The organism is Xenorhabdus griffiniae (assembly GCF_037265215.1).
Taxonomy (GTDB): Bacteria; Pseudomonadota; Gammaproteobacteria; order Enterobacterales; family Enterobacteriaceae; genus Xenorhabdus; species Xenorhabdus griffiniae.
Window position 1 is genome coordinate 1 of the sequence record NZ_CP147737.1, and the last position, 57,671, is coordinate 57,671.

At 44.2% G+C, this 57,671-nt stretch carries 47 protein-coding genes, 1 tRNA gene, 3 rRNA genes and 2 pseudogenes; 24 read left to right on the forward strand and 29 right to left on the reverse strand.

Annotation, left to right across the window (positions count from 1 at the left end; all coding sequences use genetic code 11):
- The 5 genes from dnaA (at window position 1) to WDV75_RS00025 (ending at window position 7,281) form a co-directional block, all read left to right on the forward strand.
- Window positions 1-1,389 (forward strand): chromosomal replication initiator protein DnaA, encoded by a 1,389-nt coding sequence (gene dnaA, locus WDV75_RS00005; protein ID WP_189758999.1) that lies wholly within the window; start codon window positions 1-3, stop codon window positions 1,387-1,389.
- Between the two features lie 4 nt (window positions 1,390-1,393).
- A complete protein-coding gene (dnaN, locus tag WDV75_RS00010; RefSeq protein ID WP_273560274.1) occupies window positions 1,394-2,494 on the forward strand; it encodes a DNA polymerase III subunit beta in 1,101 nt (366 codons plus the stop codon).
- A gap of 17 nt (window positions 2,495-2,511) precedes the next feature.
- The gene (gene recF, locus WDV75_RS00015) at window positions 2,512-3,603 is read left to right on the forward strand and encodes a DNA replication/repair protein RecF (RefSeq protein WP_189758997.1); all 1,092 of its coding nucleotides are present in this window, start codon (window positions 2,512-2,514) and stop codon (window positions 3,601-3,603) included.
- Between the two features lie 18 nt (window positions 3,604-3,621).
- Window positions 3,622-6,036 carry a DNA topoisomerase (ATP-hydrolyzing) subunit B gene (gene gyrB, locus WDV75_RS00020; protein WP_273560271.1) on the forward strand — a complete coding sequence of 805 codons (2,415 nt, stop codon included), beginning with the start codon at window positions 3,622-3,624 and terminating at the stop codon, window positions 6,034-6,036.
- Window positions 6,037-6,639: 603 nt separating this feature from the next.
- Complete coding sequence (locus WDV75_RS00025) at window positions 6,640-7,281, forward strand: hypothetical protein (RefSeq protein ID WP_273560270.1); 642 nt, start codon at window positions 6,640-6,642, stop codon at window positions 7,279-7,281.
- Window positions 7,282-7,374: 93 nt separating this feature from the next.
- Here WDV75_RS00025 and asd read toward each other — a convergent pair whose 3' ends face one another.
- Window positions 7,375-8,496, reverse strand: a complete 1,122-nt coding sequence (asd, locus tag WDV75_RS00030) for an aspartate-semialdehyde dehydrogenase (protein ID WP_273560268.1) — start codon at window positions 8,494-8,496, stop codon at window positions 7,375-7,377.
- Between the two features lie 506 nt (window positions 8,497-9,002).
- Between asd and WDV75_RS00035 the strand changes: the two are divergent.
- The 6 genes and pseudogenes from WDV75_RS00035 to WDV75_RS00060 all read left to right on the forward strand — a co-directional run.
- Window positions 9,003-9,194, forward strand: a pseudogene (locus tag WDV75_RS00035) (hypothetical protein); the annotation flags it as partial.
- A 21-nt stretch (window positions 9,195-9,215) separates the two neighbouring features.
- Window positions 9,216-9,779, forward strand: a complete 564-nt coding sequence (locus WDV75_RS00040; protein WP_273560264.1) for a LemA family protein — start codon at window positions 9,216-9,218, stop codon at window positions 9,777-9,779.
- Window positions 9,780-9,811: 32 nt separating this feature from the next.
- The gene (locus tag WDV75_RS00045) at window positions 9,812-10,885 is read left to right on the forward strand and encodes a hypothetical protein (RefSeq protein WP_273560262.1); all 1,074 of its coding nucleotides are present in this window, start codon (window positions 9,812-9,814) and stop codon (window positions 10,883-10,885) included.
- 12 nt (window positions 10,886-10,897) lie between these two features.
- Window positions 10,898-11,440, forward strand: a complete 543-nt coding sequence (locus WDV75_RS00050; RefSeq protein ID WP_273560260.1) for a LemA family protein — start codon at window positions 10,898-10,900, stop codon at window positions 11,438-11,440.
- Between the two features lie 9 nt (window positions 11,441-11,449).
- Window positions 11,450-11,839, forward strand: a complete 390-nt coding sequence (locus tag WDV75_RS00055; RefSeq protein WP_273560258.1) for a hypothetical protein — start codon at window positions 11,450-11,452, stop codon at window positions 11,837-11,839.
- 99 nt (window positions 11,840-11,938) lie between these two features.
- Window positions 11,939-12,499, forward strand: a complete 561-nt coding sequence (locus WDV75_RS00060) for a rhomboid family intramembrane serine protease (RefSeq protein WP_420497530.1) — start codon at window positions 11,939-11,941, stop codon at window positions 12,497-12,499.
- Between the two features lie 7 nt (window positions 12,500-12,506).
- On the opposite strand, the gene WDV75_RS00065 is transcribed toward WDV75_RS00060, so the two are convergent.
- The 16 genes from WDV75_RS00065 to asnC form a co-directional block, all read right to left on the reverse strand.
- A complete protein-coding gene (locus WDV75_RS00065; protein ID WP_273560254.1) occupies window positions 12,507-13,955 on the reverse strand; it encodes a flavin-containing monooxygenase in 1,449 nt (482 codons plus the stop codon).
- 413 nt (window positions 13,956-14,368) lie between these two features.
- Complete coding sequence (gene glmS, locus WDV75_RS00070; protein WP_273560252.1) at window positions 14,369-16,198, reverse strand: glutamine--fructose-6-phosphate transaminase (isomerizing); 1,830 nt, start codon at window positions 16,196-16,198, stop codon at window positions 14,369-14,371.
- 121 nt (window positions 16,199-16,319) lie between these two features.
- The gene (glmU, locus tag WDV75_RS00075; RefSeq protein ID WP_273560250.1) at window positions 16,320-17,720 is read right to left on the reverse strand and encodes a bifunctional UDP-N-acetylglucosamine diphosphorylase/glucosamine-1-phosphate N-acetyltransferase GlmU; all 1,401 of its coding nucleotides are present in this window, start codon (window positions 17,718-17,720) and stop codon (window positions 16,320-16,322) included.
- Window positions 17,721-17,863: 143 nt separating this feature from the next.
- Window positions 17,864-18,286: a F0F1 ATP synthase subunit epsilon gene (locus WDV75_RS00080; RefSeq protein ID WP_045967700.1), complete on the reverse strand. Its 423-nt coding sequence runs from the start codon at window positions 18,284-18,286 to the stop codon at window positions 17,864-17,866.
- Window positions 18,287-18,307: 21 nt separating this feature from the next.
- Window positions 18,308-19,690, reverse strand: a complete 1,383-nt coding sequence (gene atpD / locus WDV75_RS00085; protein WP_189758982.1) for a F0F1 ATP synthase subunit beta — start codon at window positions 19,688-19,690, stop codon at window positions 18,308-18,310.
- 34 nt (window positions 19,691-19,724) lie between these two features.
- Window positions 19,725-20,588, reverse strand: a complete 864-nt coding sequence (gene atpG, locus WDV75_RS00090) for a F0F1 ATP synthase subunit gamma (protein ID WP_193851894.1) — start codon at window positions 20,586-20,588, stop codon at window positions 19,725-19,727.
- A 72-nt stretch (window positions 20,589-20,660) separates the two neighbouring features.
- Window positions 20,661-22,202, reverse strand: coding sequence for a F0F1 ATP synthase subunit alpha (atpA, locus tag WDV75_RS00095; protein WP_273560246.1), 1,542 nt, complete (start codon window positions 22,200-22,202; stop codon window positions 20,661-20,663).
- 14 nt (window positions 22,203-22,216) lie between these two features.
- Window positions 22,217-22,750, reverse strand: a complete 534-nt coding sequence (atpH, locus tag WDV75_RS00100) for a F0F1 ATP synthase subunit delta (protein ID WP_189758980.1) — start codon at window positions 22,748-22,750, stop codon at window positions 22,217-22,219.
- 12 nt (window positions 22,751-22,762) lie between these two features.
- On the reverse strand, window positions 22,763-23,233 hold the full coding sequence (gene atpF / locus WDV75_RS00105; protein WP_047770880.1) for a F0F1 ATP synthase subunit B: 471 nt from the start codon (window positions 23,231-23,233) through the stop codon (window positions 22,763-22,765).
- 58 nt (window positions 23,234-23,291) lie between these two features.
- Complete coding sequence (atpE, locus tag WDV75_RS00110; RefSeq protein ID WP_045967711.1) at window positions 23,292-23,531, reverse strand: F0F1 ATP synthase subunit C; 240 nt, start codon at window positions 23,529-23,531, stop codon at window positions 23,292-23,294.
- Between the two features lie 52 nt (window positions 23,532-23,583).
- Complete coding sequence (gene atpB, locus WDV75_RS00115) at window positions 23,584-24,408, reverse strand: F0F1 ATP synthase subunit A (protein WP_273560242.1); 825 nt, start codon at window positions 24,406-24,408, stop codon at window positions 23,584-23,586.
- A gap of 31 nt (window positions 24,409-24,439) precedes the next feature.
- A complete protein-coding gene (gene atpI, locus WDV75_RS00120) occupies window positions 24,440-24,817 on the reverse strand; it encodes a F0F1 ATP synthase subunit I (protein WP_273560240.1) in 378 nt (125 codons plus the stop codon).
- Between the two features lie 610 nt (window positions 24,818-25,427).
- Window positions 25,428-26,048, reverse strand: a complete 621-nt coding sequence (gene rsmG / locus WDV75_RS00125) for a 16S rRNA (guanine(527)-N(7))-methyltransferase RsmG (protein ID WP_189758977.1) — start codon at window positions 26,046-26,048, stop codon at window positions 25,428-25,430.
- 11 nt (window positions 26,049-26,059) lie between these two features.
- The gene (gene mnmG, locus WDV75_RS00130; RefSeq protein ID WP_273560238.1) at window positions 26,060-27,949 is read right to left on the reverse strand and encodes a tRNA uridine-5-carboxymethylaminomethyl(34) synthesis enzyme MnmG; all 1,890 of its coding nucleotides are present in this window, start codon (window positions 27,947-27,949) and stop codon (window positions 26,060-26,062) included.
- Between the two features lie 375 nt (window positions 27,950-28,324).
- The gene (gene mioC / locus WDV75_RS00135) at window positions 28,325-28,765 is read right to left on the reverse strand and encodes an FMN-binding protein MioC (protein WP_273560236.1); all 441 of its coding nucleotides are present in this window, start codon (window positions 28,763-28,765) and stop codon (window positions 28,325-28,327) included.
- Window positions 28,766-28,856: 91 nt separating this feature from the next.
- The gene (gene asnC, locus WDV75_RS00140) at window positions 28,857-29,318 is read right to left on the reverse strand and encodes a transcriptional regulator AsnC (protein ID WP_074018962.1); all 462 of its coding nucleotides are present in this window, start codon (window positions 29,316-29,318) and stop codon (window positions 28,857-28,859) included.
- 165 nt (window positions 29,319-29,483) lie between these two features.
- Here asnC and asnA point away from each other — a divergent pair, with 165 nt between their 5' ends.
- Entirely contained in the window at window positions 29,484-30,476 is a 993-nt protein-coding gene (gene asnA / locus WDV75_RS00145) for an aspartate--ammonia ligase (protein WP_189758975.1), read from the forward strand.
- A gap of 3 nt (window positions 30,477-30,479) precedes the next feature.
- Here asnA and viaA read toward each other — a convergent pair whose 3' ends face one another.
- Together viaA and ravA are read right to left on the reverse strand one after the other, a co-directional pair.
- Complete coding sequence (viaA, locus tag WDV75_RS00150; RefSeq protein ID WP_273560233.1) at window positions 30,480-31,937, reverse strand: ATPase RavA stimulator ViaA; 1,458 nt, start codon at window positions 31,935-31,937, stop codon at window positions 30,480-30,482.
- A 4-nt stretch (window positions 31,938-31,941) separates the two neighbouring features.
- The gene (gene ravA, locus WDV75_RS00155; protein ID WP_273560231.1) at window positions 31,942-33,429 is read right to left on the reverse strand and encodes an ATPase RavA; all 1,488 of its coding nucleotides are present in this window, start codon (window positions 33,427-33,429) and stop codon (window positions 31,942-31,944) included.
- Window positions 33,430-33,703: 274 nt separating this feature from the next.
- On the opposite strand from ravA, the gene WDV75_RS00160 reads away from it, so the two are divergent.
- The 6 genes and pseudogenes from WDV75_RS00160 (at window position 33,704) to rbsR (ending at window position 39,374) form a co-directional block, all read left to right on the forward strand.
- Entirely contained in the window at window positions 33,704-33,967 is a 264-nt protein-coding gene (locus tag WDV75_RS00160; RefSeq protein ID WP_273560229.1) for an RbsD/FucU domain-containing protein, read from the forward strand.
- Between the two features lie 7 nt (window positions 33,968-33,974).
- Window positions 33,975-35,462 carry a ribose ABC transporter ATP-binding protein RbsA gene (gene rbsA / locus WDV75_RS00165; protein ID WP_273560227.1) on the forward strand — a complete coding sequence of 496 codons (1,488 nt, stop codon included), beginning with the start codon at window positions 33,975-33,977 and terminating at the stop codon, window positions 35,460-35,462.
- A gap of 34 nt (window positions 35,463-35,496) precedes the next feature.
- A pseudogene (gene rbsC / locus WDV75_RS00170) lies at window positions 35,497-36,454 on the forward strand (ribose ABC transporter permease).
- A gap of 28 nt (window positions 36,455-36,482) precedes the next feature.
- Complete coding sequence (gene rbsB, locus WDV75_RS00175; RefSeq protein WP_273560225.1) at window positions 36,483-37,373, forward strand: ribose ABC transporter substrate-binding protein RbsB; 891 nt, start codon at window positions 36,483-36,485, stop codon at window positions 37,371-37,373.
- Between the two features lie 64 nt (window positions 37,374-37,437).
- Window positions 37,438-38,367, forward strand: coding sequence for a ribokinase (gene rbsK, locus WDV75_RS00180; RefSeq protein WP_273560223.1), 930 nt, complete (start codon window positions 37,438-37,440; stop codon window positions 38,365-38,367).
- A gap of 2 nt (window positions 38,368-38,369) precedes the next feature.
- Window positions 38,370-39,374, forward strand: a complete 1,005-nt coding sequence (gene rbsR / locus WDV75_RS00185; RefSeq protein WP_338860494.1) for a ribose operon transcriptional repressor RbsR — start codon at window positions 38,370-38,372, stop codon at window positions 39,372-39,374.
- A 17-nt stretch (window positions 39,375-39,391) separates the two neighbouring features.
- Here the strand turns inward: rbsR and WDV75_RS00190 are convergent, their stop codons facing one another.
- Both WDV75_RS00190 and mdtD read right to left on the reverse strand, forming a co-directional pair.
- Window positions 39,392-40,153, reverse strand: coding sequence for an IS5 family transposase (locus tag WDV75_RS00190; RefSeq protein ID WP_338802971.1), 762 nt, complete (start codon window positions 40,151-40,153; stop codon window positions 39,392-39,394).
- Between the two features lie 105 nt (window positions 40,154-40,258).
- Window positions 40,259-41,644 (reverse strand): multidrug transporter subunit MdtD, encoded by a 1,386-nt coding sequence (gene mdtD, locus WDV75_RS00195; RefSeq protein WP_273572365.1) that lies wholly within the window; start codon window positions 41,642-41,644, stop codon window positions 40,259-40,261.
- Between the two features lie 580 nt (window positions 41,645-42,224).
- On the opposite strand from mdtD, the gene WDV75_RS00200 reads away from it, so the two are divergent.
- From WDV75_RS00200 to rrf, 4 genes are all read left to right on the forward strand, one after another.
- Window positions 42,225-43,766 (forward strand): 16S ribosomal RNA (locus tag WDV75_RS00200).
- Between the two features lie 82 nt (window positions 43,767-43,848).
- Window positions 43,849-43,924, forward strand: a tRNA-Glu gene (locus WDV75_RS00205).
- A gap of 188 nt (window positions 43,925-44,112) precedes the next feature.
- Window positions 44,113-47,023, forward strand: a 23S ribosomal RNA gene (locus tag WDV75_RS00210).
- Window positions 47,024-47,112: 89 nt separating this feature from the next.
- A 5S ribosomal RNA gene (gene rrf, locus WDV75_RS00215) occupies window positions 47,113-47,228 on the forward strand.
- The 16S, 23S and 5S rRNA genes sit together here with 1 tRNA gene alongside, the layout of an rRNA operon.
- 77 nt (window positions 47,229-47,305) lie before the next feature.
- Here rrf and actP read toward each other — a convergent pair.
- The 3 genes from actP to acs all read right to left on the reverse strand — a co-directional run bounded on the left by actP (window position 47,306) and on the right by acs (window position 51,323).
- Complete coding sequence (gene actP / locus WDV75_RS00220) at window positions 47,306-48,955, reverse strand: cation/acetate symporter ActP (RefSeq protein WP_273571365.1); 1,650 nt, start codon at window positions 48,953-48,955, stop codon at window positions 47,306-47,308.
- On the reverse strand, window positions 48,952-49,263 hold the full coding sequence (locus tag WDV75_RS00225) for a DUF485 domain-containing protein (protein ID WP_189760227.1): 312 nt from the start codon (window positions 49,261-49,263) through the stop codon (window positions 48,952-48,954). The genes actP and WDV75_RS00225 overlap by 4 nt, the downstream gene beginning before the upstream one ends.
- A 104-nt stretch (window positions 49,264-49,367) precedes the next feature.
- On the reverse strand, window positions 49,368-51,323 hold the full coding sequence (acs, locus tag WDV75_RS00230; RefSeq protein ID WP_273571362.1) for an acetate--CoA ligase: 1,956 nt from the start codon (window positions 51,321-51,323) through the stop codon (window positions 49,368-49,370).
- Window positions 51,324-51,700: 377 nt separating this feature from the next.
- Between acs and sodA the strand changes: the two genes are divergently transcribed.
- Together sodA and yiiM are read left to right on the forward strand one after the other, a co-directional pair.
- Complete coding sequence (gene sodA / locus WDV75_RS00235) at window positions 51,701-52,327, forward strand: superoxide dismutase [Mn] (RefSeq protein ID WP_273571360.1); 627 nt, start codon at window positions 51,701-51,703, stop codon at window positions 52,325-52,327.
- A gap of 130 nt (window positions 52,328-52,457) precedes the next feature.
- Window positions 52,458-53,129 (forward strand): 6-hydroxyaminopurine reductase, encoded by a 672-nt coding sequence (gene yiiM / locus WDV75_RS00240; RefSeq protein WP_189760224.1) that lies wholly within the window; start codon window positions 52,458-52,460, stop codon window positions 53,127-53,129.
- A 61-nt stretch (window positions 53,130-53,190) separates the two neighbouring features.
- On the opposite strand, the gene trpS is transcribed toward yiiM, so the two are convergent.
- The 5 genes from trpS to WDV75_RS00265 all read right to left on the reverse strand — a co-directional run bounded on the left by trpS (window position 53,191) and on the right by WDV75_RS00265 (window position 57,513).
- Complete coding sequence (trpS, locus tag WDV75_RS00245; protein WP_273571358.1) at window positions 53,191-54,225, reverse strand: tryptophan--tRNA ligase; 1,035 nt, start codon at window positions 54,223-54,225, stop codon at window positions 53,191-53,193.
- Between the two features lie 4 nt (window positions 54,226-54,229).
- On the reverse strand, window positions 54,230-54,952 hold the full coding sequence (locus tag WDV75_RS00250; RefSeq protein ID WP_273571356.1) for a phosphoglycolate phosphatase: 723 nt from the start codon (window positions 54,950-54,952) through the stop codon (window positions 54,230-54,232).
- Window positions 54,952-55,626, reverse strand: a complete 675-nt coding sequence (gene rpe, locus WDV75_RS00255; RefSeq protein ID WP_273571354.1) for a ribulose-phosphate 3-epimerase — start codon at window positions 55,624-55,626, stop codon at window positions 54,952-54,954. The genes WDV75_RS00250 and rpe overlap by 1 nt, the downstream gene beginning before the upstream one ends.
- Window positions 55,627-55,685: 59 nt before the next feature.
- Window positions 55,686-56,504, reverse strand: coding sequence for an adenine-specific DNA-methyltransferase (gene dam / locus WDV75_RS00260; RefSeq protein ID WP_273571353.1), 819 nt, complete (start codon window positions 56,502-56,504; stop codon window positions 55,686-55,688).
- An 85-nt stretch (window positions 56,505-56,589) separates the two neighbouring features.
- Window positions 56,590-57,513 (reverse strand): SPOR domain-containing protein, encoded by a 924-nt coding sequence (locus tag WDV75_RS00265; RefSeq protein ID WP_273571351.1) that lies wholly within the window; start codon window positions 57,511-57,513, stop codon window positions 56,590-56,592.
- Window positions 57,514-57,671 lie beyond the last annotated feature (158 nt).

Here is a 57,671-nt window from a genome sequence, read left to right on the forward strand (position 1 = left end):
GTGTCACTTTCGCTTTGGCAGCAATGTCTTGCCCGATTGCAGGATGAGTTACCTGCCACAGAATTCAGTATGTGGATACGACCCCTTCAGGCAGAACTGAGTGATAACACTTTGGCTCTCTATGCCCCCAACCGTTTTGTGTTGGATTGGGTGAGAGAGAAATATATTAATAATATCAATTTGTTATTAAATGATTTCTGTGGTCCTGAAGTACCGTTACTGCGTTTTGAAGTAGGAAATAAGCCTGTTTCACCAAACCAGTCTGCATCTCAGAAAATCATTGCCGATATGCCGGTGGCTGCTGCGCCGTCCAGTTCATCAGTACGCCCAAGCTGGGATAACGCAAAAGCTCAGCCAGAGTTATCTTATCGTTCCAATGTTAATCCCAAGCATACATTCGATAACTTTGTTGAAGGTAAATCTAACCAACTCGCCAGAGCTGCCGCCAGACAAGTGGCAGATAATCCTGGTGGCGCATACAATCCTCTGTTCCTTTATGGCGGAACCGGACTGGGTAAAACCCACCTTTTGCACGCTGTCGGCAACAGCATTATGGCACGTAAAGCTAATGCAAAAGTGGTTTACATGCACTCTGAACGCTTCGTTCAGGATATGGTAAAAGCATTACAAAACAATGCTATAGAAGAATTCAAACGTTACTATCGCTCAGTTGATGCCCTGCTGATCGATGATATTCAGTTTTTTGCCAATAAAGAGCGATCTCAGGAAGAATTCTTTCACACGTTCAATGCTCTGTTAGAAGGTAATCAACAGATTATTCTGACATCAGATCGCTATCCGAAAGAGATAAATGGCGTCGAAGATCGGTTAAAATCCCGTTTTGGCTGGGGATTGACCGTTGCTATTGAACCGCCGGAGCTGGAGACTCGCGTTGCTATTTTGATGAAGAAAGCCGATGAGAATCAAATCCAGTTGCCGGGAGAAGTGGCTTTCTTTATTGCTAAACGCCTGCGCTCTAACGTTCGTGAACTCGAAGGCGCTTTGAACAGAGTCATCGCCAATGCCAATTTTACTGGCCGTGCGATTACTATTGATTTTGTACGCGAAGCATTACGTGACTTATTGGCTCTACAGGAAAAGCTGGTAACCATCGATAATATTCAGAAAACGGTGGCTGAATATTACAAAATCAAGGTTGCAGATCTGCTTTCCAAGCGCCGTTCACGCTCCGTTGCCCGTCCGAGACAAATGGCAATGGCGCTGGCAAAAGAGCTGACCAATCACAGCTTGCCTGAAATCGGGGATGCCTTTGGTGGACGTGACCATACAACCGTACTTCATGCTTGTCGGAAAATCGAACAACTGCGTGAAGAGAGTCACGACATCAAAGAAGATTTTTCTAACTTAATCAGAACATTGTCTTCCTAGCGCTATGAAATTTATCATTGAACGTGAGCAATTATTAAAACCTTTGCAACAGGTTAGCAGCCCCTTGGGAGGCCGCCCTACCCTGCCTATTTTAGGCAACTTATTATTGCAGGTAACAGAAGGTTCCCTGCTGCTGACGGGCACCGATTTAGAAATGGAAATGAAAGCTCGGGTTACACTTACCCAGCCACATGAACAAGGTGCAACGACTGTTCCCGCACGTAAATTTTTCGATATCTGGCGTGGGTTGCCTGACGGAGCAGAAATCAGTGTAGAACTGGATAGTGATCGCATTCTCGTCCGTTCGGGCCGCAGCCGTTTTTCACTCTCTACGCTACCCGCATCAGATTTTCCCAATCTTGATGACTGGCAGAGCGAAGTCGAATTTTCTCTGCCTCAGTCCACACTGAAACGCCTGATTGAATCCACCCAATTTTCCATGGCGCATCAGGATGTTCGCTATTACTTGAATGGTATGTTGTTTGAAACGGAAGGCGAAGAACTACGTACCATTGCCACAGACGGCCACCGTTTGGCCGTTTGTTCCATGAGCATCGGGCAAGATCTGCCTTCCCATTCCGTGATCGTACCTCGCAAGGGCGTCATTGAATTAATGCGTCTGTTGGATGGCGGTGACAATCCGCTGCAATTGCAGATTGGCAGCAATAACATTCGTGCTCATGTTGGTGATTTTATCTTCACATCGAAGTTAGTTGATGGCCGTTTTCCTGATTATCGTCGCGTGTTACCCAAAAATCCCGATAAAACGTTAGAAGCCAATTGTGACATGCTTAAGCAAGCATTTTCACGGGCCGCCATTTTGTCCAATGAAAAATTCCGGGGCGTTCGCATCTACTTGAGCGAAAATCAACTTAGAATTACCGCCAATAACCCAGAGCAGGAAGAAGCAGAAGAGATTGTTGATGTCAGTTACCAGGGGGCTGAAATGGAAATTGGCTTCAATGTCAGCTACATATTGGATGTCCTCAACGCATTGAAATGCGAGCAAGTGAGCCTTCTGCTAACAGATGCCACATCCAGCGTAAAAATTGAGAATTCAGCGAGTCAGGCTGCGACTTATGTCGTGATGCCAATGCGCCTGTAACAAAATTAACTCATTATATGATTCTCTCGCGTTTGCTGATCCGCGATTTCCGTAATATCGCGGATGCTGACTTGCCACTGGCAACCGGTTTTAATTTTCTGGTTGGGCCGAACGGTAGCGGCAAAACAAGTATATTGGAAGCCATTTATACCTTAGGCCACGGCCGTGCTTTTCGCAGTATTCAGGCAGGAAGAGTCATTCGTCATGATTGCGAAGAGTTCATTCTTCATGGGCGGCTTGATCAGCAACCCCATGAACGAACTTTATCGGTGGGCTTAAGTAAAAACCGTCAAGGTGACAGCAAAGTCAGGATAGATGGCAGTGATGGACATAAAATTGCTGAATTAGCGAAAATACTGCCAATGCAACTTATCACACCAGAAGGTTTTACGTTGCTAAATGGTGGCCCGAAATATCGTCGAGCCTTTATTGATTGGGGGTGCTTTCACAATGAACCACGCTTTTTTGCTGCCTGGGCCAACCTGAAAAGGCTGCTTAAGCAGCGCAATGCCGCATTGCGACAAGTCACTCGCTACAGCCAAATCCAGCATTGGGATCGAGAGCTTGCCCCATTGGCAAGTGAAATTAGTCAATGGCGGGCTGAATATATTGCGGAAATTTCCGAAGATATAGAAAAAACCTGCAAACAATTTTTACCTGAATTCACACTTAGTATCAGCTTCCAGCAAGGTTGGGACAAAGAAAGTGAATATGCAGAACTGCTCGCGCGGCAGTTTGAGCGCGACAGATCGCTAACCTACACCGCTTCCGGCCCGCATAAAGCCGATCTGCGGATCAGGGCGGACGGTACACCAGTAGAAGATATGCTGTCCCGTGGTCAGTTGAAGTTACTGATGTGCGCATTGAGGTTAGCACAGGGTGAATATTTCACCCGACAGAGCGGGCAAAAATGCCTGTATCTGCTTGATGATTTTGCCTCAGAACTGGATGCCGGCCGTCGTCAGCTATTAGCCGAGCGTCTAAAATCTACGCAAGCCCAGGTGTTTGTCAGTGCAATCACACCTGGACAAGTTACAGACATGATTGATGTAAATAGCAGGATGTTTCGCGTAGAACATGGCAAAATAGAGGTTCAACCACAGGATTAAGATGAGCGAGAAACGTTGATGTCGAATACATATAACTCCTCAAGTATCAAGGTATTAAAAGGGCTGGATGCCGTCCGTAAACGTCCAGGCATGTATATCGGTGATACCGATGATGGTACTGGCCTGCACCACATGGTCTTCGAGGTTGTTGATAACGCTATCGACGAAGCCCTCGCAGGTCATTGTGACAAAATAACTGTCACTATCCACGCAGATAATTCAGTTTCTGTGCAGGATGATGGCCGCGGTATTCCGACCGACATACACGAAGAAGAAGGTGTTTCAGCAGCAGAAGTCATCATGACTGTGCTGCATGCGGGGGGTAAATTCGATGATAACTCCTATAAAGTTTCCGGTGGTCTGCATGGCGTAGGGGTTTCTGTTGTTAACGCCTTATCGGAAAAACTGGAACTGACTATCCGCCGTGACGGTAAGGTTCACGAACAAACCTATTGTCTGGGCGTGCCACAGTCACCATTGAAAGTCGTCGGTGATACTGAGCTGACAGGAACGACTGTCCGTTTCTGGCCAAGTATGGATACGTTTAAGATTAACACTGAGTTCGAATTCGAGATTCTGGCCAAGCGCCTGCGTGAATTATCATTCCTCAACTCCGGTGTTGCTATTCGTTTAGTCGACAAACGTACAAATACCGAAGATCTCTTTCACTATGAAGGGGGAATAAAAGCGTTTGTTGAATTCCTGAGCCGTAATAAAAACCCAATTCACCCAAATGTCTTCTATTTCTGTACCGAAAAAGATGGCATTGGTGTTGAAATTTCCATGCAATGGAATGACGGTTTCCAGGAAAATATTTACTGCTTCACCAACAACATTCCTCAGCGCGACGGGGGAACCCATTTAGTTGGTTTCCGTACTGCGATGACCCGTACCCTCAATAGCTACATGGACAAAGAGGGCTATAACAAAAAATCCAAAGTCAGCGCGACAGGTGATGATGCTCGTGAAGGCCTGATTGCGGTGATTTCCGTTAAAGTGCCTGATCCTAAATTCTCTTCACAGACCAAAGACAAGTTGGTTTCTTCCGAAGTGAAAACCGTGGTTGAAACCCTGATGAATGAGAAGCTGGTGGAATACCTGCTGGAAAACCCGAACGATGCCAAAACTGTCGTCGGCAAAATCATTGATGCAGCCCGCGCCCGTGAAGCAGCACGTAAAGCTCGTGAGATGACCCGTCGTAAAGGTGCACTGGATCTGGCCGGATTGCCGGGAAAACTAGCTGACTGCCAGGAGCGCGATCCAGCCCTGTCCGAACTCTACCTGGTGGAGGGTGATTCTGCGGGCGGTTCGGCAAAACAAGGACGCAACCGTAAGAATCAAGCTATCCTGCCATTGAAAGGTAAGATCCTGAACGTTGAGAAAGCACGCTTTGACAAAATGCTCTCTTCACAGGAAGTCGCCACTTTGATCACGGCCCTGGGCTGTGGCATTGGCCGCGATGAATACAACCCAGACAAGCTGCGTTATCACAGCATTATCATCATGACCGATGCTGACGTTGACGGATCGCACATACGTACTCTGTTGCTGACATTCTTCTATCGCCAGATGCCGGAAATCATTGAACGCGGTTATGTCTACATCGCCCAACCACCACTGTATAAAGTGAAAAAAGGTAAGCAAGAGCAATACATCAAAGATGATGATGCAATGGAAGCTTACCTGATGTCTATCGCATTGGATGGCGCTGCGTTGTATACCAATCCACATGCACCTGCCCTGAAAGGGGAAGCGTTGGAAAAATTGGTAGCTGAATTCAATGCCGCTCAGAAAATCATCCGTCGCATGGAGCGTCTGTATCCGCAGGCCCTGCTAAACAACCTGGTTTACCATCCAAAACTGACCGAAGATGCTTTGAACGATCAGGCAAAAGTGGAAGAGTGGGTAAGCTCACTGGCTATTCGTCTGAATGACAAAGAGCAAAATGGCAGCACTTACAGCTATCAAATCCATGAAAACCGTGAACGCCAAATTTTCGAACCCATTCTGTGCATTCGTACACATGGTGTTGATACCAACTACAATCTGGATTTCGATTTTATCCACGGGGGCGAATATCGCCGCATTACCAAACTGGGTGAATTGGTTGGGAATTTGATTGAGGAAGGTGCATACATCGAACGTGGTGAACGTCGTCAGGCAGTCAGCAGCTTTGAACAGGCTCTGGAATGGCTGACTAAAGAGTCACGTCGTGGTCTTGCCGTCCAACGCTATAAAGGTCTGGGAGAGATGAACCCTGAGCAGTTATGGGAAACGACCATGAACCCAGAAACCCGTCGCATGATGCGTGTAACCGTGAAAGATGCCATTGCAACTGACCAACTGTTCACGACTCTGATGGGGGATGCGGTTGAACCTCGCCGGGCATTTATTGAAGAGAATGCCTTGAAAGCGGCGAATATTGATATCTGATATTCCCGAAACTATTTACAGAACTATACCAACCTAACTTCAAGAAGCGTTTTATATCTCCTCGCGTAGCGGGGAGATATACCAATGTAACTTTAAGATGCATATTGAAATGAGATGGGTATAAATATAAACCTGATGGATAATATAAAATAAACATTACCCCATGACACAGGTAAATTAAAAATTAACCATTCATGAATAGCCCTTATTTCTTAATATATAACCATCCCTATTATTAGATTATTATTTTCATATCCCTTTACATTCTGTTAATCCAATAAAAATAGAAAATATAATCTTTATACTCGATAAACTTCAAGTTGCAATCCGCAAGACGAGGCGAGGCCTTATATTTACTCTCTGCGCGGGGAAATATAAAACGCATCTTAAAGTTGGATTGGTATATAATATATAAATTTATTGTTTCAGCCTATTCAATATAACAAAACCTGAACAATAACCTCTTTAAAAAATTATTGACAATGGATGACGGATAAAGTTAATTAATATCCCGACCCATTCATCTCGTCCGATTTATCAGAAGCTGTATCATTATCCGTAGAAGATATTTACCTATATAGTAATGTCATTTAGAAGAAGATCATGCAAAAATTCACAGACCAAACATCTACCAAACCACATATTATTGATGCCATGATGGTGAGTCAAAATGAGCTAAGTCGTATATCCGACAATGCCAATGCTCTCCGTGCTAAGGCAATGGAGCTGACCGATTCGTGGGAAGGTGTTATGTTCGCATTAACTCATGATGAAATTGAAAATATCGCTCTGGCTGTTGGTTTCATTCCAGAAGTAGCCAGTAAAATTCATCATGAAATTAAGTCACTCGACTATGCAAAAATTCAATCCCAAACAGGCACTGAATCACTTGCTACCAAACATAACATGGATATTAGTCTTCTCGCGCTTCGCGGTGTGACAGACTTTGATCATGCTTTGTCCCATATTAATGACAGTAATCTGGAAACAATTCTGGATGAAAACCAAGAGATGTTCCAGAAAATCCGTAATGCACTTCCCGCCTATGAAGCTCGAATGAATTTTAGGCCCGAAACAGCTTCTGCGGTGCTTAAATCTCTGGGGGCAGATATATCACCTGAATTGCTTTATGAAATCTGTCCCAAATATAATACAACATCAGTTATAGACCTTGAAAACCGCAAAGGAGTCAGTACCGAGTTTATTCGTTGTGTCACGTTAACATTAGGTACAACCGTTTGCTAAAAGCCAAAAAATAATTAATGCCGCCAATATCTCTATCGAATGGCGGCATTATTCTCAACCAATATAATACTTCAATAAAAACTTAACTCTTTTCTACAGCAAAATACGCAACATACGGCGCAAAGGCTCTGCGGCTCCCCATAGCAACTGATCGCCCACCGTAAAGGCAGATAAATATTCCGGTCCCATATTCAACTTACGTAGACGTCCTACTGGTGTATTCAACGTGCCAGTCACCGCCGCCGGTGTTAACTCCCGCATCGTTAATTCGCGATCATTTGGAATAACGCGTACCCAATCATTATGGGAAGCCAGCAATGTTTCAATTTCATGGATCGGGATATCTTTTTTCAATTTCAGGGTAAATGCCTGACTATGACAGCGTAATGCCCCAATGCGGACACACAAGCCATCAATCGTGATCACGTTATTACCCGTATTCAAGATCTTGTTGGTTTCGGCCTGGCCTTTCCATTCTTCGCGACTCTGTCCATTTTCCAGTTGCTTATCAATCCACGGAATTAAGCTTCCCGCTAAAGGAACACCAAACTGGTCAGTTGGCAATGCACCGCTACGGGTAAAATCCGTTACACGTTTTTCAATATCCAAAATCGCGCAAGCAGGGTTTTGTAGCTCCTCAGCCACCTGATTATGCAGCATCCCCATTTGCACCAGCAGTTCACGCATATGGCGAGCGCCACCGCCAGAAGCCGCCTGATAGCTTGATACCGATGCCCACTCAATTAAATCATTGGTAAACAGTCCTCCCAATGACATCAGCATCAAGCTAACCGTACAATTACCGCCAACAAAGGTTTTGATGCCTTTATTTAAGCTATTTTGAATATGTTGATGGTTGACAGGATCAAGAATAATGACAGCATCATCATTCATACGCAGTGCAGAAGCAGCATCGATCCAATATCCCTGCCAGCCAGTTGCTCTCAGTTTAGGATAGATTTCATTGGTATAATCCCCCCCCTGGCAACTAATGATAATATCCAGCGCACTCAGCGCCTCAATATCAAAAGCATCCTGTAAGATGCCTGATGTTCCTGTACGATTTATTGTAAACTGCGGGGCTGGAAGCCCGTGTTGGGAGGTTGTGAAGAAAACCGGATTTATTTCGTCAAAATCCCGCTCTTCTATCATCCGCTGCATCAATACTGAGCCGACCATACCGCGCCAACCGATAAAACCTACACTCTTACTCATATTTACCCTGCCTTAAAAGATGTTTATCAGATACCACTGATAGCATTAAAACTGACAAAATATGGCAAAAGGTGCAAGTATATTTATGAGCTATAGTGCTAGCATGGACGATCTTTCCCATCAGTTGTGAAATGACATACAATCAGATGTGATTCCAAATAGTATCCATAATGAATCTTATTAATTATATGATTGGATATATATCAATCACCTTTCAATATGCGTCTTATATCTCCCCGCTACGCGGGGAGTAACTTTAGATTTTCCCACTGTTAATTTTTCCTTTATGAGAAAATTAATTTATTTTTTCTGGCCATCTTAGCATTCATCATGTTATTTCAACATAAACATCAAAAACGTATATCGGCCACCCAATACTTATGAATAGCCCCCATAAATCAGGGATATCTAATTATTGCGATAAGATTCAAAAAAGCCATTTTTTCTCCTATTAAATTATTTTGAAAACTGTTTTAATTAACTACTATTTGACAATCACTATCGCCTTTAAGGTAAATCAACAGTACATTGCCAGCGCTATACAATCCGACCAATACCGAGCAGAACCACCGTTTAAATTGCAGGGTAGCTATCGCAACATGAATAAGCTCAGTGAAAAAGTTTCTGTGGTAATGAATGCCGAAGAGATACGTCGCATTATTGATGATCACTATTTGGGAAAAGCCCAATTACTGACAAAAAGTTAAGGAATAAGATATATGGAAATTATGATCACGATTATAATATTTTTCTTCTTTCTTATCAGTGGGATAATCGGGGGAATCCGTCTCTATAACAGATTAGTTTTACTACGTAATAACGTTGATAATGCTTTCGCCAATATCGACGTTATATTGAAGCAACAGGCAGAGCAGATACCCGCTTTAATCGCTATCGTTTCCAAAGCGATGTCCCATGAGCGAGGGATCTTTACAACGCTCAGTGCTGCCCGCCAGAATTACCTAAATTCTGGTTCTCTGCCTGAAAAAATTCATGCCTCCAATCAGATGGAACAGGCATTGAAAACCGTCATAGCCATCTCAGAAAATTATCCTATGCTGATTTCCGGTGAGAATTTTATTGAGCTCCAGAAAGCAGTCAGCAACGTAGAAGATAAACTCGCACGCCGACGTGAAAGTTTTAACGATGCTGTGACAACTTACAACATTGGTATTCAAGTTTTTCCGGCACTCATTGTCGCAAGGGCGCTGAAATACCAACCTCTTCCTCTGTTAGAAATTTCGGCAGAAGAGAAGAAATATAACGGCATTCGGTTTGAATAATTTTTTATCAAGACAGGTAACTAAATTAACTAATGACTTCAATTATCGCTTCAATCATTTTTAGCGCGGTTTTGAGTGGCACTACCGTATTTTTATTCTTAGAAATTTATCACCTTCGCATTGAACGAAAAAAATGGGTATTAATAACAGCAGCAATCAGCAGTTTGTCAGCAAGCATCATGACTTATCTTAATGAAAATAATATCCTGTATATCATCGGCTTCTTCTTTATCCTGCTTATTTTGGTCATCTTTAGTGCCAAGGTATGGGATATTATCAAATCCTGCTTTAACCTGCTAAATAGTATCACAAAGGGGAAAATAACTCTCTTCCAGGCAACTACTCATGTGCTTATAACGCTCTTGGGAATAGCCATAACCTACAGTACGAATTATTTAGATAATTCCATCACTTTCGGACTGTGTGCCGGATTTTTCATCATAATCGGTTTTTTGATATGGCGACAAAAAACCCCAAAAAAACAATTCTTCAAACTTCAGCAAATGCTTCCTACTTCTAAAATCGGCTCAATGGCGATGGGTTTAGTGGAAGTGCAAGGTACAGCAGTTGCTGAAAAACAAAAATTGCGCACCGCGCCACTGAGTAAAAGAAGATGCATTGCTTACCACTATACCGTACATCAAGAAACTAAAAGTTCAGAAGGAAAGAAATACTACAAAATAATCACTGATCAAACCCAATGCGCACCTTTCAAAATTCAGGATGAGACAGGTTCAGCGTCTGTAATTACTGACGATCTATCACTGATTTCCCTGCCCCCTACCTGCAAATATGAAAAGGGAAATATGCGCTATGTTGAACGGGCAATCTTCAACCATGACACCATTATGTTAATTGGCGCAGCCGCTGAAAAAGCTAACCAGATCGTGATCCAGAAAGACATCGAAAACGATATTTTGGCCGCCACCCCAATCAAGTCCGTTAAACATTGGAATAAACACTATCCACTGAAGAAATCTGCTTTAACATTTATCATAATAGCCGTATTTCTAAGTGCAATTGTGCTAACCATTCCATACGAATATAACGGGCAAGCACTAACACTGATGTTTAATAAATCACCATTATTCAGTTGGCTGTTTTAATAGGGAAAGTCCATGAACCCCCTTCTGATCGCAACTTTTATCATTATTATTTTGTCGGTTTTGTTGTTCTATTATTTGAATGATATTTACAATAAGGTTGTTACGCTGAAAAATTACACCGAAAAAGCCTTTGCCAATATTGATGTATTGCTAAAACAGCGGGCAGATGAAATCCCTGGATTATTAAGGACTACCGAACAGGCTATGTCGCACCAAAAAGCATTGCTGTTGGAACTCGCAGAGCTAAGAGAGCATTACTTTGCCAGCCCAGATATTAATCAAAAGATAGAGATTAACAATAAAATCACCCACGTTTTACAAAGTATAAATTTATTAATAGAAAACTACCCTCACTTACAGGCACTAAAAAACCTGCATAAATTGCAAAATCGGATAGCTTCACTGGAAAACAAAATCGCTGATCGCCGTGAATTTTTTAATGAAAGTGTCGCTCTCTATAATACTGGCATCCAAACCTTCCCTAATTTGATATTTGCTAAAATATTAGGTTATCAGCCACGAACTATGCTTGATATCAGTACCACTGATGAATAAGGAAATCTCATGCTAACTATCCCTTTTGATCTATTTGGTTTTGCCAACATGGTGGAAAAAGAACCTGGATATGTCATTGCCATATCAACCTTTGGCTTGTTTATTCCTTTCTTCATATTCGCTATATTGCAGAAAATTCCTCCATTAAAGACCTTTTCTAATATTATCTTAGGAACTCTTGCATTATCACTTTTTCCAAATTTAATCGTATCGATATCTCTACTCGTTTTAAATATCAAAGGAATACACTCGTTCTTTATTTGCGTAATTGTTATTCTGAATTGTTTTTTATTTGTCCTTTTTAATTATAATCAGTTAGCAGATTATATTAATTCATTTTTACCTGATCATGATCAGAAAATAGTTGGTCAGAAACGCGGTAAAAAGCAAGGTAGATAGCCCATCAGTAAGGGAGAAGCGATAATTATCATGTTCCCTGTTATGATAGGCAAAAAGTATCTTGGTAAGCCATTTCCAATTCTCAACAGGGAGACAATGATGGCAGTATGGTTTAAGCAACGCCTTTATATGCTAATAGGGTTAGCATCAATTCTTGTCATCATCCAGCTGCTTAATGCCCTAACCGATGGATCATTAACCTATCTCGGTATTATTCCCCGTGATGTTCGGGGATTGATAGGTATTCCCCTATCTCCTTTCCTGCATGGCAGTTGGGGACATTTATTCAGCAACCTTCCTGTATTATTGGTATTAAGTGCATTATTGATGATCCATTCCATCCGTTATTATGTTATTGCCAGTCTGTTTATTATCTTTACAGAAGGAATTATGGTCTGGTTATTTGGCCGCACCGCTATTCATATCGGTGCCAGCGGCTGGGTTTTTGGCCTGTGGGGATTATTGCTGGCTAATGCTTATTTCCTGAAGCGAATAAAAGATCTCTTCTTTGCACTTCTGGTGCTTATCTACTACAAAGGAATTGCCTTCGGTTTGTTACCATGGCAAGAATACATTTCAACCGAAGGACATATTTTTGGCGCTATCTCAGGGATAGTTTTCTCTTGGATGACCAAAAAGTGGCTCATCACAAATCGTTAGTTAAAATTTACTTCCACCGTAATGCCGTATCATTAATAGATTGCCCAAATACCTCTTTATCCTTTTTGTAATCATGTGAAACATGCCAATTTTGGCTACGTCCCTGACGAGGAAGACCAGATTCACCACGTCTCACATAACCTGAACGCAAGGCACCAAAAATATGCTCATTAACCACAACTTCATCGGGTTGCGCATGTGGTGTGACAATCTTGGCGTGGCGGCGATCCATCTCATTTAATAAACGACAAATATATTCAGCTGAGAGATCAATTTTTAATGTCCAGGCATTATTGATATAGCCAACCAGATAAGCAAAATTAGGAATATCCTGTACCAATGTTCCCTTATATAACAATTGGCTATGACTTTGTGGCTTTTGTCCATCAATAAAAAGTTCTATTCCCCCCATAAGATGTAATTTCAGCCCCGTCGCTGTCACTATGATATCTGCGGGTAATTCCTTACCAGATTGCAACAAAATACCATTTGCAGTAATACGTTCAATCTGATCGGTAACGATAGAGGCTTTGCCTTCTTTCAGTACATTAAACAGATTACTGTCGGGAACAAAACACAATCGTTCATCCCATGGCATGTACTTTGGCGTCAAGTGTTTCATGTCAAAATCAGAACCAACCTTTCTGCGAGCCAATCCCAATAAAAACGATCTGAGCAGGTTGGGAAAATATCGACTTATCTTATACAACGAACTGAAGAATAAGATATTGCGATTTTTACTTAACGTGTAAATCCAACGTTGGGGAATAACGCCCTTTAGCAATTCTGCCATCTTATCCCTTCCAGGTATCGATAAAATGTAGCCAGGAGAACGCTGTAGCATGGTGATATGTTCAGTATCGTTAGCCATTGCCGGCAGTAAAGTGACCGCGGTTGCGCCACTTCCAATCACAACGACTCGCTTTCCTTTATAGTCCAATTCTTCGGGCCAATATTGAGGATGAATGATTGGGCCGTTGAAATCTTCAAGACCAGGAAATTTGGGTAAATGAGGTTCATCATAGTTGTAGTAACCTGTCGCCATGATAAGAAAATGGCAGGTAAATTGCCGTATTTCTTCAGTGGCTTCATCAATTGCAGTAACAGTCCATTGGCAAGTTTCATTTGACCAGTCAGTTTGAGTGACTCTCAACCCGAACTGTATTTTCTTATCAACTTCATATTCTGTTGCTACTGAATGGAGATAGCGCCTAATTGAAGGTCCATCAGCAAAAATACTGGTATCTGTCCAAGGACGGAATTTATAGCCGTAGCTCATCATATCCGAATCTGTACGAATACCTGGATAGCGAAATAAATCCCAAGTTCCCCCTATATTATGGCGACGTTCTAAGATCCCCACTTTTTTATTGGGACATTCCCTTGCCAAATGACACGCCATACCAATACCAGAAACTCCAACGCCTATGATTAAAACATCATAATGATTACTCATGTTGTTTCTCCTGCAAAAAGATCCTCTTAACCAGATAAGCGGTTTGTTCAAGATGTCATGTTATTTTCTATTTGCAGGAGCAACCATTTGCATTTATGTGGGGGGAGTATCAGGATGTTAATGATTGGAATTGAGAGGTATTGATTAATATTTGTCATGCTATATATACCAATCTAACTTCAAGATGCGTGTGATTTCTACCCGCAGATCTTCGTTTCCCTGACAATGTCGTTGATGGGTTAAGAGTTGAGGACTGGACGTTCAAGTAAGAGATTTATCAGATTTGTTTTATACATTTTATTATCGTTAACATTCTATGTACTGCGATTATTCTCTTACGAAAAAATCCGGTTAGCTTACGCATAACCGGATTTAGAAAGTTTAAAGCTTTTTTACACCAAAATTGGTGGCTCTTACTCCACCGTCACCGATTTAGCCAGATTCCTCGGCTGATCCACATCCGTACCTTTGATCAAGGCAACATGGTAAGACAGCAATTGCAGTGGCACGGTATAGAAGATCGGTGCGATCAACTCTTCTACATGTGGCAGAGAGATGATCTTCATGTTTTCGCTGTTAGTGAAACCTGCATCCTGATCGGCGAAGACATACAACAAACCGCCACGGGCACGAACTTCTTCAATGTTAGATTTCAGTTTTTCCAGTAGTTCGTTGTTCGGTGCAACGATAATAACCGGCATATCCGCATCAATCAGTGCCAACGGGCCATGTTTCAATTCACCGGCTGCGTAGGCTTCTGCATGAATGTAGGAGATCTCTTTCAGTTTCAGCGCACCTTCAACCGCGATCGGGTATTGATCGCCACGGCCAAGGAACAGGGCATGATGTTTTTCAGAGAAATCTTCTGCCAATGCTTCAATCAACTTGTCTTTAGACAACATGCTTTCAATACGGCTTGGCAGAGCATGTAAGGCATGAACAATATCTTGTTCCAGTGCTGTATCCGCACCTTTCAGACGTCCCATATAAGCCACTAGCATCAGCAATACAGTTAGCTGGGTGGTAAAAGCTTTGGTGGATGCCACGCCGATTTCTGCCCCTGCTTTGGTCATCAGGGCAAATTCAGATTCACGTACCAAAGAGGAACCGGCAACGTTACAGATGGTCAACGAAGTCAGATAACCGAGTTCTTTGGACAAGCGCAAGGCAGCCAAGGTATCAGCCGTTTCACCAGATTGGGACAGGGTGATCAGCAGGCTTCCTTTACGACACGCTGGCTTGCGGTAACGGAATTCAGAAGCAATTTCAACATCACATGGGATACCTGCCAGTGATTCGAACCAGTAACGCGAAACCATACCTGCATTGTAGGAAGTACCGCAGGCAACGATTTGGATATGCTCAACTTGGGACAATAATTCCGCAGCATTAGCGCCTAGTTCTGACAGATTTACTTGACCATTGCTCAAACGGCTTTCCAATGTGCTTTTGATCGCCATTGGTTGCTCGTAAATCTCTTTCTGCATGTAATGGCGGTATACACCTTTATCGCCAGCATCGTACTGAACGTTAGATTCAATTTGTTCGCGCTCAACCGCTTCGCCCTGTACATCAAAGATACGAACGGTACGGCGAGTGATTTCTGCAATATCACCCTCTTCCAGATAAATAAAGCGGCGAGTCACTGGCAGTAATGCCAATTGGTCAGATGCCAGGAAGTTTTCACCCACGCCTAAGCCAATGACCAATGGGCTGCCAGAGCGCGCAGCAACCAGCACATCAGGGTGACGGCTGTCCATAATTACGGTGCCATAAGCGCCACGTAATTGTGGGATCACACGCTGCACCACTTCCAGCAGTGAACCGCCTTGTTGCTGCTCCCAGTGAACAAGATGGGCAATGGTTTCTGTATCTGTATCAGAAGAGAAGGTGTAACCACGCACTTTTAATTCTTCGCGCAGTTCTTCGTGGTTTTCAATAATGCCATTATGCACAACAGCAATATGTTCAGAAGCATGAGGATGAGCATTGCGCTCGCTGGGTTCACCGTGAGTCGCCCAACGAGTATGGGCAATCCCTGTTCCACCAATGACAGGCTGTTTATCTGCTTCATCAGCCAGCATCTGTACTTTACCCACTTCGCGCAGGCGGGTCATGCGGTTTTCACTGTCAACAACAGCTATACCCGCAGAGTCATAACCACGATACTCCAGGCGACGAAGACCTTCGATCAGTATTTCTGCAATATCCCGTTGTGCTACTGCACCAACAATTCCACACATTTTGTTTTATTCCCAAAAACAGGGCGATGAAGCCCTTTTATGTCGCCAACCTGATTGCGTTTCGGCTTTGCCGTCCCCGAGCTTTGTAGAGATGGGGATTTTTATTATGGATATATCTTAATTATTTTTTCTTCACTGGACGCTGCCAGTTTTTAATATGAGTTTGCTTTACGCGACTGATAACTAAATCATTCTCAGCAACGTTTTTTGTTACTGTGGTTCCGGCACCAATCGTCGCACCTTTCGCGACCGTAACTGGCGCAACAAGCTGAGTGTCAGAACCAACAAAAACATCATCACCAATGATGGTTTTAAATTTATTGGCGCCATCATAATTACAAGTAATGGTGCCCGCACCAATATTTACATTATTGCCAATTTCAGAATCACCAAGATAAGTCAGGTGGCCTGCCTTGGAACCTTTGCCAAGTGAGGATTTTTTCATTTCAACGAAATTGCCAACATGAGCTTTTTCCGCCAATTTGGAGCCAAGGCGTAAACGGGCAAAAGGCCCAATAGTGCACTCAGCCGCAATTTCAGAATCTTCGATGATAGTATAAGGATCAATCACTGCCCCATCACCAATAACACAATTTTTTAGGATACAACCAGAACCGATCTGAACATTATTTCCCAGTGTGACATGGCCTTTAATAATCACATTAGTATCAATGACCACATCACGGCCATGTTCTAATGTTCCACGCAAATCAAAACGGGCAGGATCTAACAACATAACGCCCGCCAGCAGTAATTTTTCCGCTTGCTCAGACTGGTAAATCCGTTCCAGGGCAGAAAGTTGCAAGCGATTGTTTACCCCTTCCATTTCACTTAAACGGCTTGGGTGTACCGCTTTGATTTGACGGCCTTCTTTGTGTGCAAGCGCAATAACATCAGTCAGGTAATATTCGCCCTGTGCGTTATTATTTTCCAGCCTGGATAACCAACGTTTCAAATCACCGCCATTCGCCACCAAAATACCCGTGTTAATCTCGTTGATTTTACGCTGTTCTTCCGTTGCATCTTTCTGTTCGATAATACCCGTCACTTCACCATTTTCACGAATGATACGACCATAGCCCGTTGGATTATCCAAAATGGCAGTTAATAAACCGATTCCACCTTCTGGCTTAGCTTCAATCAGACGCGCCAAGGTATCTTTACCAATCAAGGGCACATCACCGTAAAGAATCAGAATATCTTCATCATCCGAAAAATGCGGAGCCGCTTGCTGCATAGCATGGCCTGTCCCCAGCTGTTCAGCTTGTAGTACCCAGTTCAAATCCTGGCTGGAAAGTGCTTGTTTCATCAAATCACCACCATGCCCATAAACCAGGTGAACATTTTGGGCGCCCAACTCCATTGCGGTATCGATAACATGCTGAACCATCGGTTTACCGGCCAGCAAGTGCAGAACTTTAGGAAGTGCGGAATACATGCGAGTTCCCTTGCCTGCGGCAAGGATCACGACACTTTTTGTACCGATATTATTTGCGTTGTCATTATTTGCAATTACAGACATAAGAAACCTGACAATCCCAATTTTTAAGTATGAAAGTAAACCTGTTTGCGAAATAAATTGCCACATATTTCGCAATGCAAAAAAGCCAGTTAGTTTTCACCAACTGGCTTTTTATCTAACTGCCTATACCCTTTGGGTATTTATTACATCATTTTTTTTGTCAATTCGATAACACGAAGTTTCGCGATCGCTTTCGACAATTCAGCAGATGCCTGAGCATAATCAACATCGCCGTGAGAATTACGGATGTGTTCTTCCGCCTTGCGCTTGGCTTCAAGCACTTTAGCTTCGTCCAAATCCTTACCACGGATCGCTGTATCGGCCAGTACGATAACGCCATTTGGCTGAACTTCAAGAATACCACCTGACAGGTAGATAAATTCTTCTTCACCAAACTGCTTAACAATACGTATCATGCCCGGTTTTATGGCAGTCAGTAGTGGTGTGTGTTGAGGATAGATCCCCAACTCACCTTCACTACCTGTCACCTGAATTTTCTGTACCAGTCCTTCAAACATCTGTTTTTCAGCACTGACTACGTTCAGGGAGAACGTCATTGCAGCCATATCAACCTCCCGTCAGCCGTATTAAAGCTTTTTCGCTTTTTCCACAGCTTCTTCGATGGTACCAACCATGTAGAACGCCTGCTCTGGCAGATGGTCATAATCACCTTCCAGGATACCTTTGAAGCCACGGATAGTGTCTTTCAGAGGGACAAATTTACCTGGTGAACCGGTGAAGACTTCTGCAACGAAGAATGGCTGAGACAGGAAGCGCTGGATCTTACGAGCACGCGCCACAACCAGTTTGTCGTCTTCAGACAGTTCGTCCATACCCAGAATGGCGATGATGTCTTTCAGCTCCTGATAACGTTGCAGAATGGACTGAACACCACGCGCCACGTCATAGTGCTCTTGACCAACAACCAGTGGGTCAAGCTGACGGCTGGTTGAATCCAGTGGATCAACCGCAGGGTAAATACCCAGAGAGGCGATCTGACGGCTCAGTACGACGGTTGCATCCAAGTGAGCAAAGGTTGTCGCAGGTGATGGGTCAGTCAAGTCATCCGCAGGAACGTAAACAGCCTGTACGGAGGTGATAGAGCCTGTTTTCGTTGAGGTGATACGCTCTTGCAGAGCACCCATCTCTTCTGCCAACGTTGGCTGATAACCTACCGCAGATGGCATACGACCTAACAGTGCAGATACTTCTGTCCCTGCCAGGGTATAACGGTAAATGTTATCAACGAACAGCAGAACGTCACGGCCTTCATCACGGAATTTTTCCGCCATCGTCAAACCGGTCAATGCAACACGCAGACGGTTTCCTGGTGGCTCATTCATCTGACCGTATACCAGAGATACTTTATCCAGTACGTTTGAATCGGTCATTTCATGATAGAAGTCGTTACCTTCACGGGTACGCTCACCAACACCGGCAAATACAGAGTAACCTGAGTGCTCGATCGCGATGTTACGGATCAGCTCCATCATGTTAACGGTTTTACCTACACCAGCACCACCGAACAGACCAACTTTACCCCCCTTCGCGAATGGGCAAATCAGGTCCATAACTTTGATACCGGTTTCCAGCAGTTCCTGAGAGTTAGATAACTCTTCATAGGATGGTGCTGTACGGTGAATTGACCAACGCTCTTCTTCGCCAATCTCACCTTTCATGTCAATTGGATCGCCCAATACGTTCATGATACGGCCCAGTGTTGCTTTACCCACTGGTACTTCGATTGGGTGTCCTAAATCAGTCACGTCCAAATTACGGCGCAGGCCATCGGAGGTCCCCATTGCGATACAACGGACGATACCACCACCTAACTGCTGCTGAACTTCCAGCACCAGTTTCTCTTCACCGTTTTTAACCTCAAGGGCATCGTATACTTTTGGTACGCTGTCCTGAGGGAATTCGACGTCCACTACGGCGCCGATTACCTGGATAATCTTTCCAGTAGCCATCTTGAATCCTCTACGTAATTCGTAAACCTAGCTGTTAAACCGCAGAAGCACCCGAAACGATTTCGGTGAGTTCCTGAGTGATGCTGGCCTGACGAGCCTTGTTGTAAACCAACTGCAACTCTTTGATCAGGTTGCCACCGTTATCGGTTGCGGCTTTCATCGCTACCATTCGTGCGGCCTGTTCACTAGCCAGGTTTTCAACGACGCCCTGATAAACTTGCGATTCTATATAGCGACGCAGCAGGGTATCCAACAACGCCTTAGGATCAGGTTCATACAGATAGTCCCAAGACTTCTTCTTCAGTGTTTCATCGTCTCCGGCTGGCAGAGGCAATAACTGAGTGATCGTCGGAACCTGAGACATTGTATTCATGAACTTGTTTGTCACTATATACAGTTTATCCAGACGCCCTTCGTCATATGCTTGCATCATGACGTGGACTGGCCCGATCAGTTCGGATAATGACGGGTTATCTCCCATCCCTGTTACTTGAGCAACAATGTTGCCACCAACAGAAGAAAAGAAGGAAACCGCTTTTGATCCAATAAGCGCCAAATCAACTTGAACGTTTTTATCAGACCAGTCTTTCATTTCTATCAGCAATTTTTTGAACACGTTAATGTTCAAACCGCCACATAAACCACGGTCAGTCGAAACAACCACGTACCCAACACGCTTCACTTCGCGCTCTTCAAGGTATGGATGTTTGTATTCCAGATTACCTAACGCAAGGTGTCCAATCACATTGCGAATGGTTTCTGCATAAGGACGGCTGGCCGCCATGCGATCCTGCGTTTTACGCATTTTGGACGCGGCGACCATCTCCATCGCTTTAGTGATTTTTTGCGTGTTCTGCACACTGGCGATTTTGGTACGTATCTCTTTTGCGCCGGCCATTTCTGCTTCTCCGAATTCAACCAGACGGCCCAAGTTTTTTCGTTAAATAGAATCAAACTGGGCCGAATAGTGTTACCAGGACTGAGTCGCCTTGAAGGATTCCAACAGAGCTTTCAGCTTCGCTTCGATCTCTCCATTGTAATCACCAGACTGGTCAATCTCTTTCAGAAGATCAGCATGTTCACGGTTAGCATATGCCAACAGCGCAGCTTCGAAACTGACCACTTTTGCGATTTCGATATCTTCCAGATAACCACGTTCAGCAGCAAACAGAGACAGAGCCTGCTGTGCAATGGACATCGGCTGATACTGTTTCTGTTTCAACAACTCAGTCACTTTCTGACCATGATCCAACTGCTTACGCGTTGCATCATCCAGATCAGAAGCAAACTGGGAGAATGCCGCCAGTTCACGGTACTGAGCCAGAGCAGTACGAATACCACCAGACAGTTTCTTGATGATCTTAGTCTGAGCAGCACCACCTACACGGGATACGGAAATCCCTGGGTTAACCGCTGGACGGATACCTGAGTTAAACAGAGAAGATTCAAGGAAGATCTGTCCATCAGTGATAGAGATAACGTTTGTTGGTACGAACGCAGAAACGTCACCCGCCTGAGTTTCAATGATTGGCAGCGCAGTCAGTGAACCGGTTTTACCCTTCACTTCACCATGAGTGAATTTCTCAACGTATTCAGCGTTAACACGCGCTGCACGCTCCAGCAAACGGGAGTGCAAATAGAATACGTCACCAGGGTATGCTTCACGTCCAGGTGGACGACGCAACAACAGGGAAATCTGACGGTATGCTACAGCCTGTTTAGACAGATCATCGTAAACAATCAAGGCATCTTCACCGCGATCACGGAAATATTCACCCATCGCGCAACCAGAGTAAGGTGCCAGATATTGCAGGGCCGCAGATTCAGAAGCGGATGCAACAACAACAATGGTGTTTTCCAGTGCGCCGTGTTCTTCCAGTTTACGAACGACGTTAGCAATGGTAGAGGCTTTCTGACCAATCGCAACGTAGACACATTTGATACCAGAATTACGCTGGTTGATAATCGCATCAATAGCCAGAGCAGTTTTACCGGTCTGACGGTCACCGATGATCAGCTCACGCTGGCCACGGCCGATTGGGATCATGGCATCAACAGATTTGTAACCTGTCTGGACAGGCTGGTCAACGGATTGGCGATCGATAACCCCTGGTGCGATAACTTCTACCGGTGAGAAACCGTCGTTCTCAATAGCGCCCTTGCCGTCAATGGGTTCGCCCAGTGTGTTAACAACACGTCCCAGCAAACCACGACCAACAGGCACTTCCAAAATACGGCCAGTACATTTGACTTTCATGCCTTCGGCCAAGTCAGAATACGGACCCATCACAACTGCACCTACAGAGTCGCGCTCCAGGTTCAGTGCAATTGCGTAACGGTTGCCAGGCAGGGAAAGCATTTCACCCTGCATGACATCAGCTAAACCATGGATACGAATGATACCGTCGTTAACGGAAACAATCGTACCTTCATTGTGAGCTTCGCTCACGACATTGAACTGAGCAATACGCTGTTTGATCAGTTCGCTGATTTCGGTGGAATTCAGTTGCATATGCTCCAGTCCCCTTAAGACTGCAAGACGTCTGTTAAACGATCCAGACGGCCACGAATACTGCCATCTATTACCATATCACCCGCACGGAGAATCACACCGGCAATAACAGACTTGTCAATTTTGCAATTCAGCTTCACTTTGCGTGACAGACGTTTTTCCATCGCCGCAGAAATTTTAGCCTGCTGCTGCTCATTCAGTTCGGTCGCAGAAATCACTTCAACATTGATAGTCGATTCAAGTGACGCACGCAATTGGATAAATTGCCGGAAGACTTCTGGCAGTACCAGCAAGCGACCATTTTCTGCCATTACACGAATAAAGTTCTGAGCATGCTCATCAACCTGCTCACCACAAAGGGTGATGAAGGTTTTGGCTAACGTTTCCGGTGCTAATGAACCGGAAAGCAGCTCACCAACCTGCTCGTTGCGAGTAACCTCAGCAATGAACGCCAGCATGTTCTGCCAGTGTTCGAGCGATTGGTGTTCTACAGCAAAGTCAAAAGCTGCTTTGGCGTAGGGGCGAGCTACCGTAGCAAATTCAGACATGCCCCTCCCTCCTTACAGTTCAGCGACCAGTTTATCAACGATGTCGCTGTTAGCAGCTTCATCCACGGAACGTTCGATGATTTTCTCGGCACCTGCGATAGCCAACATCGCAACCTGTTTACGTAACTCTTCACGTGCGCGCTTGCGTTCAGCTTCAATTTCAGCATGAGCTTGCGCCACAATTCTGTTACGTTCCAGCTCTGCTTCTGCTTTCGCATCATCAATAATTTGGGCTTTTTGTTTATTAGCCTGCTCAATGATAACTTGTGCATCAGCTTTCGCTTTTTTCAGTTGGTCGGTCGCATTGGCTTGCGCTAAGTCCAGGTTCTTTTTGGCACGCTCTGCTGAAGCCAAACCGTCAGCAATCTCTTTCTGACGTTTTTCAATGGCCGCCATGATTGGTGGCCATACATACTTCATGCAGAACAAAACAAACAGGACAAACGCTAAGGCCTGGCCGAGGATTGTTGCGTTAATATTCACGACACAATACCTCTATTTCAATTAATGAATTGGCGTAATTTTAAGTTCTGCTATCTTATTAACCGCCAACAGCGAACATCATAAACAAGCCCAGGCCCACAGCAATCATCGGGATGGCGTCAACCAGGCCCATGACGATAAAGAACTGCGTACGCAGCAGAGGAATTAGATCAGGTTGGCGAGCAGCGCCTTCCAGGAATTTACCCCCGAGGATGCCGATACCGATCGCAGCACCGATAGCCGCCAAACCCATCAGAATAGCGGCAGCTATGTACAGCAGATCCATGTTTATATCCATGACAGTCTCCAGTTTGTTTCAAGTTAAAACACAATTATTGATTGATAAAAAATTAATGCTCTTCAGATGCCATCGACAGATAAACAATCGTCAGAACCATGAAAATAAAGGCTTGTAACGTAATAATCAGTATGTGGAAAATCGCCCAAGGCAGGCTGAGTAACCACTGTGCTCCCCACGGTAGAAGGGCCGCAATAAGAATAAAGATCAATTCGCCAGCATACATATTACCAAACAGTCGCAGACCGAGTGATATAGGTTTAGACAGCAAGCTGACCCCTTCCAAGATTAAGTTAATTGGAATAAAGAGTGGATGATTGAAAGGCTGTAATGTCAGCTCTTTCGCAAAACCACGAATTCCTTTCATCTTAATGCTGTAGAACAGAATGAGGACAAAAACACCGAGGGCCATCGACAAAGTGACACTGACGTCTGCAGTTGGAACAATACGCAGCGCAGGCAAGCCGAAGTAGTGTTCACCGATTAGAGGAATTAAATCGATTGGCAGCAAATCCAATGCGTTCATGAGTAACACCCAGACGAACACAGTCAAAGCCAGAGGAGCTATCACTTTGCTCTTGCCGTGATACATATCACGCACGGTGTTATCAACGAAGCCGATTACCATTTCTATTGCAGTCTGAAATTTGCCCGGAACGCCGTCAGTGGCGCGAACCGCGACTCTTCTGAATACAAATAGAAACAACATCCCTAATACGATGGAGAAAAAAAGCGAGTCGATATTTAACGTCCAGAACGTCGGCTCATAACCACTAGCGTGGGGATTGACCAACTCAAAGGTACGCAAGTCCAACTGAAGGTGCTTCAGGTGATGACTTATGTACTCCGAAGTTGAAACTTCTCCTGATGCAGACATGATGCTTTTTACCCTTTTGTTGTTAAAAACGCTAACCGTTCATTACGGCAGGTGCGATGATCTGCACAATCAGCACCGCTAAATAGGCCACACCAAGTGGTGCAAATGCCGCCTTGAACACCCCTAAAGCGACTATCAGCACGGTTATCGTAATGATAACCTTCACCCCTTCGCTAATCGCGAAAAACCATGCAATACGTACTGGAACGCCTTCTTCTTTTACCTTTTGGAAGCGGCTAAGCAGCATAAAAATGGCATTTGGTAGCCAACATGCTAGCCCACCAGCAAAAGCAGAAGCGCCCCACTCTATACTTTTGGTACAAAAAGCTACACTGAGAATAACAAAAGTCATTAACTGCAAAAATAACAGTTTCAGTGCCATTCTACCGCTGTAAAGGGATACAGACATGACTTTTGTTTTCTCCCTGTGGTACACCATCACATATCAGGCTTTGCTGAATGTTGTATAAAACTGGCTTTGCTTAAGAGTGTCAAGTGACAAAAACGTGCAAATTATACGGGCCGCTAAAATGAATTCAATCCATAAGTAGCGAAAAAGTGAATAATTATTTAAATTTCTAACTTTGGTGCTAGATCGCTCACAAATACCATTTAATATTCTGCAATGACTAATGCTATGACCCCAAAATTAAACGTGATATACATCACATTAAACAAAAATCATTAGTTATATTTATCATTAAATATGTGATAAAAATCTTTTCTTTTTTTTATCGAAAATCAAACTATTAATATTATACCTATGAAGTTTTATCTGATATATCGATAAAAAAGGTTAAATGATTATTTTCTCACTTTCTCTAAAATTTATTTATAAAGAAAATCGATAGCAATCTTTGAAAAGAGAAATTCTGCCAATATAAAAATAACGTTGGTTTTCTGTGAATCATCAGTAAATAAAGTTGAATCCATGGAAGAGAAGAATTAGTAACGCCCGTTACATTTTAAATGTCGTTGACGTCACTAATTATTTAGATTTTTATTGACAAATCGCAAAGTTAGTTTGACTTAAGTATTACCAGATGACGCTGTTCATCTAACTCTGTGACTTGGAGAGGAACAACCGTGTCGAGCACAATCCCTGTTGGCAATTGAGTCAATTCATCTTCTGGCAGTACACCTTTCAAAGCATAAAAACGCCCTTCACGTGGTTTAGGAAGATGGTTGCACCATGACAGCATATCTTGCAGTGAAGCAAATGCACGGCTAATCACCCCATCAAAAAGAGGTTCAGGAATAAATTCTTCAACCCGACTCTGTACCGGCTCAATATTGGTCAAGCCTAATTCATGTTGAACCTGGCGCAAAAAACGAACGCGTTTTCCCAAACTATCCAATAAAGTGAAATGGGAATCTGGACGTACAATTGCCAGTGGAATGCCTGGCAAGCCAGGGCCAGTTCCAACGTCAATAAAACGCGTTCCATGCAGGAATGGATTAACAACAATGCTATCCATAATATGCCGAACCAACATCTGTTTTGGATCACGGACAGATGTCAGGTTATAAGCCTTGTTCCATTTATTCAGCATGTCAACATAGGCAATGAGCTGCTGTTTTTGTAGCAGTGATAACTTAATGTCAGTTTTCGCCAGCAGCGATTCCAATTTGTTAAGCAAAATCTGTCCCCTTAAGCGCTACGACGCAATAGACCTTGTTTTTTCAGCCATACCAGCAAAATAGAAATTGCGGCTGGAGTGATGCCTGAAATCCGCGAAGCCTGGCCAATTGAACTTGGTTTATGGTCATTCAGTTTTGCAATAACTTCATTGGAAAGCCCGCTCACTTGTTGATAATCCAAATCAACAGGTAATGCGGTATTTTCATTACGTAACTGTTTTTCGATCTCTTCTTGCTGACGGGCAATATAGCCTTCATATTTCACTTGAATTTCAACCTGATCCGCAGCCTGAGGCTCAGTCAGCCCAGGTGAAAAACGAGGTAACGACGTTAACAATTCATAATTCATCTCAGGGCGGCGCAGCAAATCTTCACCGTTGGCTTCTTTTGACAGCGGTGTTTTTAGTATCTGGTTGATATCCTCTAAGTTATCAGAGTGAGGATGTACCCAGATATTACGCAGGCGCTGGCGTTCCTGTTCGATCATTTCAAATTTGCGGCAGTAATGTTCCCAACGGAGATCATCTACCAAACCAAGTTGGCGGCCTTGTTCAGTCAGTCGAAGATCCGCATTGTCTTCACGCAGCATCAGACGATATTCAGCACGGGAGGTGAACATTCGGTAAGGCTCTTTAGTGCCAAGTGTGCATAGATCATCGACCAAGACGCCAATATAAGCCTGATCACGGCGTGGGAACCAACCTTCTTCACCATAAGCATAGCGTGCTGCGTTAAGACCAGCCAGTAATCCTTGCGCTGCTGCTTCTTCATACCCAGTAGTACCATTGATCTGACCAGCAAAGAACAGACCGTGAATAAATTTACTTTCCAGTGTTTGTTTTAAATCACGTGGATCGAAAAAGTCGTATTCGATCGCATAGCCAGGGCGAATAATACGGGCATTTTCCATGCCTTTCATGGAGTGAACAATTTGCATCTGAACATCAAATGGCAAACTGGTAGAAATACCATTTGGATAGATTTCGTTACTGGTCAATCCTTCGGGTTCCAGGAAGATCTGGTGAGCGTTACGATCCGCAAAACGCATAACTTTGTCTTCGATGGAAGGACAATAACGAGGGCCGATCCCTTCGATGATCCCCGCATACATTGGACTGCGATCCAAGTTATTGCGGATCACTTCATGGGTTTTTTCATTGGTATGTGTGATGTAGCACGGGATCTGCCGTGGGTGTTGATCGACATTACCCATGAATGAAAATACCGGTGTCGGGTTATCACCCAGTTGTTGTTCAAGCTGGCTAAAATCAATGGTGCGTGCATCAATGCGAGGTGGTGTGCCTGTTTTCAAGCGAGCTACGCGCAGGGGCAGTTCACGTAAACGATGAGACAATGAGATCGCAGGAGGATCACCTGCTCGTCCTCCACTGTAGTTTTCTAATCCGATGTGAATTTTTCCATCAAGGAAAGTTCCCACTGTCAGGACTACAGATTTAGCTTTAAATTTCAATCCCATACGAGTAACAACACCGGTAACAGTGTCGTTTTCAACAATGAGATCTTCAACGGGTTGCTGGAAGATCATTAAGTTAGGTTGATTTTCCAGTGCTGTTCTTACAGCTTGTCGGTAAAGTACTCGATCCGCTTGTGCTCGTGTTGCTCGAACAGCTGGGCCTTTGCTGGCATTGAGTGTTCTAAACTGAATACCGGCTTGATCCGTGGCTTTTGCCATTAGGCCACCAAGTGCATCGATCTCTTTTACCAGATGCCCTTTACCGATCCCACCAATGGCTGGATTACATGACATCTGGCCCAAAGTATCAATATTGTGAGTCAGTAGTAAGGTTTGACGCCCCATACGTGCGGAGGCCATCGCCGCTTCAGTACCGGCATGACCCCCGCCGATAATGATGACGTCAAAGTGCTCTGGATAAAACATGTGCGAACCTTCAATAGTGAGAATGCTTCATATGCATCAGGGAGAGAATTCTACTCAAGTTTGGACCTCAGACCAAGAGGTGAGAGATCATCATTATTTAAAAGAAGATCTTTTTATTTAAAGATCTCTTTATTGGATCTTTTATTAGGATCACGATCATCTGTGGATAAGTGGATTTTCCATATAAAGATCATAATGCTGTAAAGGATCATTTGTTGTGAATGATCCGTGATCCAACTCAGTATAAGCTGGGATCTAAAAGCCTAGTTATTCACAGCCACTCGATTTAAACTCAGTTGTTAAATGGATAACTACGGGTTAACCCCTGCTTTTCAGATAAGTTATCCACAGCTGATCGTTATATTTTTAATCGGATCAGAGTAACTTTGCCCACTCTTTGACCCATTCTTCAGCCGGATCTTCGGGAATTTCATGTTGCAGAATGTCGATTTCCAATCGATCGCCGATCCGTTTTGCTCCGTGATCTTCCAATAAACGTTCCAGTGATCTTATCGCGCCACAGAAGGTGTCATATTCGGAACTGCCGATACCGACGGCACCAAATGCGATATTACTGAGATCCGGTTGCTGTTGCGTGATCTCATCTGCCAGAGGCTGGAGATTATCAGGTAAGTCCCCAGCCCCGTGCGTGGAAGTGACTACAAGCCATAATCCTTCAAGTGGAAGATCTTCCAATGAAGGACCATGAAGTATCTCTGTTGCAAAGCCATCATTTTCTAAGATCTCAGCGATATGTTCAGTAACGTATTCGGCGCTACCCATTGTGCTGCCGCTGATTAAGGTTATTGTGCTCATCATGATCCTTGCTAAATTAAAGAATAACTATTGTACGCAGTGAATCTACTGGGATCTACCTGTGGATAATGTGGTTAACTGGTTTTTCGTTTTAAGGTTTTATTGTCCTCATTATCGGGTTTTGCAGGGAGATCAACGTTTCTGTTGACTGGATTTCGTCAATCGTCTGGATCTTGTTGATAAGTACATCTTGAAGAGCTTCAATGGATCGGCACATGACTTTAATGAAAATGCTGTAGTGCCCTGTGGTGTAATAAACTTCAACGACTTCATCAAGCATATCGAGTTTCTTCAATGCTGCCGGATAGTCTTTGGCGCTTTTCAATATGATGCCGATAAAGCAGCACACATCAAACCCCAGTTGTTTGGCGCTGATATCGACTCGAGTCCCCGTAATGATCCCTGATTGTTTCATTTTTTCTACGCGGACATGAATGGTTCCCGGGCTTACTGCGAATTTTTTGGCTAATTCTGCGTAAGGTGTACGTGCGTTCTCCATTAAAGCGTGAAGTATGTCACGGTCTAAATTATCGATCTGATAAATTTCCGCCATTTTTAACCCCTGTTTTTGAATAATATTCATTTTTATAGTGTAAAAATTATCATTTATATATCTTATACAATATTTTTATTATCAGATATTGAATTTGTACCTCATTTTGTTGCTTAATCTATATCAACAGGTCACAGGGCCACTAAAAATTTTGAGAGTTGCATCATGAAAACATCCTTTATTGAAAAACAACAGCAGATTAGTTTTGTTAAATCATACTTTTCCCGTCTGTTAGAGAAAAAACTTGGCTTAATCGAAGTTCAAGGTCCTATTTTGAGCCGTCTTGGTGATGGTACTCAGGACAACTTATCTGGCCATGAAAAAGCAGTTCAGGTGAAAGTGAAAACGTTGCCGGACGACACCTTTGAAGTGGTTCATTCTCTGGCGAAATGGAAACGTAAGACATTAGGTCGCTTTGGTTTTCAATCTGAACAAGGATTGTATACTCACATGAAAGCTCTGCGTCCTGATGAAGATCGCTTGACACCTATCCACTCTGTCTTTGTTGATCAGTGGGATTGGGAGAAAGTGATGGGTGAAGGTCAGCGTTCACTCGACTATTTAAAACAGACAGTAGGTAAAATCTACGAAGCAATAAAAGAAACACAACAAGCGGTAAGTAAGGAATTTGGTCTGGCACCGTTCCTGCCAGATCAAATTCACTTTATCCACAGTGAAGAGCTTCTGAAACGTTACCCTGGTCTGGATGCGAAAGGTCGTGAACGTGAGGCTGCCAAAGAGTTTGGTGCTATTTTCCTGATGGGGATTGGCGGTAAGTTGTCTGATGATCAGGCTCACGATGTACGCGCGCCGGATTATGACGATTGGACTACACCAAACTGTGATGGCTTCTTTGGTTTAAACGGTGACATTATTGTTTGGAACCCAGTTTTACAAGATGCCTTTGAAATTTCTTCTATGGGTATCCGTGTTGATGCAGAGACGTTAAAACGTCAGCTGGCACTGACTGGTGATGAAGATCGTCTGCAATATGATTGGCACCAGGCTCTGATCAAGGGAGATATGCCACAATCTATCGGTGGTGGTATCGGGCAATCCCGTTTGGTGATGTTACTGCTGCAAATGGCACATATCGGTCAGGTTCAGTGCGGTGTCTGGTCACCTGAGATCATTGAATCCGTTGAAGGTGTACTGTAAGTTTTAATTTCGCCACTTTCTTCGTAAACGGCTTGTAAGCCCGGTATCAAAACGCCAGATATGGTCGAATATCTGCATAATATCGGGCTTTCCATAGTGGGAAAGGGAGACCGCATGGAAGCGGTGTTGTTGATGCTGTTGCAGATTTTTTATCTGATGGATTAGGGAGCCTGGCAAGCGTTGGGCAATGAAATCTGAAATAACAACAGCATCAGCATCTTCCCAACTATTTTCTTGCATTTTTTCAACGGTGGCATTTAAACAAGATGCCAGATCGGTTCCCCCCCTAAAGGTTTGCCCCAGAAAATGCATGGCTTGGGTGAGCCCATCCGGTGATGTTAAGTCATAATGAATAAGTTGTGTTGAAAACAACATAATATGACAATGACGATTATCCGCTAGTGCAATACGCATCAAAGCCAGACAGAATGCTTTTGCACACTGTTCATTAAACCCCCCCATTGAGCCGGATGTATCAACACAAACCATAAATGGTCCCCGAGGCTGTTTTTCATTGTGGTAGTGTGTCATGGGTTTGAGTGTGGTTTTGGCTTGCCAGTCGTCCCCTTGCAGGCGATACGATAGTAATTTTTTCTCCACCAGCCGCCGATAAAATTCGTATTCCAACTCTTCAATACCCAGCATAGCCATCTCGGTAGGTAATAACCTTAAGATATCGTCGCTTTGCCTAATTCCGCTAATTTGCTCAGGTATCGTATCTGGCACTCTTTCAAGTCGGGTAAATGGTTCCAGGATGGGGTTTTCTTTAGGAATTGCTTTTGCTGTCTGACTGCGGCCAAGTAATTGTGCTAGTTTTTCCAGCTCAGCTTGCTGTTCAAGAAAGTCAGCATAACGGGTAAATAGTTGTATATTTTTCGTGGTTAGGTGAAGTTGTCCTTTACTCATATCCCATAATCGTCCTGCTGCGTGATCATTGTGATCAAATATGGGATCAAGAGTGCCACTGAGTGTTAATCGTTTCTGGATCTCTGCAAGGAGTTGCTCTTTTTCTTGTTCTAATAGTGTGTTGTTAAATGCCGTCGCTTGCAGGATCAAGCTGAGGTGCCAGCGTTGGATAAACAGTATTTGTCCTGGAGAGGTGTATTCAGAGAATGCTTTGGATAGTGTATCGGCTTCTTTGGTAAAGGGAGATTCGAGTTGTTGAAGTTTCTCTACGATGTTAGGTAACTGCTGATAGAATTCTGTCGTGTTAATTGTCTGTATATATTGGTATAACTGAAACTCTTCGGCCAATGGGGTGGGGATCGGCGTCTCTTTTATTTTTTGCCGCAATATTTGCTGCCATGCAGGAAGATCTTGCATAAATGCTTGTCTAAGTCTTGGATGTTTTTCAAAGAAAATAATTAACTGAGGAGCATTCAGTAGTATCAAGATGATCTCTTCGATCAGCTCCCCTTCATTGACAGAGAGCAAGAGATCAAGCGTGGCTAGTGTTAACATATTGTTATTCCATTTTTGATCTTAATTGTTTCTGCTTTTCAGTTAATAGCAGGCAACTCTGTTCAATGTTGGCAAGCCAATGTTCTTCGACAAATAAACAGGGTTGATGTTGGTTGAATAAATTACGTTGTCGTTGAATTTCATCATCGATGGATATCAGCTTTTCATGCCATTTTGTATCGGTGTTTTTGGCGGGGTCAGATAGGCAGAGAACAGCGCTATTACGGCTAATATCCAGTACTGTAAGCTGGTTCTTTTCATTAATTTCTGCCGTGATAGTTTGAGGAAAACCAATGCCATTTAAACAGGCAGAGAGTTCTCCTGTATTATTTTTTAAGGTGTTTTCCAGTGATTTTTTATCTATTTCGATGAAATTGACTTCAATATTATGCATGTGCAATGAAGGATGTAAAAACAGGATCAGTTTTTCATCTGCAATATTTTCAGGCAGTGAATAGGAAGCCTTGCGGCCAAGTAGAGAAGATTTGGCGACTAATTGTAGGGGATGGTCATTTTCGTCTTGGTTGGACTGTACCCATTGTTGGTATAACTTCTCTATTTTTTGCATGAGTGAATGTTGTCGATAAGCTTGTTCTGTCAATAAGACATGCAAAAATTGGGACAAGAGTTTTAAGCTATTCAAATCGTGCCATAGGCAATCTTTTAACAGCACGATATCTAACGGAGATATCTCATTTCTGCCACTGAAAAAGGCACTGGCTTGCAGTAAACGGATGGATTTTTTCCAACGGCGATCTGAGACATCAGCCGTACTTCCAGTCGCATTTAATTGTTGGCGTAATTGATAAATCAGTTCGAAGATGTGATCTGGCAGGGATATCTGATTGATCTTGTTTTGCCATTGCTGGAATTCATCATCGGTGATTTGAATATAGGCAGGTACAGGATTGTCATTTTCATTGTTTCGGTCAGTCAGCAAAGCTCGAAAATTTTTCTTTTCCTGGATCTTGTCTAGCCAGAGTCGGATCAACATGCGATCGTAAAGTGCTTCCAGACTGCTATCACTCTCTGGGAGTTCATTGGATGCGGTAACCAGTAAACGCATCGGTAGCTGTTCTTCCTGGTTGCCATTTCTGAATTTCTTTTCATTAATCGCGGTGAGTAACGTATTCAAAATGGCGGGACCTGCTTTCCAAATTTCATCCAAGAAAACGATTTCGGCTTCGGGCAAATACCCTTCGGTAAGGCGCTGGTAACGTCCTTCATCTTTGAGTGCTTGAATGGAAAGGGGACCGAAGATCTCTTCTGGGGTGGAAAAACGGGTCATCAGGTACTCAAAAGCGTGGGCGTTTTGAAACGCAAACTTGAGCCGACGTGCGATAAGGCTTTTAGCTATTCCTGGTGGCCCAAGAAGAAAAATACTCTCTCCACATAAAGCGGCCAGCAGGCACAGGCGAATGGCTTGCCGTCGTTCATATAGCCCGCTTTCTAGATACTGACTTAATAGGGATATTTTCTCGACCAATCGCATAGTATTTACACCAAGGCTGAATAATTACCTGCCTTTATTTATAGATAAAATTCACTCTATGCAAAGATTTTGGTGATAATTTATTAAGTTCAGTGGCGTGTTTTAAAAAATCGATTCAGCTTAAATTATTCAATAAGTTAGTTTTTTTCTGTTTATTATCATCTTCTTAAACGTTTCAATGATGATCACATTTTCGTATTAATCATGTTGTCTTTGGTCGTTAGCTTTATATGATGACCTCTTAGCGAAACGTTTCGCTAAGAGGCTTATAAAAATGAAAACTATCCCATTATCCATCCAACGAATTGATTTAGCGCTAACCCAGGGAACACCAAATCTGTTATCTGTCTTTGATGTTGTTGTTCAAAAAGTACAAATTGAAGCGGCCATTTTGGCCGCTTCAATTATTGAACCCAATCGGCAAATACATGAGCAAATCATCAAATGTGTTGCTGCTTTCGAAATGCAACAGGGAAACGCAATTGCGATAAAGTATGTCAGTCATAGCATTCTGAAAGAGAAAAGAGTCACTTTCTGAGGTTATTATGGTGCCATTACTGGAATTAAAGGGAATTGAGAAGGCTTTTCCTGGGGTAAAAGCTTTGTCAGGCGCTGCACTGCGGGTTTATCCCGGGAAAGTGATGGCGTTAGTCGGCGAAAACGGTGCCGGCAAGTCTACGATGATGAAGGTTTTGACCGGTATTTATACAAAAGATGCTGGCACGATCCGCTATCTTGGGCAAGATGTAGCTTTCTCTGGCCCCAAATCCTCTCTGGAATCAGGTATTGGCATTATTCACCAAGAATTAAACCTTATTCCCCAATTAACGATCGCTGAAAACATTTTTTTGGGTCGTGAATGCGTCAATAAATTGGGTATCATCAACTGGAAAAAAATGTATGAAGAAGCCGATAACTTGCTGAGGCGACTAAATATTTTTTACAGCAGCCATCGGCTTGTTTCTGAATTGTCCATTGGTGAGCAACAAATGGTAGAAATTGCCAAGGTACTGAGTTTCCAATCCAAAGTCATCATTATGGATGAACCTACAGATGCCTTGACGGATACCGAAACTGAATCCTTGTTTCATGTCATACGGGAACTGAAAGCACAAGGCTGTGGCATTGTCTATATTTCCCATCGCTTGAAAGAACTTTTTAAAATTTGTGATGATGTGACGGTATTGCGTGATGGCCAATTTATTGGTGAACAGCCTGTCAATGCTCTGAATGAAGAGCGATTGATTGAAATGATGGTGGGGCGCAAGCTGGAAGAGCAATATCCGCGTTTGGAGCTACCGAGAGGTGAAAAACGGTTGGAAATTGAAAACCTCTCTGGATCGGGAATCAACAATGTCAGCTTTTCCCTGTTTAGTGGAGAAATTCTGGGGATCTCCGGTTTGATGGGCGCTGGCCGTACTGAATTAATGAAGGTGATTTACGGGGCTTTGCCCAAAACTGAAGGCAAGATTTTGCTTGATGGAAAACCGCTGACGATCCATAGTCCGCAGGAAGGGCTGACCAATGGCATTGTCTATATTTCAGAAGACCGAAAACGTGATGGGTTAATCTTGGGAATGTCGGTCAAAGAGAATATGTCCCTTACCGCACTACGTTATTTCAACCGAAATTTTTGTTTCTTGAATCACTCCGCAGAACAAAAGTCCGTTGCCGACTTCATTAAGCTGTTCAATATCAAAACTCCCTCAATGGAACAGACGATGGGGCTGCTTTCCGGTGGTAATCAGCAGAAAGTTGCGATTGCCCGTGGATTGATGACTCGTCCAAAAGTATTGATCCTTGATGAACCAACCCGAGGTGTAGATGTTGGAGCGAAAAAGGAAATCTATCAGCTTATCAACCAGTTTAAAAAAGAAGGCTTGAGTATTATTTTGATTTCCTCTGAAATGCCTGAAGTGATGGGAATGAGTGATCGTATTCTGGTTATGCATGAGGGTCGTATCAGTGGGGAGTTCAACGCGAATAGCGTTTCTCAGGAAGCGTTGATGGCCGCTGCTGTTGGTAAAATATGATGCAATTAAAAGAGAATAGTCAAGGATAGTGAATATGAATTCTAGTACAGCACCAGCCTCCCGACGCTGGTTTACGAAAACATGGTTGATGGAACAGAAATCACTTATTGCGCTCTTATTTTTGATTGTCGTCGTTTCTTCACTTAGCCCCAATTTTTTCACATTGAATAACCTGTTTAACATCCTCCAGCAAACTTCTGTCAACGCCATCATGGCGGTAGGCATGACATTAGTTATTCTAACATCAGGAATTGATCTATCAGTTGGCTCTTACTGGTGCTGTAGCGGCATCAATGGTTGGAGCAGATATTAATGCTTTGGTCGCTGTTACTGGGGCTTTGGCATTGGGGGCTGCAATTGGGGCCTGCACTGGTGTAATTATTGCAAAAGGCAAAGTTCAGGCATTTATTGCAACATTGGTGATGATGTTATTGCTACGCGGAGTGACTCGGGTTTATACCGATGGGAGTCCGATTAATACCGGTTTCAGTGACAATTCTGATCTGTTTGGTTGGTTTGGTATTGGGCGTCCATTAGGAGTGCCTGCGCCTGTGTGGATTATGTCGCTGGTGTTTGTCACGGCTTGGTTCATTCTTCACCATACTCGTCTTGGTCGTTACATCTACGCATTAGGCGGAAATGAATCTGCAACACGTTTATCAGGTATTGGTGTTGATAAAATAAAAATAATCGTTTATTCCCTATGTGGCCTGTTGGCTGCATTGGCCAGTATTATCGAAGTTGCCCGATTATCTTCTGCTCAACCGATGGCTGGAAGCGGTTATGAACTGGATGCGATTGCAGCAGTTGTACTGGGTGGAACCAGTTTAGCAGGAGGTAAGGGACGAATTGTTGGTACATTGATTGGTGCACTGATTTTAGGCTTTTTAAATAATGGATTGAACTTATTAGGTATTTCTTCCAATTACCAGATGATCGTCAAGGCAGTTGTTATTTTACTGGCGGTCTTGGTTGATAACAAAAAGCAGTAAATAACCTCACCCTACAGGAAAAAATAATATGAAAATGAAGAAGCTGGTAACCATTTTCTCCGCTATGGCATTGAGTGCCACTATAAGTGCTAATGCACTGGCGAAAGATAGCATTGCATTGGTTATTTCAACCTTGAATAACCCTTTCTTTGTCACAATGAAAGATAGCGCACAAAAAGAGGCTGATAAGCTGGGATATAACTTGGTTGTACTTGATTCTCAGGATAATCCAGCAAAAGAATTGGCCAATGTGCAGGATTTGACGGTTCGTGACATAAAATTGATGTTAATTAACCCAACCGATTCGGATGCCGTTGGTAATGCAGTGATCATGGCAAATAAAGCGAATATTCCGGTTATTACTCTTGATCGCTCAGCGTATAAGGGCAATGTTATTAGCTATATTGCTTCTGACAGCCGTTTAGGTGCCAAAATGGCAGCTGATTTTATTGCCAAGAAATTAGGTAATAATGTCAAGGTCATTCAATTAGAAGGTATTCCAGGAACTTCAGGTGCACGTGAACGTGGTGAAGGTTTTGGTCAAGCAGCCCAAAAGCACGAATTCAATATGTTGGCTAGTCAGCCTGCTGATTATGATCGCACAAAGGGGATGAATGTCATGCAAAACTTGCTGACAGCTCATCCGTCAGTACAAGCTGTTTTCGCTCAAAATGATGAAATGGCTCTTGGTGCATTGCGAGCATTACAGGCAGCCGGTAAAGAAGATGTGTTGGTCGTCGGATTTGATGGCACTGACGATGCTCTTAAGGCTGTACAGAGCGGTAAATTAGGAGCAACGATCGCACAGCGTCCGGATCAAATAGGTATCGTCGGTGTTCAGACTGCGGACAAAGTGCTAAAAGGTGAAAAAGTAGATGCCATCATTCCGGTTGAGCTGGAATTAGTTGTGAAGAAATAATCAACCTTGTTTATGCAGCCATTAAAGCTAATGGCTGCATGATTTTCACACAGGAATCAATGTAATGAGTATGGCAAAACTGGTTGTGATGGGTAGCATCAATGTAGATCACATATTGAGCCTCAACTCTTTTCCTCAACCAGGGGAAACAGTGAGGGGAGAACAGTATAAGGTTGCCTTTGGAGGAAAAGGAGCAAATCAGGCCGTTGCTGCTGGTCGCTGTGGTGCGGACATTACATTTATTGCTTGTGTTGGCCAAGATGATGTTGGCATACGTGTTTGCCAACAGTTGGCGAAAGATAACATCAATACTTCCTCAATTGAGGTGATTGAAGGAGAAACAACGGGCGTTGCTCTGATTTTTGTCAATCAGCAGGGTGAGAATGTTATTGGTATTAATGCAGGGGCGAATGGGAGACTAACTCCTGATTATTTCCTTCGTCATGATCAAGTTGTCAAAGAAGCTGATGCATTGTTATTGCAGCTTGAAACGCCATTGGAAACAGTGCAACTTGCTGCTGAAACGGCCAAGAAGCATCATGCCAAAGTGATCTTGAATCCAGCACCTGCACAGAAAATCTCGGATCGATTGCTTTCGCTGGTAGATATTATTACGCCGAATGAAACCGAAGCCGAGTATTTGACTGGCATCGCCGTAAAAGATGATGTTGGGGCGGAAAAAGCCTCGCAGGTTTTACATGATAAGGGTATAGAAACAGTCATTATCACATTGGGTAGTCGAGGCGTATGGCTGAGTGAAAAAGGCAAGGAAGGTAAAATTGTTCCAGGGTTTAAAGTAAAAGCAATCGACACAATTGCTGCTGGGGATACATTTAATGGCGCTTTGGTAACGGGATTGCTGGAAGGAAAAGAGATGTTATCGGCGATCCGCTTTGCTCATGCTGCAGCTGCGATTGCCGTTACGCGTCAGGGAGCGCAGCCTGCGATTCCATGGCGGAATGAAATTGATGCATTTCTATTTGAACAGGATTAATCGTGACTACCATGAAGGACGTTGCTCGTCTGGCGGGTGTATCAACATCAACAGTTTCTCATGTGATTAATGGCAATCGTTATGTCAGTGAAAGCGTGAAAAAGAAGGTCAATGCAGCGATTGAGGAATTGAATTATGCGCCGTCTGCTTTGGCAAGGAGCTTGAAAGTCAAGCAAACTAAAACTATTGGTATGTTGGTTACGGCCAGTGATAACTCTTTTTATTCCGAAGTTGTCAGAAGTGTAGAAAGGAGCTGTTACGAACGGGGATACAGTTTAATTCTGTGTAATACCGAAGGTAACATTACCCGTATGATTAGCAGTATGGAAACTTTGCTGCAAAAGCGCGTTGATGGTTTGTTAATCATGTGTTCTGAAACTCAGAGGCTATCCAGTGACTCTCTTCGTCGCTACCCATTGGTACCGATGGTAATCATGGATTGGTCTCCGTTTGATACCTGCAATGACATTATTAAGGATAACTCCCTGCAAGGGGGAGAAATGGCTACCAATTACTTGATCAGCCGAGGTTTCCGCAAAATTGCTTGTATCACTGGCCCACGTGATAAGACACCCGCTCGTCAGCGCTTGGCTGGATACCAAAAGGCAATGCAGGATGCTGGGCTGGAGATCCCCATTGGATATGTAATCTACAGTGATTTTGAATTTGCCGGCGGATTCTCATCAATGAAGCAACTTCTCCAATTACCTGAACCGCCCGAAGCTTTATTTGCGGGTAATGACGCTGTGGCGATTGGCGCTTATCAAGCTTTGTATCAGCAGGGACTTTCTGTGCCGGATGATATCTCTATTATCGGATATGACGATATTGCAATCGCGCCTTATCTCATCCCTCCGTTGACAACTATTCATCAACCAAAGGATGAATTGGGTAAATTGGCGATTGATAGCCTGCTTTATAGAATGAACAATCCAGAAAGCGAACCAAAACAACTGATGTTGACACCTAAATTGATAGAACGAAGTTCTGTAGCTAGGGGCTGTTGACGTTTTGAGTTCACCATTTACTCAACCCACATCGGTAACCATATAATGACAAACGCCAGTGCCAACATACTGGCGTAATTTCGCGCCAATTTATCGTATCTTGTCGCAATAGCTCGAAAATGTTTTATTCTGGCAAACGCATTTTCGACCAAATGCCGATAACAGTATAAAACTTCATCAATACTTTTATCGGGTTTTCGGCTATTTTTTCGATAGGGAATGACCGTTTTTGAACCTTGTTTTTCAACGAAATCTCTGAAAGTACCGCTATCGTAACCTTTATCCGCGATCACAAAATCGGATGCGGGTGAATGGGTGACCAAACTTTCTGCATGTACAATGTCGTGCGTTTGACCCCCTGACAGCTCAAAATGGACAGGCAAACCATAACTGTCTACGGCCAAATGAATTTTAGTCGAACGTCCACCTCGACTTTTACCGATGGCTTCATCTTCTGTTGAAGCTGCCCCTGAGCTATGTTGATGAGCGCGGATAATACTCCCATCAATGAATAACCATTCGGTGTCTGTATTTTCAGATAACAATTTGAATAATAATTCAAAAACACCTTTCTTTGACCAGGCGTTAAAGCGCTTAAAAAGCGTATTCCATTTGCCAAATTCATCGGGTAAATCCCGCCACGGACATCCCGTTCTCATTCGATAAAGGATCCCTTCGAAAGTCAGGTAATGCGCGTCTTTGTGGTAAATACATCCATGTTGTTGCATTAATACAGCTAGCGTATTCCATAAAGATTTTGATAACATTGTTCTTGGCATGATGAGCTGGGGTAATGGTTTTTTCGCGAAGACAATGATACCAGATCATCATGCTGTTCAAACTTCCCTCCACGAAACGTCAACACGCCCTAGTCGTTAACGGATTTATTTCTTCTTAATTAAGTTATTACCGTCTTCTTTATTCAGTAATAGAAAAACAGTAGAAGAAATCAAGGTAATCACTCCCATCGTCATCAAAGTATAGTGGAAATGGCTGATGGCGGAGCCATATTCCATTGACTCATAAAATCGCAGGACTGCCGCACTGACGGTTACTCCAAAACTGATAGATAATTGCTGAGTGACTGCTAATAGGCTGTTACCGGCACTTGCATTGTTATCATTGAGATCAGCTAGGGTAATTGTATTCATAGCTGTGAACTGTGTGGACATTACCATTCCCAATATAAAAAGAGGAATGATCAAAAATATGATAGGAAGTTCCGGTGTCTGTAGCGAAAATTGTGAAATCATTACACCAATAATAATCGTGATCCAAAAAAGAGTGTTTCGATAGCCAAAGTGGGTCAATATATTGGTGACAAAAGATTTGGCTAAAATTGAACCAATTGCGTTTGGCGCCATCATGATGCCAGCAATGACTGCTGAAAATCCAAACCCCACTTGTAGCATCAAAGGAATAATAAATGAAAGCGAGCCAGTGCTTAACCGAGTAGCAATATTACTGGCAATGCCGATTGAAAACGTGCGTGTTTGGAATAACTGGAGGTCAATAAGGGGATTTGAGTGTCTTTTGGCATGGAAAATATATCCCAATAACATAATGATACCGCCAAAAAATAAAGCGGGGGGAATATAACCAGAGAATGAATGATCCCCAAATAAGTCAAAGCTGACCGAAATCGTTACCAAGCCCATACTAAACAGCATGAATCCCAGAAAATCGAAAGGGCATTTGGGCATCGTTAAATTGGGCATATTCTTTCTGGCGTAAATGATACCTAATAAGCCAATGGGAATATTGATGATGAATATCCAATGCCATGTTGCATAAGTTACTAACAACCCACCGAGCATGGGACCTAAAATCGGGCCAAGTAGCCCTGGCATGGTGACAAAATTCAAAATAGGTAGCAATTCGCTACGTGGATATGTTCTTAGTAAAGTCAGGCGAGCAACAGGCATCATCATAGCCCCACCTATACCTTGAATAACGCGGGATACAACTAAGAAAGAGAGATTGTGTGACAGTGCACAAGCAAGTGAGCCTAAAGAAAAGAAGGAAACAGCATAAATGAATACTGTACGAGTACCAAACCTATCAGCGAGCCAACCGCTTACGGGAATTAGCATCGCTACAGTTAAAGTATAACTGACAATGGCAGGTTGCATTGCCAGTGGAGAGTGATTAAGACTTTTTGCAATCGCCGGTAGTGCAGTGTTAAGAATTGTGGCATCTAAAGACTGCATAAAAAAAGCTATCGCCGCAATCCAAGGTAACCCCGACATACTGCGTGCGGATTTGACCATTAGATACCCCGTTTATTTTTTTAATGGTAGTGAGTACATAATATCTTACTATATCAAACTCAAGCTATTTCTTGGTTGTTAATCAAGCAATAACTTCCTCTAAGGCCAATTGACAGTTGCCCTAGGCAATTGCACAACAATCATTGTATAAGAACTTTATCGGTATAATTGTTGTTTAAGTCATCAATTTTAGGATGTAAAACACGCATAATTACCATTTCTGTTGAAAAAAACCACGAACAGAAAAATAATTCAAAAAAACTATTGCCAGCGCCGTAAAACCCCCTATAATGCGCCACCACTGACCGACGCTAAGCTGAAACACGCGGCGACGGCGGTAAGAGAAAAGGGAAAATAATCGCTTGACTCTCAAGGCGAAAAGCGTAAGATACGCAGCCTCGCAACCCGGAAGACGCTTCCGGTTGCCAACGCTCTTTAACAAGTTAATCAGACAATCTGTGTGGGCACTCGCAAGAGACTATCGAATCGCCGCAAGGCAAAAAAGATTCAAGTCTTAAAGAGTGACTAAGCAGTTAATTCATTATGAACTAACAGTGAAATTCTTTGAGCATCAAACTTTTAATTGAAGAGTTTGATCATGGCTCAGATTGAACGCTGGCGGCAGGCCTAACACATGCAAGTCGAGCGGCAGCGGGGGAGAGCTTGCTTTCCTGCCGGCGAGCGGCGGACGGGTGAGTAATGTCTGGGGATCTGCCCGAGGGCGGGGGATAACCACTGGAAACGGTGGCTAATACCGCATAATCTCTAAGGAGCAAAGTGGGGGACCTTCGGGCCTCACGCCTTCGGATGAACCCAGATGGGATTAGCTAGTAGGTGGGGTAATGGCTCACCTAGGCGACGATCCCTAGCTGGTCTGAGAGGATGACCAGCCACACTGGGACTGAGACACGGCCCAGACTCCTACGGGAGGCAGCAGTGGGGAATATTGCACAATGGGCGCAAGCCTGATGCAGCCATGCCGCGTGTATGAAGAAGGCCTTCGGGTTGTAAAGTACTTTCAGTGGGGAGGAAGGCACAGGGTCGAATACACCCTGTGATTGACGTTACCCACAGAAGAAGCACCGGCTAACTCCGTGCCAGCAGCCGCGGTAATACGGAGGGTGCAAGCGTTAATCGGAATTACTGGGCGTAAAGCGCACGCAGGCGGTCAATTAAGTTAGATGTGAAATCCCCGGGCTTAACCTGGGAATGGCATCTAAGACTGGTTGGCTAGAGTCTCGTAGAGGGGGGTAGAATTCCACGTGTAGCGGTGAAATGCGTAGAGATGTGGAGGAATACCGGTGGCGAAGGCGGCCCCCTGGACGAAGACTGACGCTCAGGTGCGAAAGCGTGGGGAGCAAACAGGATTAGATACCCTGGTAGTCCACGCTGTAAACGATGTCGATTTGGAGGTTGTGGCCTTGAGCTGTGGCTTCCGGAGCTAACGCGTTAAATCGACCGCCTGGGGAGTACGGTCGCAAGATTAAAACTCAAATGAATTGACGGGGGCCCGCACAAGCGGTGGAGCATGTGGTTTAATTCGATGCAACGCGAAGAACCTTACCTACTCTTGACATCCACGGAATTCTGCAGAGATGCGGAAGTGCCTTCGGGCACCGTGAGACAGGTGCTGCATGGCTGTCGTCAGCTCGTGTTGTGAAATGTTGGGTTAAGTCCCGCAACGAGCGCAACCCTTATCCTTTGTTGCCAGCACTTCGGGTGGGAACTCAAGGGAGACTGCCGGTGATAAACCGGAGGAAGGTGGGGATGACGTCAAGTCATCATGGCCCTTACGAGTAGGGCTACACACGTGCTACAATGGCAGATACAAAGAGAAGCGACCTCGCGAGAGCAAGCGGACCTCATAAAGTCTGTCGTAGTCCGGATTGGAGTCTGCAACTCGACTCCATGAAGTCGGAATCGCTAGTAATCGCAGATCAGCATGCTGCGGTGAATACGTTCCCGGGCCTTGTACACACCGCCCGTCACACCATGGGAGTGGGTTGCAAAAGAAGCAGGTAGCTTAACCTTTTGGAGGGCGCTTGCCACTTTGTGATTCATGACTGGGGTGAAGTCGTAACAAGGTAACCGTAGGGGAACCTGCGGTTGGATCACCTCCTTAACCAAACGATAGTGATTGTGCAGTGCTCACACAGATTGTCTGATGAAAAAAGCAGAGCAAGCGTCTGCGAAGAAGACGTTACGTCCCCTTCGTCTAGAGGCCTAGGACACCGCCCTTTCACGGCGGTAACAGGGGTTCGAATCCCCTAGGGGACGCCATCTTGCTCAGGCAGCGGGTGAAAGGCGGTGCCACCGAAATATTGTTAAGCGGACGTGCGCGTCAGTTTAGCAATATTCGCTCTTTAACAATCTGGAACAAGCTGAAAATTTGAAACCGTCAATGTTATGGAATGATAACATTGATGAAACTCTCAACACTCCGACCGGAAGACTTCTTCGGGTTGTGAGGTTAAGCGACTAAGCGTACACGGTGGATGCCTAGGCAGTCAGAGGCGATGAAGGACGTGCTAATCTGCGAAAAGCGCCGGTGAGCTGATATGAAGCGCTATCAGCCGGCGATGTCCGAATGGGGAAACCCGGTGCAATCCGTTGCACCATCATTAACTGAATCCATAGGTTAATGAGGCGAACCGGGGGAACTGAAACATCTCAGTACCCCGAGGAAAAGAAATCAACCGAGATTCCCCCAGTAGCGGCGAGCGAACGGGGAGGAGCCCAGAACCAGCATCAGTGTGTGTGTCAGTGGAAGCGTCTGGAAAGGCGCACAGTAAAGGGTGATAGTCCCGTACACGAAGAGACACAGGCTGTGAGTTCGATGAGTAGGGCGGGACACGTGTTATCCTGTCTGAATGTGGGGGGACCATCCTCCAAGGCTAAATACTCCTGACTGACCGATAGTGAACCAGTACCGTGAGGGAAAGGCGAAAAGAACCCCGGCGAGGGGAGTGAAAAAGAACCTGAAACCGTGTACGTACAAGCAGTGGGAGCCCTGATTTATCAGGGTGACTGCGTACCTTTTGTATAATGGGTCAGCGACTTATATTCTGTAGCAAGGTTAACCGTATAGGGGAGCCGCAGGGAAACCGAGTCTTAACGGGGCGTTAAGTTGCAGGGTATAGACCCGAAACCCGGTGATCTAGCCATGGGCAGGTTGAAGGTTGGGTAACACTAACTGGAGGACCGAACCGACTAATGTTGAAAAATTAGCGGATGACTTGTGGCTGGGGGTGAAAGGCCAATCAAACCGGGAGATAGCTGGTTCTCCCCGAAAGCTATTTAGGTAGCGCCTCGTGAATTCATCTTCGGGGGTAGAGCACTGTTTCGGCTAGGGGGTCATCCCGACTTACCAACCCGATGCAAACTGCGAATACCGAAGAATGTTATCACGGGAGACACACGGCGGGTGCTAACGTCCGTCGTGAAGAGGGAAACAACCCAGACCGCCAGCTAAGGTCCCCAAGTCATGGTTAAGTGGGAAACGAAGTGGGAAGGCTCAGACAGCCAGGATGTTGGCTTAGAAGCAGCCATCATTTAAAGAAAGCGTAATAGCTCACTGGTCGAGTCGGCCTGCGCGGAAGATGTAACGGGGCTAAACCATGCACCGAAGCTGCGGCAGCGACACAACGTGTCGTTGGGTAGGGGAGCGTTCTGTAAGCCGTTGAAGGTCCACTGTGAGGTGGGCTGGAGGTATCAGAAGTGCGAATGCTGACATAAGTAACGATAAAGCGGGTGAAAAACCCGCTCGCCGGAAGACCAAGGGTTCCTGTCCAACGTTAATCGGGGCAGGGTGAGTCGACCCCTAAGGCGAGGCTGAAAAGCGTAGTCGATGGGAAACAGGTTAATATTCCTGTACGGGCCCGAATTGCGATGGGGGGACGGAGAAGGCTAGGCAAGCCGGGCGACGGTCGTCCCGGTTTAAGTGTGTAGGTGGGCTGACCAGGCAAATCCGGTGAGCCACAACACTGAGGCACGATGACGAGGCACTACGGTGCTGAAGTTGCTGATGCCCCGCTTCCAGGAAAAGCCCCTAAGCTTCAGATTCGGGTCCATCGTACCCCAAACCGACACAGGTGGTCAGGTAGAGAATACTCAGGCGCTTGAGAGAACTCGGGTGAAGGAACTAGGCAAAATGGTGCCGTAACTTCGGGAGAAGGCACGCTGGCGTTAGGTGAAGGAACCTGCTTCCGGAGCCGAGGCCAGTCGCAGATACCAGCTGGCTGCAACTGTTTAATAAAAACACAGCACTGTGCAAACACGAAAGTGGACGTATACGGTGTGACGCCTGCCCGGTGCTGGAAGGTTAATTGATGGGGTTATCGCCTCGGCGAGAAGCTCTTGATCGAAGCCCCAGTAAACGGCGGCCGTAACTATAACGGTCCTAAGGTAGCGAAATTCCTTGTCGGGTAAGTTCCGACCTGCACGAATGGCGTAATGATGGCCAGGCTGTCTCCACCCGAGACTCAGTGAAATTGAACTCGCTGTGAAGATGCAGTGTACCCGCGGCAAGACGGAAAGACCCCGTGAACCTTTACTATAGCTTGACACTGAACATGGAGCCTTGATGTGTAGGATAGGTGGGAGGCTGTGAAGTGTGGACGCCAGTCTGCATGGAGCCATCCTTGAAATACCACCCTTGAATGTTTGATGTTCTAACGCCGGCCCGTTATCCGGGTTGCGGACAGTGTCTGGTGGGTAGTTTGACTGGGGCGGTCTCCTCCCAAAGTGTAACGGAGGAGCACGAAGGTTAGCTAATCACGGTCGGACATCGTGAGGTTAGTGCAAAGGCATAAGCTAGCTTGACTGCGAGAGTGACGGCTCGAGCAGGTACGAAAGTAGGTCTTAGTGATCCGGTGGTTCTGCATGGAAGGGCCATCGCTCAACGGATAAAAGGTACTCCGGGGATAACAGGCTGATACCGCCCAAGAGTTCATATCGACGGCGGTGTTTGGCACCTCGATGTCGGCTCATCACATCCTGGGGCTGAAGTAGGTCCCAAGGGTATGGCTGTTCGCCATTTAAAGTGGTACGCGAGCTGGGTTTAGAACGTCGTGAGACAGTTCGGTCCCTATCTGCCGTGGGCGTTGGAAGATTGCAAGGGGCTGCTCCTAGTACGAGAGGACCGGAGTGGACGCACCACTGGTGTTCGGGTTGTCATGCCAATGGCACTGCCCGGTAGCTAAGTGCGGAAGAGATAACCGCTGAAAGCATCTAAGCGGGAAACTTGCCTTAAGATGAGTCTTCCCTTACTCCTGGAGGGTACTGAAGGAACGTTCGAGACGAGGACGTGGATAGGCCGGGTGTGTAAGCGTTGCGAGACGTTGAGCTAACCGGTACTAATGAACCGTGCGGCTTAACCTGACAACACCGAAGGGGTTTTCGGGAGTGGAAAGAGAGAGACGGGTTTCAGTGTAGAAAAGCAGCTTGTTCGGGATTGAAAACAGGATTTGTCTGGCGGCAATAGCGCGGTGGTCCCACCTGACCCCATGCCGAACTCAGCAGTGAAACGCCGTAGCGCCGATGGTAGTGTGGGGTCTCCCCATGTGAGAGTAGGACACTGCCAGACATCAATTAGTCAGAGAAGCCATCCGTCACCGGATGGCTTTTTTGCGTTTGGGAAAAAGCAAAACAATTAACTATAAGTTAATGCACTTTCCCTTGTTCGATACCAATACCTGTTTGCGAGCGGATAAACTGATTGCGAAACATTTTCCTTTCCTGCATTCCTTGTGCCGAAGTATCGGTAATTGAGAATAACCAAGCTCCGATAAATGCGATAAACATGGAAAACAGAGCTGGATATTCATAAGGATAGATAGGTTTTTCATGACCAAGAATACTAACCCAAATCGTAGGGCCTAGGATCATTAATACAACCGCTGTCAGTAATCCCAACCATCCACCAACTAACGCTCCACGTGTAGTCAGCTTGCTCCAATACATTGACAATAAAATAATAGGAAAATTACAACTTGCAGCAATGGAGAAAGCCAAACCAACCATAAAGGCAATGTTTTGTTTTTCGAATAAAATACCCAAGCCAATAGCAACCAATCCCAGAATAACGACGGTAATTTTTGAGACTTTTAGCTCATCTCGTTCATTAGCTTGCCCTCGTTTAATCACATTGGCATAAAGATCATGAGATACTGCGGAAGCGCCTGCTAGTGTTAACCCGGCTACTACAGCTAAAATAGTGGCAAAAGCAACGGCAGAGATAAAACCAAGGAAAAAATCACCGCCAACGGCGTTTGCCAGATGGACAGCGGCCATATTTGTACCACCAATTAATGCTCCAGTTGTGTCTTTGAATGCAGGGTTGGCACTGACCAATAAAATTGCACCAAATCCGATAATAAACGTCAGGATATAAAAATAGCCGATAAAGCCCGTTGCATAGAAAACACTTTTACGCGCTTCTTTAGCATCACTGACGGTAAAAAACCGCATGACAATATGAGGCAACCCTGCAGTACCGAACATTAATGCCAATCCTAAAGAGAGTGCAGAGATAGGATCAGATACCAATCCTCCGGGACTCATGATGGCAGGTCCAAGGGAGTGTACTGCAATAGCTTCTTTAAACAGGGTATTAAAATTGAAATTAACCGCTTTCATGACCATCATAGCCATGAATGTTGCTCCTGCCAGTAACAAAACGGCTTTAATAATCTGGACCCATGTTGTCGCCAGCATTCCGCCAAATAAGACATAAAGCACCATCAAAATACCGACTAAGACAACAGCGACATAATAATTTAATCCGAATAGTAACTCGATCAGTTTTCCAGCTCCGACCATCTGAGCTATTAGATATAACGCAACAACAACTAACGAACCCATTGCGGATAAGGTACGGATGGGGCGCTGTTTCAGCCGATAAGAAGCGACATCAGCGAAGGTGTACCGCCCCAAATTTCTTAATCTTTCAGCAATCAGGAATAGAATAATTGGCCAGCCAACCAGAAAGCCAATGGAATAGATCAGCCCATCATAGCCAGAGGTATAAACTAACGCTGAAATACCCAGAAACGAGGCGGCAGACATATAGTCACCTGCAATCGCCATACCATTTTGGAATCCAGTAATACGACCGCCAGCGGTATAATAATCTGAGCGTGAAATAGTCCGCTTTGAAGCCCAGTAAGTAATGCCCAGCGTTAACCCGACGAATAACAGGAACATGATAATTGCCTGAATATTCAAAGGTTGTTTTTCTACATTACCTGAAATGGCACTTGCTTGAGCTAGGATAGGGAAGAGGGAGGAAAATAATAATACGCTTTTTTTCATTTTCTCACCTCGTTGAGAATGGTTGACGTTAGACGATCAAATTCACCATTCGCCCTGATTACATAAATTCCAGTCAGTATGAAAGATATGAAGATGATGCCAATTCCTACAGGAATTCCCCGCGTCACACTGGTATTTTCATGAAGTTGTGTTCCAAGCCATTCAGGCGCAAAAGCAATAAGGAAAATAAAACCAACATAAAGCACTAACATAATGATGGATAACAGCCAGGCAAAACGTCCTCGCTTCTTAACTAGCTCCTTAAAGCGAGAGTTATTTTCAATCTCTTGATAAATGTCGTCACTCATTGGAGTATCTCCTGTTGATTTTAAACGCCACACCTTAAGCCCAGATAAGGCTCCGTACTTTTGGTGATACGTTATTTAGGCCGCCTTACGGCGGCGCATATGTTTTACGACATATTGATGGATTGTTTTTCTTCCAGCAGTTTTTCAACAACACCCGGATCGGCCAGCGTGGAGGTATCTCCTAAATTGCTGGTATCACCAGAAGCAATTTTGCGCAAAATACGCCGCATAATCTTTCCAGAACGCGTTTTGGGCAGAGAGTCTGTCCAATGAAGGATATCAGGTGTTGCAATTGGGCCGATTTCTTTACGAACCCAATCTCTGACTGCGGTATACAGCTCAGGAGAAGGTTCTTCACCATGAACTAGCGTGACATAGGCGTAAATAGCTTGTCCTTTAATATGATGCGGGATACCCACAACGGCAGCTTCAGCGATTTTGGGGTATGCAACTAAGGCTGATTCAATTTCTGCGGTTCCCAAACGATGGCCTGAAATATTCAGAACATCATCAACACGGCCAGTGATCCAGTAATAGCCATCTTCATCACGTCGAGCACCATCGCCACTGAAATACATTCCCTTGAAAGTGGAAAAATAAGTCTGTTCAAAACGCTCATGATCGCCATATAACGTTCGTGCCTGTGCTGGCCAGGAATCTGTGATAACGAGATTGCCTTCACTCACGCCCTCTAAAATTTCACCGGAATTATCAACTAAGGCTGGACTAATACCAAAAAACGGCAGAGTGGCGGAGCCTGCTTTGAGATCGGTAGCGCCTGGTAACGGTGTGATCATGAATCCACCGGTTTCGGTTTGCCACCATGTATCTACGATAGGACATTTACTGTTGCCTATTTTTTTGTAATACCATTCCCATGCTTCTGGATTAATAGGTTCGCCCACAGATCCCATAATGCGCAATGACGTACGTTTAGTACCTTCTATGGCTTTATCACCTTCGGCCATCAATGCTCTGATAGCGGTTGGCGCAGTATAAAGAATGTTCACTTTATGCTTATCAACCACCTGACAAAGACGGTTAACATTGGGATAGTTGGGGACACCTTCAAACATTAAAGTGGTGGCTCCACAAGACAGAGGCCCATATAGCAGGTAACTATGCCCTGTTACCCACCCTATGTCGGCGGTACACCAGTAAATCTCTCCTGGACGATAGTCAAACGTGTATTTAAACGTTAAAGATGTGTAGACTAAATAACCACCCGTCGTATGCAGGACGCCTTTAGGTTTGCCTGTAGAGCCTGAAGTATAAAGAATGAATAATGGATCTTCGGCACCTATTTCTTCAGCGGGACACTCAGCACTCACACTTTCGGTCAGTTCGTGCCACCATAAATCACTATTGTCATTCCAGTTTTTGGTATTTCCGGTACGCTTAAAAACAACCACATGAGTCACACTAGTAACGTCAGAATGGTTGAGCGCCTCATCGACATTTTTTTTCAATGGGATTGTGCGGCCTGCTCGCAAGCCTTCATCTGCGGTAACCACGAGCTTAGCGTTGCAATCGATCACTCGGCCAGCGATGGCATCAGGAGAGAAGCCACCAAAAATGACGGAATGGATCGCTCCGATACGGGCACAGGCCAACATTGCGACGGCGGCTTCTGGCACCATTGGCATATAGATAGCCACAACATCGCCTTTTTTGATCCCCAGTTTTTTCAATACATTAGCAAACTGGCAGACGTCATGATGTAATTCTCGATAGGTAACATGGCGAGATTCTGCGGGATTATCTCCTTCCCATATAATGGCAGTTTGATCACCACGTTCTTGCAAATGGCGATCAAGACAATTGGCACTTAAGTTCAGGGTGCCATCTTCAAACCAGCGGATGCTGATATGCCCAGGATCGAAAGAGGTATTTTTGACCTTGGTGTAGGGCCTAATCCAGTCAACTACGTTACCTTTTTCACCCCAGAAACCCTCTGGGTCTTGTAATGACCTTTGATAGTCATATAGGTACTGTTGCTTGCTTATCAGGGCCGTGTCTGCAATATCAGCAGGAATAAGATGCTTGATTATTTGAGTCATATTTTTATCTCCTTGCAATTGTTAATACTATGTCAAAACAAGGTTAACTTAAGTGTAAGAAGAAATTTTGTTTCTTTTTTGCGCGGAAGATCACGCAATAAAGAGAATAAATTTTATGGAATGATCATTTAATGCTGTAGATTTAATCAATACTAAGTAATGAGTTTATTATTTTAATTGGATTTATATTCTGTTATTTAAGTTTATTATTGATATTTTTATCTATGAGGAGGTATGAAACGTGAATGTATAAAGGAAACCACAGCAATAACATGGAATTGATAATCATTTTCATTATTGTTCAATTCACTATAATCATGTTGTTCACAAGGTGTGAGCTTTATATATTCTAAATTCTAAACAACTGGAGATATGATATGAGCCATTCATTGCCTTCTCTACCTTACTCCTATGATGCGCTAGAGCCTCATTTCGATAAACAAACGATGGAAATTCACCATACTAAACACCATCAGACGTATGTCACTAACACGAATACGGCTCTGGAAGCCTTTCCAGAATTAAGCGAACTTCATATCGATGAACTCATTCAGCAGCTTGATAAAATTCCAGCTGATAAACGCACTTTTATTCGTAACAATGCGGGTGGTCACTCAAACCATAGCCTGTTTTGGAAAGGTTTAAAATTAGGCACAGTATTGGATGGTGCTTTGAAGGCCGCGATTGAGCGTGATTTTGGCAATATTGACAGTTTCAAAGAAAAATTTGAACAAGCGGCAGCAACTCGTTTTGGCTCTGGCTGGGCGTGGTTGGTACTGAAAGAAGATGGCAAACTGGCTGTTGTTTCAACGGCCAATCAGGATAGCCCACTAATGGGTGAAGAAATAGCGGGCGCTTCTGGTTACCCGATTGTGGGTCTGGATGTATGGGAACATGCTTATTACCTGAAATATCAAAATCGCCGCCCTGATTACATCAAAGCATTTTGGCATGTAGTCAACTGGGATGAAGCAGCAAAACGTTACGAAGAAAAAACGAAATAATCCCTCCTATTATTTTTTCATAAGAATGCGGGTCATTGCTGTGCCCCGCATTCTTATTGTCTGTAATCTTGGTTATTATGCCTGGATAATACGTGTACATCTCCATTAGCTCATTGAGAGGGAATAAAGAATGTATTATCCACAAATATATAGAGGCAAAATATCATCGTCAGAAACATTGGGTTTCAGTGCGATCAATAAATTGGTGGTGAATGGTCGTTTACAGCTAACCTCTCTTGGGCTAGAAGGCGATGAACAAGCGGAAACTCGCTTTCATGGTGGCGCTGATCGTGCGCTTTGCCATTATCCAGGTGAGCATTACCTATTTTGGAAAAGGCAATTTCCTGAATTGGCGGAATTATTTGCCTCCCCCTTGTTTGGTGAAAATATATCTACAGAAGGCATGACAGAAGATAATGTCTATATTGGTGATATTTTCCACTGGGGTGAAGCTCTGATTCAAGTAACTCAACCACGTTCTCCATGTTATAAACTCAATTTTATTACAAACATCAATGAGTTTGCTGCGATGATGCAAAATAATGGGCGATGTGGTTGGTTATATCGAGTTATCTCTCCTGGTTTGGTCAGTGCTGGTGAACCGATAAAACTGTTAAGCCGTAATAGCGATGTTTCTGTTAAGGAAGCTATTTCCATTGCTTTTCATAACCCATTTGATGAAGAGCTGTATCGTCGTTTAATGGGGGCGGCTGGGCTGTCTGCCAGTTGGAATCTGACGATGCAAAAGCGCATATTGCATGGAAAAATCGAGGATTTTAATCGTCGTTTATTGGGTAATTAACGGAATTTATATGCCAAAGGGGGGAAATGGATACCCTTTGGCATTGATATAGAATCGGCTGTTACGGATGAGCGATCAAGCCTACCGCTTCATAGACTTTATCCAAGGTTGCCTGAGCGCGAGCCTGAGCCTTGGCCGCACCTTCTGCCATAATTTGGTTAAGTAAAGCTTCATCATTACGGAAATGATGGAAACGTTCCTGTAAGCCTGTCAGCATTTCACTTACTGCGTCTGCGACGGCTCCTTTCAGATGGCCGTACATTTTACCTTCAAACTCGGCTTCTAATTCAGGAATAGTTTTACCTGTTACACCAGCGAGGATATCCAGTAAGTTGGAAACGCCGGGTTTGTTTTCCTGATCATAACGCACGCAAGGTGGCTCGTCAGAATCGGTAACCGCGCGTTTAATTTTCTTGGCGACGGATTTAGGGTCTTCCAGCAGAGCAATGACGTTATTGCGATTATCATCCGATTTCGACATTTTCTTGCTTGGATCTTGCAATGACATCACGCGAGCACCACCTGTTGGAATGAATGGCTCTGGAACAGTGAAAATATCGCCATATAAAGCGTTAAACCGCAGCGCCAAATCACGGGTTAATTCAAGGTGCTGCTTTTGGTCAATACCCACAGGGATCTGATTAGCCTGATAAAGCAAAATATCGGCAGCCATTAGAACCGGATAATCAAACAGGCCAGCATTGATATTTTCTGCATGGCGAGCTGATTTATCCTTGAACTGAGTCATACGGCTTAGTTCACCGAAATAAGCGTAGCAATTTAGCACCCAGCTTAACTGGGAATGTTGTGGCACGTGTGACTGAACGAAGATGGTACTTTTCTTTGGATCAATACCACAGGCAAGGTAAAGCGCCAGCGTGTCCAGCGTGCGTTTTTTCAGTTCATTAGGATCTTGACGCACGGTAATGGCGTGCTGGTTAACGATGCAATAGATGCAATCGTATTCATCTTGCATTTTAACCCACTGACGTAACGCCCCCATATAGTTACCGATGGTCAATTCACCGGAGGGTTGTGCGCCGCTGAATACAATAGGTTTTTGGGAGTTTGGTTTCATTGCAGTGGGTTCATTCATTTTATTAAGCTTCCTGTATTTTCAGACTGGATAATGGGTTCAAAGTGGATAGTCCAATAATTGGGAGTAAATCCGAAAAATGGTCCAATACATAATTTGGGTGGCTCGATGCTATCGACTCTCCGTAGTTATAGCCATAGGTTAAGCCAACACATGGGCAACCTGCCGCTTGCGCAGCCAAAATATCATTACGGGAATCGCCAACAAAAAGCAATTCTTCTTTATGCAAACCAAACATACCCATCGTTAGATAGAGTGGTGCGGGATGAGGCTTTTTCTCTTTAACATCGTCACCGCCGAGTACCAATGAAAAGTATTCACTGATACCTAATGATTCCAGCAATGGAGCAATAAAAGGGGTGGGTTTATTCGTAACAATCGCCATTGGCAAATGGTGGTTTGCCAGTTCTGCCAACGTTTCTTTTACCTGGGGAAACAGTTGGCTGCCTGTGGTTACACTGGTTTCATAAAACTTATCAAACAACTTGCGTGTTTCGCTATGCAATTCGGCAGACAGTTCTGCTCCAGCCCACTTTAACGCGCGTTCAACCATGACATCAGCACCATTGCCTATCCAGACAGCGACGTGTTCCTTGCCCGCGGCGGGTAAGCCTTTGGCCATCAGAGCCTGATCCAAAGCATCAGCCAGACCGCCCGCACTGTCCACCAGTGTGCCATCCAAATCAAATGCAATGGCACGAATTCCTTTTACGACATCATTTTTCATTATGCTACCTTCGATAATTCGCGGCGCATCTCATCAATAACCGCTTTATAATCTGGCTGGCTGAAAATAGCTGAGCCGGCAACGAACATATCTGCGCCAGCTTGAGCTGCCGCAGCAATATTATTGGGTTTGATACCCCCATCAACTTCGAGACGGATATCGTATCCGCTGTTATCAATGATTTTGCGTACCTGACGCAGTTTTTTCAGTGTTTCTGGAATGAAAGATTGACCACCGAAACCTGGGTTAACAGACATCAACAGAATCACATCCAACTTATCTAATACATAATCAAGATAGCTAAGCGGCGTTGCTGGATTGAAAACCAAGCCCGCTTTGCAGCCATGTTCCTTGATAAGTTGCAGAGTGCGATCGATATGCTCACTCGCTTCAGGATGGAAAGTGATATAAGTTGCACCAGCCTGAGCAAAATCAGGAATAATGCGATCAACAGGTTTTACCATTAGGTGAACATCAATTGGCGCAGTAATGCCATAGTCGCGCAATGCCTGGCAGACCATTGGGCCAATCGTCAAATTTGGCACGTAATGGTTATCCATGACATCAAAGTGCACAACATCAGCACCTGCTGCCAACACCTTAGCGGTATCTTCACCTAATCGGGCAAAATCTGCAGATAGAATGGATGGGGCAATCAGAAAATCTTTCTTCATTGTTATCTTCTCCAATTCATTGTTTTATCCCCTGTTATTTCAGGGGCTGGAAACCTCAATCACTCCTGGCAGTATAACGCCAAAAGTTCATCAACTTTACTGCGGGCAAGAATATTTCTGCTTATTGTCCGGCGGGCTTTAACAATATAAAGGGAAGCCTGATGATACCATTCTCGTGTCATCGGAGTGTCATGGTTAGATATGAGTACCGGAATGCCTTTTTGAGACGAGATATGATAGGCGATATTCGCCAGATTTTCCTGATCGAGAAGGTTAAAACTATTTGTATGATAGGCGGTAAAATTAGCCGTAGCCGAAAGTGGGGCATACGGGGGATCACAATAAATCACCGAACCCTTTGAGGCATTGTTTAATGCTATTTCGTAAGGTTGGCAGATGAACGTGGCCTTTTGGGATTTTTCTGCAAACCAGTAAAGCTCATTTTCAGGAAAATAAGGCTTTTTATAGCGGCCAAAAGGCACATTAAATTCACCCCGTGAATTATAACGACAAAGTCCGTTATAGCAGTGGCGGTTCAGGTAAAGAAACAGCAAACTGCGGCGAAAAGGATCTTTGCTTTTGTTGAACTCTTCTCGCAGGCGATAGAAGTTTTCGGCAGTGTTGAACTCCGATGAAAATAATGGACGGGCATGATTAATAAATTCATCCGCACGAGATTTTACGGCATTGTACAGATTGATCAGATCGCTATTGATATCTGACAAAATGTAAGAATCATAATCGGTATTGAGAAATACCGAGCCTGCGCCAACAAATGGCTCAATCAAGCAATCGCCCTCTGGCAGATGACGTTTAATATCATCTACCAAGGGGTATTTTCCACCGGCCCATTTTAAGAAAGCGCGTTTTTTTTTCATGCCGTCAAATTAGTTATTCAATAATTTCAGAGCCGCAGATTGTACTCTGTTTAGGACAGCATATCAGCGCCTAATCAAAATAGTTTTATTTTTTCAGATCTTGCTGAACTTGTTGTAGTTTTCTGACCCAAGGCTTTTTAGCCTGAACTTCAGCAGGCAGTGCGGAAATGGCTCTTTTAGCATCAGAAACAGAACCATAATTACCGTGGATCAAGATAAACCATGTTTTGCCATCGCGTTTAGTCGCATAAACCTTGTAATTAGCAAGGTTATTTTTTTTCGCGAAGGCGCTTAAGGTATCAGAACGGCTGGCACTACTCAATTGTAGTGTGAATCGATTTGCGGGTGCTTTCAGCAGATCACCACCAGCATCGGCGATATGCTTTTTATTGGTCTGATATTGACTAGTTGCTTTGGAGTGATTGTCTTCTCTGGCCTTATTCTCTATTTTCGGTGGTGTAACTTTCTCTGGTTTGCTTGGCTCAACAGGTGAAGTCGTGGGTTTGGCCTGCGGTTGTGTCAGATTGTTTTGCACAGAATGATTAATGGTACTTTGTTGTTGATTCAAAGCATCGGAAATATCACCGGGTAACTCTATACGTTGATTGTAGCCACCCGTTCCAGTGTCGGGAGGAAGATCTTTGCTGGGTGTACTATTAATGGGTGGCGGACTGATTTCACGTGCGCCATGAGTTACTGGTTCTGACGGATTTTCTTGCTCGCTACCAGTGGAATTGGCAGAAAGCGAAGGAGAACCAGAAAGGTCAATACTCTTTTCCGCTGCATTTTGCTGTTTTTCATGCTCAGTGGGTGATTTTAATGCAGAGCTGATAGCAATAATCAGAAGTAAAAGTACCAAAATGCCAACACCGATCATTATTTGTTGGCGAGATATTGCGAGCTTAGGTTGATTAAATTGGCTTCTGGAACGCTGAGGATTGCGATCAGAAGTATCAGGCTTTAATTCACTTGCTGTTTTTTGTTTGTTTTCTGATTTTAATTCGTCCACATGCCCTCCTAACAGAGATAGTTCTGCCAATTGTTATTGAAGAGGTTTGGCAGTCTGACCTAACTAAAACCGATGATGCTTTATTTGATAATCTCGCTATTGTATAGCATAACAGCTAGAGAATAATTCATCATGCAGCTTTTGTTATCAGTGCAAAT

Excerpts from the sequence above, each read along its gene's own strand:
- rbsA (WP_273560227.1), top strand. The coding sequence starts at position 33,975 with ATGGTGCCATTACTGGAATTAAAGGGAATTGAGAAGGCTTTTCCTGGG.
- atpB (WP_273560242.1), bottom strand. The coding sequence starts at position 24,408 with ATGTCTGCATCAGGAGAAGTTTCAACTTCGGAGTACATAAGTCATCAC.
- atpA (WP_273560246.1), bottom strand. The coding sequence starts at position 22,202 with ATGCAACTGAATTCCACCGAAATCAGCGAACTGATCAAACAGCGTATT.
- actP (WP_273571365.1), bottom strand. The coding sequence starts at position 48,955 with ATGAAAAAAAGCGTATTATTATTTTCCTCCCTCTTCCCTATCCTAGCT.
- WDV75_RS00055 (WP_273560258.1), top strand. The coding sequence starts at position 11,450 with ATGCTAACTATCCCTTTTGATCTATTTGGTTTTGCCAACATGGTGGAA.
- dam (WP_273571353.1), bottom strand. The coding sequence starts at position 56,504 with ATGAAAAAAAAACGCGCTTTCTTAAAATGGGCCGGTGGAAAATACCCC.
- WDV75_RS00250 (WP_273571356.1), bottom strand. The coding sequence starts at position 54,952 with ATGAAAAATGATGTCGTAAAAGGAATTCGTGCCATTGCATTTGATTTG.
- atpD (WP_189758982.1), bottom strand. The coding sequence starts at position 19,690 with ATGGCTACTGGAAAGATTATCCAGGTAATCGGCGCCGTAGTGGACGTC.
- WDV75_RS00040 (WP_273560264.1), top strand. The coding sequence starts at position 9,216 with ATGGAAATTATGATCACGATTATAATATTTTTCTTCTTTCTTATCAGT.
- WDV75_RS00225 (WP_189760227.1), bottom strand. The coding sequence starts at position 49,263 with ATGAGTGACGACATTTATCAAGAGATTGAAAATAACTCTCGCTTTAAG.
- viaA (WP_273560233.1), bottom strand. The coding sequence starts at position 31,937 with ATGTTAACACTAGCCACGCTTGATCTCTTGCTCTCTGTCAATGAAGGG.
- WDV75_RS00065 (WP_273560254.1), bottom strand. The coding sequence starts at position 13,955 with ATGAGTAATCATTATGATGTTTTAATCATAGGCGTTGGAGTTTCTGGT.
- asnA (WP_189758975.1), top strand. The coding sequence starts at position 29,484 with ATGAAAACATCCTTTATTGAAAAACAACAGCAGATTAGTTTTGTTAAA.
- WDV75_RS00080 (WP_045967700.1), bottom strand. The coding sequence starts at position 18,286 with ATGGCTGCAATGACGTTCTCCCTGAACGTAGTCAGTGCTGAAAAACAG.
- sodA (WP_273571360.1), top strand. The coding sequence starts at position 51,701 with ATGAGCCATTCATTGCCTTCTCTACCTTACTCCTATGATGCGCTAGAG.
- atpG (WP_193851894.1), bottom strand. The coding sequence starts at position 20,588 with ATGGCCGGCGCAAAAGAGATACGTACCAAAATCGCCAGTGTGCAGAAC.
- atpI (WP_273560240.1), bottom strand. The coding sequence starts at position 24,817 with ATGTCTGTATCCCTTTACAGCGGTAGAATGGCACTGAAACTGTTATTT.
- yiiM (WP_189760224.1), top strand. The coding sequence starts at position 52,458 with ATGTATTATCCACAAATATATAGAGGCAAAATATCATCGTCAGAAACA.
- WDV75_RS00025 (WP_273560270.1), top strand. The coding sequence starts at position 6,640 with ATGCAAAAATTCACAGACCAAACATCTACCAAACCACATATTATTGAT.
- mnmG (WP_273560238.1), bottom strand. The coding sequence starts at position 27,949 with ATGTTTTATCCAGAGCACTTTGACGTCATCATTATCGGCGGGGGTCAT.
- dnaN (WP_273560274.1), top strand. The coding sequence starts at position 1,394 with ATGAAATTTATCATTGAACGTGAGCAATTATTAAAACCTTTGCAACAG.
- gyrB (WP_273560271.1), top strand. The coding sequence starts at position 3,622 with ATGTCGAATACATATAACTCCTCAAGTATCAAGGTATTAAAAGGGCTG.
- acs (WP_273571362.1), bottom strand. The coding sequence starts at position 51,323 with ATGACTCAAATAATCAAGCATCTTATTCCTGCTGATATTGCAGACACG.
- ravA (WP_273560231.1), bottom strand. The coding sequence starts at position 33,429 with ATGCGATTGGTCGAGAAAATATCCCTATTAAGTCAGTATCTAGAAAGC.
- WDV75_RS00050 (WP_273560260.1), top strand. The coding sequence starts at position 10,898 with ATGAACCCCCTTCTGATCGCAACTTTTATCATTATTATTTTGTCGGTT.
- rbsB (WP_273560225.1), top strand. The coding sequence starts at position 36,483 with ATGAAAATGAAGAAGCTGGTAACCATTTTCTCCGCTATGGCATTGAGT.
- glmU (WP_273560250.1), bottom strand. The coding sequence starts at position 17,720 with ATGTCTGTAATTGCAAATAATGACAACGCAAATAATATCGGTACAAAA.
- WDV75_RS00190 (WP_338802971.1), bottom strand. The coding sequence starts at position 40,153 with ATGCCAAGAACAATGTTATCAAAATCTTTATGGAATACGCTAGCTGTA.
- WDV75_RS00160 (WP_273560229.1), top strand. The coding sequence starts at position 33,704 with ATGAAAACTATCCCATTATCCATCCAACGAATTGATTTAGCGCTAACC.
- asd (WP_273560268.1), bottom strand. The coding sequence starts at position 8,496 with ATGAGTAAGAGTGTAGGTTTTATCGGTTGGCGCGGTATGGTCGGCTCA.
- glmS (WP_273560252.1), bottom strand. The coding sequence starts at position 16,198 with ATGTGTGGAATTGTTGGTGCAGTAGCACAACGGGATATTGCAGAAATA.
- mioC (WP_273560236.1), bottom strand. The coding sequence starts at position 28,765 with ATGAGCACAATAACCTTAATCAGCGGCAGCACAATGGGTAGCGCCGAA.
- WDV75_RS00060 (WP_420497530.1), top strand. The coding sequence starts at position 11,939 with ATGGCAGTATGGTTTAAGCAACGCCTTTATATGCTAATAGGGTTAGCA.
- atpE (WP_045967711.1), bottom strand. The coding sequence starts at position 23,531 with ATGGATATAAACATGGATCTGCTGTACATAGCTGCCGCTATTCTGATG.
- WDV75_RS00045 (WP_273560262.1), top strand. The coding sequence starts at position 9,812 with ATGACTTCAATTATCGCTTCAATCATTTTTAGCGCGGTTTTGAGTGGC.
- rpe (WP_273571354.1), bottom strand. The coding sequence starts at position 55,626 with ATGAAGAAAGATTTTCTGATTGCCCCATCCATTCTATCTGCAGATTTT.
- rbsK (WP_273560223.1), top strand. The coding sequence starts at position 37,438 with ATGAGTATGGCAAAACTGGTTGTGATGGGTAGCATCAATGTAGATCAC.
- atpH (WP_189758980.1), bottom strand. The coding sequence starts at position 22,750 with ATGTCTGAATTTGCTACGGTAGCTCGCCCCTACGCCAAAGCAGCTTTT.
- asnC (WP_074018962.1), bottom strand. The coding sequence starts at position 29,318 with ATGGCGGAAATTTATCAGATCGATAATTTAGACCGTGACATACTTCAC.
- recF (WP_189758997.1), top strand. The coding sequence starts at position 2,512 with ATGATTCTCTCGCGTTTGCTGATCCGCGATTTCCGTAATATCGCGGAT.
- trpS (WP_273571358.1), bottom strand. The coding sequence starts at position 54,225 with ATGAATGAACCCACTGCAATGAAACCAAACTCCCAAAAACCTATTGTA.
- mdtD (WP_273572365.1), bottom strand. The coding sequence starts at position 41,644 with ATGGTCAAATCCGCACGCAGTATGTCGGGGTTACCTTGGATTGCGGCG.